Genomic DNA, 49,952 nt, shown 5'->3' on the forward strand with positions numbered 1-49,952 from the left:
TCGGTGGCCGTGCCCTTGGCGCTCGCGCTCATCGCTGCCACCTTCAGATCCTCGATGGCGATCACCGGATGCGCATCGGCCCACTTCGTCGTCAGCTTGTGCAGCCAGTCGCTGCGCTGCGCCGCGATCCGGGCATGCACCTTGCCCAGCCGGTCGATCGCCTTGCGCCGGTTCTTCGACCCCTTCACCTTGCGCGACACCGATCGCTGAACGCGCTTCAGGTACTTCTGCTGCCGCTTCAGCGCATTCAGCGGCGCCACGCACTCGCCGTCTGTCGTCACGGCGAACAGTGTCACCCCGAAGTCGATCCCGAGCGTCGGCACCAGCCCGGCCGCCGGAATCACGTCCGGTTGCTCCACCTGGATCGACACGAACCAGCGGCCCCGCTCCTGCGTCAGCGTGTAGTTCCGAACCGCTCCTTCGACCGCCTGCGACTGACGCATCCGCACCCAGCCGAGTTTCGGTGGCTTCAGGCGCTGGTTGTCCGTGTCGAGCTTGCAGTCCGACGCCTTCGGGAACCGCAACCCGGCGTCTTGCCCGCGTCCGCGAAACCGGGGATAGCCGCCCTGGCCCTCGAAGAAGCGCCGGTAACTCGCCTCCAGCCGCTTCAAGGTTTGCTGCTGCGCCTGCACCGGCGTCTCGGCCAGCCATGCCGTGTCCGGGTCGTTGCGCCACACTGTCAGCCAGCGGCACATCACCACGTAGCCCGAGAACTTCTCGCCAGCAGCCCGCAGCCGCTGCTGCTCGCCGATGGCCCGGTTCCACACCCAGCGGCATGCGCCCGCGAACCGGCGCAGGGCGTGCGCGGTGCCGGGCTTGGGGCGCAACTGGAAGCGGAAGGCTCGAATGGACATGATCAAGACTGTATATAAATACAGTCAACAATGCCACAGGAAACTCAACCACCAAGCCAACGGCTCGCTGCGCAATCCTGCGCTCTGCCTCCCCGCCCTGAAGGACGGGGCTTCTCGCGCTTTCTGGTGAGGTCGATCGCCGCGGCAGGGCGCTGGCACAGCAGCCCCCCCGCTGCGGCGGCTGCCAGCAGGTGCTTGAGCACGTGCCCGCTGCTCAGCATCGACAGCGCCTCGAACACCGGCGCATCCGCGGACTCGGCCAGCTTGGCGAGCCCGTAGAGCGCCAGCACCGTCCACCACGCCCGGTCGGACACCACGGGCGCCGCATCGATCGGCGCCATGCGCATCCACAGCGCAGCCGGGACCAGCACCATCGGCAGGAACTGCACCAGCAGATAGGGCCGCAGATCCCCGACGCCGTGCTGCTCGGTCCACCACCAGTACAGCACCGACGCCGTCGCCCCAGCCCAGGCCACCGCCAGCGGCGCTACACCCGCCCAGCGCACATCGACACGCTGCGCCAGGAACCCGCAGCTCAGCGCCGCGCAGGCCCACGCGATCGGCAACCGGTCGAAGACGAGGCGCGTGTTGTCCGGCGCCCAGTGGTAGTACGACGAGCCGAACGCCGTCAGAAGCAGCGCGGCCGCGAACACGGTCCACGCCTGCGCGCCCGCCGGTGGACGGCGCCGCCACCGCAGCAACGCCCAGCCACCCACCAGCGCGAACGGCAGGTTGCTCAGCACGTTCCAGGCATTCGGCAGCCCGTGCCAGGCCCGGGCATCGGCGAAGTGGTGGTAGTGCGCCCATTGCGAGACCGGGCCGTGCCAGGCGAGTGCAAGCAGGATCAGCAGCACCAGCGCGACCAGTGCCAGGGGCCGGCGGTCATGCGGGGACGTCAGGAGCAGGGAGTGCGGCATCGCGGGCCCCTCGGGGGAAGTGGAGGAGCCCGCATCCTGCGCAAGGTGACCACCGTGGGCAAACACCAGCGGCGCAGTGCCGTGTGGGCAGCCCGGCGGTATCGCCCAGTGCGCCCCGGCGGCCTCAGCCCAGGTAACGCCCTTCCAGATGCGCCCGGAAATGCGCCGGATTCAGCACCTCGCCACTGGCGCGGCGCGTCAGCTCCGGCGTTTCCCAGCGCGCACCCTGGCGCCAGATGTGGTCCTTGAGCCAGTCGAACACCGGGTTCAGGTCGCCCGCGGCGATGCGCTCGTCGAGGTTCGGCATCTGGCTGCGCATGGTGGCGAACCACTGCGCGGCGTACATCGCCCCCAGCGTGTAGCAGGGGAAGTAGCCGAAGGAGCCGGACGGCCAGTGCACGTCCTGCATCGGGCCGTTGCGGTAGTCGCCCCGGGTGTCGCGGCCGAGGTAGGCGGCCATCTTCTCGTCCCACAGCGCGGGGATGTCGTCGACCTCGATCTGCCCTTCGATCAGCGCGCGCTCGATTTCGAAGCGCAGGATGACGTGCGCCGGGTAGGTCACCTCGTCGGCATCGACGCGGATCAGCCCCGGCTCGACCCGCGTGGCCAGGCGCGTGAGGTTCTCGGCCGTGAAGGCTGGTTGCGCGCCGAACTGCTCGACCATCAGCGGCACCAGCTGCGCGACGAAGCCGGGGTGGGCGCCGAGCTGCATCTCGAAGGACAGGCTCTGGCTCTCGTGCAGGCCGTAGGAGCGGGCCCGCGCGATCGGCTGGCCGAGCCACTCGCGCGGCAGGTTCTGCTCGTAGCGGGCGTGGCCGGTTTCATGCACCGTGCCCATCAGGCTCGACATCAGGTTGTCCAACGAGTAGCGCGTGGTCAGCCGCACGTCCTCGGGCACGCCGCCGGAGAAAGGGTGCGTGCTCTCGTCGAGCCGGCCGCCGTCGAAATCGAAGTCGAGCAGCTTCATCACCTGCAGGCTCAAGGCCTTCTGCTGCGCCACCGGGAACGGCCCGACCGGCGTCAGCACCGGCGGCTCGGCGTGCTGGCGCGCCTGCACCCGCTGGATCAGGCTGGGCAGCCAGGTCTTCAGGTCGCCAAACACACGGTCCACCTCGGCGCTGGTCATGCCTGGCTCGAAGCGGTCCATCAGCGCGTCGTAGGGCATCAGGCCGGTCGCTTCGGCCAGGTGCATCGCCTCCTCACGCGCAACCTGCACGACGGGGCGGAAGTTCTCGACGAAGCCAGCCCAGTCGTTGGCCGGCCGCTGGCGGCGCCAGGCGTGTTCGCAGCGCGCGGTGGCCAGCGTGCGGCGCTCGACCAATGCAGCCGGCAGCGCGTTCGCCGCCCGCCAGTCGCGGCGCATCTCGCGCAGGTTGGCGCGCTGGTCGTCGCTGAGCGGCTCGTTTTCTGCACGGTCGAGCAGCGACTTGAGCGCGGGGTCGGTGCGCTGGGCGTGCATCAGGCCGTCGAGTTCAGCCATCGCGGCAGCGCGCGCCTCGTTGCCGCCAGAGGGCATGTTGGCGGCCTGGTCCCAGCCGACGATCGAGCCGAGGTGCTCGAAGCGGTAGAGGCGCAGGAAGCGCTGTTCCAGGTCGCGGTAGGCAGGCGTGGAATGGGAGCTGGTGCCGGGCATGGACGGGTCCTGTGAACGTTGAAAAGCTTGCCGTCCATCCTACCGTGCGGCCCCCGGCCGGCCTTGCACCGCTTCAGTCGACCGCGATGGCGTACTTGCGCAGGCGGTACACGAGCTTGGGCCGCGTGATGCCGAGCAGGCGCGCCGCCCGGGCCAAGTTGCCGCGGGCCTCGGCCACGGCAGCGCGCAGCATGGCCACCTCGGCATCCGCCAGACCCGGCCGGGCGGCGTCCGGCGACAGGCCCGCGCGGCTCTCGGCCGGGGCGTCCATCCGGGCGATGTTGCCGTTGCGCTTGAGCACGAACGAGGACATGTCGATCTCCTCGCCGGTCGTGAACAGGTGGCACAGGTCCAGCGCCCCGCCCTCGTCCGCCAGGATCACCGCCCGCTCGACCATGTTCTCCAGCTCGCGCACATTGCCGGGCCACTCGTAGCAGAACATGGCGTCGACCGCCCGCTCGCGGAAGCCGGTGATGCGCTTGCCGTGCTTCTTGGCCAGGCGCTGCAGGAACCAGTTCATCATCAGCGGGATGTCGTCACGCCGGTCGCGCAGCGGCGGGATGTGGATCGGGAAGACGTTGAGCCGGAAGAACAGGTCCTCGCGGAAGGTGCCGGCCGCCACCGCGTCCCGCAGGTTGACATTGGTCGCCGCGACGATGCGCACGTCGACCCGGCGCGTGCGCGAATCCCCGACCCGCTCGATCTCGCCCTGCTGCAGCGCCCGCAGCAACTTGCCCTGTGCGGTCAGGCTCAGCGTGGCAATCTCGTCCAGGAACAGCGTGCCACTGTCTGCCCGCTCGAAGCGACCCGGGCGTGAGCTGGTGGCGCCCGTGTAGCCGCCCCGCTCGACGCCGAACAGCTCGGACTCCATCAGGTGCTCGGGAATCGACGCGCAGTTGACCGCCACGAACGGCCGATCGGCGCGCTTGCTCAGGCGGTGCAGGCTGTTGGCGAAGACCTCCTTGCCGACACCGCTCTCGCCGAGAAAGATCACCGTGGCCTCGGTCGGGGCCACCTTGTTGACCATGTGGCAGACCATGTTGAAGCCGGACGAGACCCCGACGACACCGAAACTGTTTTCCGGCACGGCGGACGGCCGAGCAGCCAGGCGGCTGGTCGCCGGCGGCGGGCTGTCCGGGCGGAGCGACCACTTGGCGAAATCGCCGATCTGCAGGAAGCGCAGGTCGTCGTCGGCGTCCGTGTCGCCCCACTCTTCCACCGGCTTGCCGATGACGCGGCACTTGGCGTGGCCCATGCTGCGGCATTCGACCTCGCGCCACAGGATGGGCCGGCCCATGAAGGCGCTGGTGTAGCCGCAGGCATAGCCGATCAGCATCCAGCAGACGGGGGCGTTGCCGATGCCGTAGGTGGCGATGTGGGCTTCGGCCTCGGCGCAGTCGGTCAGCAGGAAGTCGCCGAAGTAGCGGCCGCGCTCGACGTCGATGTCCAGCGCCACCGGCTCGCAATGCACGATGCCTTCGAGCGCCACCAGCTGCGGCCCGGCCAGGAAATCGTCGTTGGTATTGAAGCCGGAACGCACCTTGCGCGCCATGGCCGCATCGTGCGTGCCGGCCTGGTAGCCGATGCGCGTGACCAGGCCGCGGGCGGTTTCCTTGCCCAGGCTCTCGATCAACTCCTGGCGCAGCGAGCCGAGGGAGCTGATGTGCATCAGCATCATGCGCTGGTCATCGAGCCAGATCCGGCCCTGCTGCGGGGCGAAGCGCAGCCGCTTGGCCAGATCGTGGATGGCCGGGACGCGGATTTCCCCAGGGCCGGAATGCGTGTGCCCGGACCCCTGCCCGCTGGCTGGTCCTCGTTTCGTTTCGCCTTTGGCCATGCTGTCCTCGATCGCCTCCGGACGAGCGTAGCCGCCCAGCCAGACTGCCGCGATTGGTGTATGTGTGTAGCCGCGGCTCAGAACCGCCGACCGACCGACAGGAACACCACCAGCGGGTCCAGCCGGACGTCTGCGTGGGCCACCGCGCCGCCCATGGCCGGCAGGCGCCCGTCGGCCTGGGTCTTGACGTAGATCTTGCGGGCATCAAGGCCCACGGACCAACCGCCGTCCAGCGGGATTTCAACGCCGACCTGGAGCACGGCACCCAGCCCGTTCTTCACGTCGAGCGGGCTGATGAAGCCGTCCTCGCTGCGGAACACGATGGTGTAGTTCAGGCCGGCACCGACATAGGGACGCACCGGCCCGGTCGTCCAGGGGCTGTAGGTGGCGGACAGGACAGCGGGGCCGTAGGTCACTTTGCCCAGGGTACCGGCGCTCGCCAGCGTGCCCGTGCCCGTCAGCGTGGTGGTGGGCGGCACACCGATCAGGAAGCGGCCGGTCCACTGCGGCGACAGCGCATAGGACAGCTCCAGCCCCGGAGTGGTGTTGCTGCTGGCCGAGGCGTCCGCACCGGGCACCGGGGCACCGCCCGCCTGGACATCGGCCCGGGTGCTGAAGCCGACGTGGGCGGCGCCGAGTCGCACCGCCCAGGGCGAGGCGTCCTGCGCCCGGGCGGGCGTGCCGGTCAGGGTGGCGGCCAGCGCCAGCAGGCAGGCGGACCGCAGGACAGGGTTTGTCTTGAAGGGGTTCATGGATAGCGTCTCCTCATGTTTCATGTGGTGTGATCAGAATCAGAAGAAGCGGTCGAAGTGGATCTGCTCGAAGGGCACGCGGTGCCGGAGCATCAGCAGCTCCTGCACCGCCTGCACCATGGGCGGCGGGCCGGCGAAATACCACTCGAAGCGCGCCAGGTCCGGCGCCAGCGCCCGCTCGACTTCCGCGTGGACAAAGCCGATCCGACCGGACCAGGCGGACACCGCCTCGGGCGAGGACAACACGACCGTCGCGGCGAGCCGCGCTCCGATCAGCTCGTCGAGCACCGAGGTGCTGCCCAGATCGGCCTGGGTCCGCACCCCGTGGAAGAAGTGCACCCGCCGCCCGTCCCCCTGCGCGAGCACGCCGCGGGCAACCGACAGCATCGGCGCCAACCCGGAGCCGCCCGCGACACAGACGACATCGCGCACGTTGTCGTCGCGCAGGTAGGCGTGGCCATAGGGGCCGTCCAGCGGCAGCGCGTCCCCCACGGCGACCGTGTCGAACAGCGTTCCGCTGCCCGCCCCGCCCGGCACCCGGCGGACGATGAACTGCCAGATCCCGTCCGCGCCGGGCAGGTTGGACATCGAGTACGCCCGTGCGCCCACCGCGCCGGGCGGGTACAGCAAGGCGTACTGGCCTGGGCGGAACGTGGCACCGGCATTCACCTGCACGGTGAACTCGCCCATGTCCGGGGACAGCATCCGACGCGCCAGCAGCCGCGCCGACTGCCGCACGGGCGCCACCACGGGTCGGTAGCTGTCGTCGCAGCGCACGCGGACCGTGCAGTCGCCGACCGGCCGGGACTGGCAGGCGAGGTGCTTGCCACGCTTGCGGTCGCGCTCCGACAGCCCGGGGGCCTGCGGCCAGAGCGTCTGCACCTGCCCGGCCACCAGATCGAAGCGGCAGGCTCCGCACCCGCCGACGCTGCACTCGTGCGGCAGCCCGACGCCAGCGCGCAGGGCCGCGCGCAGCAGCGTGTCCTCCTCGGGCGGCACGTCGAAGGACGGTCCACCCTCGATGGCGACCCGGACCGTGGCGCCCGCAGCGCTCACAGGCCGGCTCCGTGCCGGAACTCGCGTGCGGCAGCCTGCGCGCGGTCGGCCAGATCGGCCCCATCGACGGATTCGGGCAAGGCGGCGCAGTAGGCAGCGATGGCCTCGTCCGCCAGCCCTTCCCACTTGCGCAGCCAGGCGCCCAGCACCTCGGCGTTGCCGGTCTGGGTGAGCGCGAACTGCACCAGGGCGGCCGCCCAGCGGCGGTGGCGCTGGGCGTCGGCGAGCTGGGCATCCGACAACATGCCCAGCAAGGTGTCCCCGTTCTGGCGCGCCACCTGCCCGAGCCCGCGCAGCACCGTCTCCTCGATGGCCGGCCGCGCCACCAGGTTCAGCGCGACGAAGGACTCGCCCCAGTCCCAGGCGACGAGCGCGTGCTCGACCAGCCGGCGCCAGCCCTGCCAGGCGGGGTCCTGCTCCCAGCGCTGGCGCTCGCCGCTGCCGAAGCCCAGGGCCGGGAAGGTCAGCGACAGCTCCTTGGTGCGGTAGGCGGTGTGCGTGAGCCAGCGCAGGGAGTCGGCGGTCTGGTAGGCGGCGCAGTTCGAGATCGTCGAGGCCGGCGCCAGTTGGGCCAGGTAGGCCGCGCCCATCTGCAGCGTGTGGAACAGGTAGCGCGCCGGCGTGTACAGCCGCGCCAGCGTGGCGGCCCAGGCCGGGTCGAGCATCTGGTCGTGCCCCCGGGCCGAGAACTGGTCGAGCAGGCCGAAGACATAGGTCTCCTGCCCGTCCTGCAGCATGTTGTAGGTGCGGTAGACCATCTCGTCCGGGTCGCGGAAGGCGTTCCAGTCCGTGTGGACCAGCGGCGAGGCGTTGCGGTGCTCCTTGTACCAGCGGGCCATCGGGAAGTTCGGGTCCAGCTCGAACGGCGCCTCCGGGTTGTCGGTGGTGTAGTGCAGGTTGGTCGAGACGATCTCGTACTCGCTCGGCTTGCGGCGGCGACCGGCCAGGTGGCTCCAGGTCTTCAGCGGCTTGAGGACATCGGGTTGCATGGTGTGTCTCCTCTGATGGCGTCAGAACGTCGATGGCGTCAAAGCGTCATCTCGTAATAGAAGCGGACGTGGTCGTCCGAAGTCTCGATGCGGCCGGCGAAGGAGCTGAGGTTGACCTCCAGCTCGGACATCCGGAACGGCCGCCCGAGCGCCTCTTCCAGCGTGGCGCGGCGCAGGATCAGCTCGCCCTCGGTGTCGATGCGCACGTAGGCCAGCTTGTCGTCGACGCGGATGGTCTTGCCGGGGTTGTCCAGCTCGGCGGCCTCGACGACGGCCTCGGTGATGGGGCTGGCGCGCAGCACGGGGCCGACGCGGTTGTTGCGGTAGCCCTGTGAGACGGGTTGGCTGCTCATGGTGGGTCTCCTTGCGGTGTCGCGGATGGCGGGGTCAGGCGGCGGCAAACTGGGGCCGCACACCCTCGACCGCGACCAGGATGTCGTCGCCGTCGAGCTTCACGGGGTATTGGGCGAGCCGGCACTTGCCGGGGTTGATGCCTTCGCCGGTCTGGGCATCGAAGGTCCACTGGTGGGCGCGGCACATGACGACGCGGCCGTCGAACTTGCCTTCGGCCAGGGGAATGTCCTGGTGCGGACACATGCCCTGGAAGGCGCGCAGCTCGCCGCCTTCCGGCCAGACCAGCACGATCACGTGCTCGCCGGCCTCCACCTCCAGCATCTCGCCTTCCCACAGGTCGTCGAGCGTGCCCACCTTCTGGAACGCCATGGGGGTCAGGGGTGCGTTCATCACCACCACCTCACTCGTCGCAGAAGATGAATTCGAGCGACTCCATCGGCTGGATGTCGGTCTCGCACAGCTTGGCCTGGCGCGGGAAAAACGACTCGCTGCCCTGGCGCCGCACGCGGATGACCTTGTCCGGGCGAGGCGCCACGCGCCGACCGACCGAGTGATACGCGGCGGCGGCCGCCACCTCGTCCATCGAGTGCTCGGTGTCCACCGGCAGCAGTTGCAGCACGAAGTCGTACTGGAAATTGGAAATCACGGGAAAGAGGGCCATGTCTTGCTCCTGTGTCTTGGTGCGGGTCGATCAGGCGGCACGCCGGGACAGGCGCGGATCGCGGTAGGCATCCACCCAGGCGTACTGGTGGGCATCGTCGCCCATCTCGCCCGGGGCCAGCCCCATGTACTGCAGCGCACCCATCAGATTGGGCGGCTGGATCTGCCCGGCCAGGAAGCGGTCGACCAGCGTGAGGTGGTCGCGGTAGCGCACGGGGTCTTGCTGGAAGACCCAGCGGTCGATCTCGGAGTTGAAGTGGTAGGTCCGACCGTTGTAGGTCAGTGGGTAGTCCTTGACGTTCCAGCCCTTGCCCGGGATGGCGCAGATCGGGATCTGGCTCATGTTGCAGACGATGGGCAGCGTCTCCGGCAGCGTCAGGTCCTTGCGACCGGCCAGCAGGTTGTCGATGATCACGTCCCAGGCCTGACCGAAGCTGTCGTTCCAGCCCGGGTACTTCTCCTCCAGCCAGTCGCGGCAGTCCGGGGTCACGCCTGCGGCCGGGTTCCACCACAGCGTCGGCCGCCAGAACCACAGGCCCATCTGGTAGGCGTGGTGCTGGTAGTCGAACTCGTGGATCATCTGGTCCCAGTACCAGGGCAGGTCCAGCCCGAGGTCGATCAGCGTGCGCTCGAACTGGCCGACGATCCACTCCTGCATGAACTCCTTGAACGACTGCTTGCGGTGGGCCAGCGGGGTCGCGTAGTCCATTGAGCTGCCGGTGAGCAGGCTGAACAGGCGCCAGGCGCGGGCAATGGCCACATCGACCAGCTTCTGGGCCTCTTCCTTGCGGCCATTGGCGATCAGGATCTGCAGCGCCGGGCCGCCGATCTGGGCGTGGCGGGATTCGTCGGTCTGGATGCTGGAGATCAGGCTGGCGAAGGTGAAGTCACCCGCCTCGGCCGCGTCGGCCGCCAGCCCGAGGAACTGCATGTTGGTGAAGCCGGTCTCGAACGCGAAGGTCAGCATGACCGCGATCTCGATCGCGCTGCGCGACATGAACAGGTCGTCGAAGGTGTGGCGGGCTGCGATCGCGCCCCACTCGTTGGTGTGGTACGCCTTGTGCGCCCAGTCGAACTGCCGGTCCTTCGAACAGTAGGCGTGCGGGAAGTAGAGCTGCAACTGCGCGTGCCGGTTCTCGTCGAGCATGCCGAAGGTGGCCATGTTGCGCATGCCCGGGGCGCGGCCGAAGCGGGTCATGCGGGCTTCGGCACTCATCGCGGCGTATTCGCCCAGCGCAATCGCGCCGTAGTGCGACTTCAGGATCGACAGCCAGCCCGGGTCGGCGTCCTCGAACATGCGGCTGCGCTCCAGCGCGGCCTTGACCGAGTAGGCGCCGGCGTCCTTCTCGCGCTGGATGCGCACGTATTCGGAATAGGACGCCTTGTACGGCTCGTCGTAGGTTTCCCACTGCGCCATCGGCACGTCCATCGCGCCGGTCATCACATCAGGGAACAGCTCGGACTCGGCCACATAGCTCGGGGTCCAGTTGGTGGCGCGGGCGATGTCATACCAGGCCGCGCGTTCAAGTAACGCCATGGTGATGTCTCCTCGTAGGTGGTGGTGATCTCGGGCCCCGGCGCGACGGAATCCACGCCGTGACGTGGTCTGTTTAGCAAGGCAAATGCCAGCGCGGCCGCCTGGCGGGCGGGCATGGCATCAAATATCTCGAGATTCAGCCATTCCCTTGGGAAGACTCGGTGTTTTCCCCAGCATCGCTGCGACAGCTTCAAACCGGGCCGATCACGCAGTGAGAGTGATCGCCTGATGAAAGAATCCGGGGCTCGAACCCGACGAAATTAGATCATTTGGTTGATTTACGAACCACTGAACTGTCCGCTCACCATCGGCAGCGGAGAAGAAATTATCGAGATTCAGGCTTGGCGGTGTCTGGGACACACACCCGGGACTCAGAGCGGAATCTGCCCCGGAAACACCCAGATCAACGCCGCCGTGATCACCAGATAGCGCAGGAATTTCCCCACCGCCATGTAGGCCAAGCACGGCCAGAACGGCAGCTTCAGCCACCCCGCCACCGCGCACAGCGGATCGCCGACGACCGGCAACCAGCTCAGCAGACACGCCTTGGCCCCGAACCGGCGCACGATGGCCAGCGCCTTGTGATCGGCCGCGGCGTGGTGGGTGACGTGTTCATACGCCTGCTCCGCGCCGTAGCCCATCCACCACGAAATGCCCCCGCCGATGGTGTTGCCGGCGGTCGCCACCAGCACCGCCGGCCAGAACAGCTCCGGATTGAGCTTGACCAGCCCGAACACCGCCGGCTCCGAGCCGAGCGGCAGCAGCGTCGCCGAGATCAGCGAGACGATGAAGACGGTGCTGAGGCCGAACTTCGGCAGCGCCAGCATCAAGAGCAGTGAGTCGATCCAGGCTTCCATGGCGGGCATTCTGCTTGAAGGGCCCCAGCCGGTGCCGGCCAGTGGAAAAACGCACGCCGCTATACTCCTGCCTCCTTTTTCAGCACTTCTCCACCCACTCCCCCGCCCTCTCTCCCATGCGCATCGGCCCCCATGCTTTGCCGAATCGCCTGTTTGTCGCGCCCATGGCGGGTGTGACCGACCGGCCCTTCCGCCAGTTGTGCAAGCGACTGGGGGCGGGCTATGCCGTGAGCGAGATGGTCACCTCGCGCGCCGATCTGCGCGACAGCCTGAAGACCTCGCGCCGGCTGAACCACGACGGGGAGGTCGAGCCGATCGCCGTGCAGATCGCCGGCACCGACGCGGAGATGATGGCCGAGGCGACCCGCTACAACATCGACCGCGGCGCGCAGATCATCGACATCAACATGGGCTGCCCAGCCAAGAAGGTCTGCAACAAATGGGCGGGCTCGGCGCTGATGCAGGACGAGACGCTGGCGCTGGACATCGTCGCCGCCGTGGTCGAGGCCGCGGCGCCGCACGGCGTGCCGGTCACGCTGAAGATGCGCACCGGCTGGTGCAACGAACAGAAGAACGCGGTGGCGATCGCCCTCGGCGCCGAGGCGCGCGGTGTGGCGATGGTCACCGTGCACGGTCGCACCCGCGAGCAGGGCTACAAGGGCGATGCCGAGTACGCCACGATCGCCGCGGTGAAGGCCGCGCTGCGCATCCCCGTCTGCGCCAATGGCGACATCACCAGTCCGCAGAAGGCACGCGAGGTGCTGGCCGCGACCGGCGCTGACGCGCTGATGATCGGCCGCGCCGCGCAGGGGCGGCCGTGGATCTTCCGGGAGATCGCGCACTTCCTCGAAACGGGCGAGATCGCCGAAGCCCCGCCGACGCTCCAGGTGCGCGACTGGCTGGTCGAGCACCTGCACGACCACTACAGCCTCTACGGCGAGCGCGCCGGCGTGCGCACCGCGCGCAAGCACATCGGCTGGGCCGTGCACGACCTGCCGGGCGGCCGCGACTTCCGCGCCCGCATGAACCTGATCGAACACACGGCGGAACAGGCGCAGGCCGTGCAGGCCTTCCTGGGCGCGCTGGCCGACGTCCATCCGTCCTGGCCGCAGAGCGCCGCCACCGCCGACACAGAAGAACAAGCCGCATGAGCACCAGCCCCTCCGAACACAGCCCCATCGACCTGTCGATCCGCGAGATCCTGGCCGTCTATTTCCGCGACCTCGAAGGCACGGAGCCGCACGCGCTCTACGACATGGTCGTGAAGGCGGTGGAGCGCCCGCTGCTCGACGTGGTGATGGCGCAGGCCGAGGGCAACCAGAGCCGCGCCGCCGAGTGGCTCGGCATCAACCGCAACACGCTGCGCCGCAAGCTTGTCGAGCACAAGCTGATCGACTGAACCCCATTCAAACGCCCCGAGTCCACCCATGACCACCGCCCTCCTTTCCGTTTCCGACAAGACCGGCATCGTCGCGTTCGCCCGCTCGCTGCACGCGCACGGCATCAAGCTCCTGTCCACCGGCGGCACCGCCAAGCTGCTGGCCGAATCCGGCCTGCCCGTCACCGAAGTCAGCGAGATCACCGGTTTCCCCGAGATGCTCGACGGCCGCGTGAAGACGCTGCATCCGCGTGTGCACGGCGGTCTGCTGGCGCGACGCGATGTGCCGGCACACATGGCCGCGCTGAAGGAACACGGCATCGACACGATCGACCTGCTGATCATCAACCTCTACCCCTTCGCGCAGGCCACGGCCAAGGCCGACTGCACGCTGGAAGACGCGATCGAGAACATCGACATCGGCGGCCCGGCCATGCTGCGCGCCGCGGCCAAGAACTGGCAGGACGTGGGCGTCGTGATCGACCCGACCGACTACCCGCAGGTGCTGGCGGAACTCGCCGCGTCGAACGGCACCAGCCTGACCCGCGCCACCAAGTTCATGCTGGCCAAGAAGGTGTTCTCGCACACCGCCGCCTACGACGGCATGATCAGCAACTACCTGACCGCGCTGGAAGCCGGCTCGGAAGAAGCCACCGAGTCCGTGCCCGCCCGCGCCGAGTACCCGAGCGTCTTCAACCTGCAGCTCCACAAGGTGCAGGGGATGCGCTACGGCGAGAATCCGCACCAGTCGGCCGCCTTCTACCGCGAAGCCGCGCCGGCCGCCGGGCTGCTGTCCGGCTGGAACCAGATCCAGGGCAAGGAGCTGAGCTTCAACAACATCGCCGACGCGGACGCCGCCTGGGAATGTGTGAAGGCGTTCGACGTGCCGGCCTGTGTCATCGTCAAGCACGCGAATCCGTGCGGCGTGGCCGTCGGTGCGACGCCGCTGGAGGCCTACCAGAAGGCGCTGAAGACCGACCCGACCAGCGCGTTCGGCGGGATCATGGCCTTCAATCGCCCGATCGATGCGGACGTGGTCAACGAGATCAACGCCAACAAGCAGTTCGTCGAAGTCGCCATCGCCCCGGCCTTCACCGCCGAGGCCCGCGCCGCCTACGCCAGCAAGACCAACGTGCGCCTGCTGGAAGTGCCGGTGGCCAAGGTCGCGAACGCGCTGGACTTCAAGCGCGTCGGCGGCGGCATGCTGCTGCAATCGGCCGACACCATCGACATCGTCGGCGGCGAGGTCAAGGTGGTCACGAAGCTGCAGCCGACCGCGCAGCAGATGGACGACCTGCTGTTCGCGTGGAAGGTGGCGCGCTTCGTCAAGAGCAACGCCATCGTCTTCTGCAAGGACGGCATGACCATGGGCGTCGGCGCTGGCCAGATGAGCCGCCTCGACTCGGCGCGCATCGCCAGCATCAAGGCGGGCCACGCCGGTCTGACGCTGCAAGGCACCGCCGTCGCGAGCGATGCGTTCTTCCCGTTCCGTGACGGGCTGGACGTGGTCGTGGACGCGGGCGCCACCTGCGTCATCCAGCCGGGTGGCTCGATGCGCGACAACGAAGTCATCGCCGCCGCCGACGAGCGGGGCATCGCGATGGTCTTCACCGGCACGCGGCACTTCCGCCACTGAGCCCAGACCGCGACAGGACGCCCGGATGCGCATCCTCGGGATTGATCCGGGCCTGCAGGTCACTGGCTTCGGCGTCATCGACGTCGATGGCCAGCGCCTGAGCTACGTCGCCAGCGGCACCATCAAGACTGCGGAGGCGCCGCGCGGCGACCTGCCGCAGCGCATCCGCATCATCTTCGAGGGGGTGCGCGAGGTGGTGGCGACCTACCAGCCGGACACGGCCACGGTCGAGATCGTCTTCGTCAACGTCAACCCGCAGAGCACGCTGCTGCTCGGGCAGGCGCGCGGGGCGGCACTGGCGGCGCTGGTGTCGTCCAGCAGCACGCTGAGCGTGTGCGAGTACACCGCGCTGCAGATGAAGAAGGCCATCGTCGGCCATGGCCACGCCACCAAGGACCAGGTCCAGGCCATGGTGCAGCGCCTGCTGCAGTTGCCGGTGCTGCCGGGCAAGGACGCCGCCGATGCACTCGGCTTGGCCATCACGCACGCCCACGCGGGCAGTTCTTTCGCGGCACTCGCCCAGGGCGGCACGCTCAACCGCAAGGCGCACGCGCAGTACCGGGGCGGCCGCAGCTACTGAGCTGCTGCGTGCCGGAGCCGCAACCCACTACAGCACGAGGGCCAGTCGTTCCAGCAGGAGCACCGCGAAGAAGGCCAGTCCGGCGATCACCGTCCAGCGGATGATCGCGATCGCGCGGCGGCGCCAGATGGTCTGCCCGGTGGCGAGATACAGCCCGAAGCTGAGCAGCCCCGACACCAGCAGGAAGAACACCAGGACACGGAAGACCATCATCGCCGGGTCTCCCCCACTCACCACGCAGGCGCGAGTTCCGCCATGCCCCGCGGTGCGAGCTTCTCGTCCGGGAAGGTCACGATCTCCCAGGCGGTCTCGTCGGCCAGCAGCTTGCGCAGCAGCTTGTTGTTGAGCGCGTGGCCGCTCTTGAAGGCGGTGTAGTCGGCCAGCAGCGGCTTGCCGCAGACGTGCAGGTCGCCGATGGCGTCGAGAATCTTGTGCTTCACGAACTCGTCGTCGTAGCGCAGCCCTTCGGCATTGAGCACGCGGTAGTCGTCGACCACGATGGCGTTGTCCATGCTGCCACCCAGGCTCAGGCCGCGCGAACGCATCATCTCGACGTCCTTGGTGAAGCCGAAGGTGCGGGCGCGGGCGATGTCCTGCTTGTAGCGGCCGGAGGCGAAGTCGAAGACGACGCGCTGGCCGGTGGCGTCGACGGCGGGGTGGCCGAACTCGATCTCGAAGCCGAGCCGGTAGCCATGGTGCGGGGCGAGCCGGGCCCATTTCAGCGTGCGGCCTTCGCCTTCGCGGATCTCGACCGCCTTCTTCACACGCAGGAACTGCTTGGGCGCGTTCTGCAACGCGATGCCAGCGCTCTGCAGCAGGAAGACGAAACTCGCCGCCGAGCCGTCGAGGATGGGCACCTCGTCGGCGGTGATGTCGATGTAGAGGTTGTCGAGGCCCAGCCCGGCGATGGCCGACAGCAGGTGCTCGATGGTCTGGACCTTGGGCGCGCCCGGGTCACCGCCCGGCGAGATGGTCGTCGCCATGCGGGTGTCGCAGACCGACTCGGGCGTCACCGGAATGTCCACCGGGTGCGGCAGGTCGATGCGCCGGAAGACCAGGCCGGTGTCCGGTGCGGCGGGCCGCAGCGTCAGTTCGACCTTCTGGCCACTGTGGAGACCGACGCCGACGGCGCGGGTCAGCGACTGGAGGGTGCGTTGTTGCAGCATGGACGCATTCTAGGCAGCGAAAAAGCCCGGTGTCCTCTGGAGGACACCGGGCCAAGACGGGAAGCGGCAGGGAGAGCGGGCGTCCGGGTCAGTCGGCCTGCTTGCGCAGGAAGGCCGGGATCTCGATTTCGTCCATGCCGTTGGCGGCCAGCGCATCGACCTTGGCCGAGGCCTGGGTGCGGTTCGGGCGCCAGACGCTGGGGGCGCTGACATGGCTCGGGCTGACGAGCGGGTGGGTCAGCACGGGGATGTTGTCCGTGCCGGTGCGCTGGCCCATCGAGGGCTGCACGACCTGCATCGGCGCCACGCGCTGCTGCTGGATCGGCTGTTGTTGCTGCTTGCCGGCAGAGGCCAGACCGGTGGCGATCACCGTCACGCGCAGCGCATCGCCCAGGCTCTCGTCGTAGGCGGTACCGTAGATGACGTGGGCCTCGTCCGCGGCGTAGCGGCGGATGGTGGTCATCGCATTGCGGCTCTCGGAGAGCTTGAAATTCTGCTTGCTCGCCGCGATCAGCACCAGCACGCCACGCGCGCCGGACAGGTCGACACCTTCCAGCAGCGGGCAGGCCACTGCCGCTTCAGCCGCCTTGGTGGCACGGTCCGGGCCGCTCGCGGTGGCCGTGCCCATCATGGCCTTGCCGGGCTCGCTCATCACCGTCTTGACGTCTTCGAAGTCGACGTTGACCAGACCGGGGATGTGGATGATGTCGCTGATGCCGCCGACGGCGTTGCGCAGCACGTCGTTGGCTTCGGCGAAGGCCTCTTCCTGCGTGACGTCGTCACCCAGCACTTCGAGCAGCTTCTCGTTGAGCACGACGATCAGCGAATCGACATTGGCTTCGAGTTCGTTCAGGCCGACATCGGCCTGCTTCATGCGGCGCGGGCCTTCGAAGTCGAAGGGCTTGGTCACGACGCCGACGGTCAGGATGCCCATGTCCTTGGCCAGACGGGCAATGACCGGAGCGGCGCCGGTGCCGGTGCCGCCGCCCATGCCGGCGGTGATGAACACCATGTGCGCGCCTTCCAGCGAGGACTTGATGCGGTCCACCGCCTCTTCAGCGGAGGCTTTTCCGGCTTCGGGGCGCGATCCAGCCCCCAAACCGGTGTGCCCCAATTGCAACAAAGTGTGTGCCTTGGAGCGGTTCAGCGCCTGCGCATCGGTGTTGGCGCAGATGAATTCCACCCCCTGCACCCCGCGGTTGATCATGTGATCGACCGCATTGCCGCCGCCGCCGCCCACGCCGATCACCTTGATCTGCGTACCCTGGTTGAACTCTTCAATCATCTCGATACCCATGCCGCTCTCCTTGGATCTGAATTACATCAGAAACTCTTCAAGAACCAATCCCGTGCCTTGCCGAACAACCCCTGCGCCGTACCGCCGGAGGGTGCTGATCTCAATCCCCGCAAACGCGCCAGACGCGCTTCCTCAAGCAAACCCATCGCCGTCGAGGCCCGTGGGCTGGCCACCATGTCATGCAGGGCCCCGCTGTACGTCGGAATCCCCATGCGCACGGGCTTGAGGAATATGTCCTCAGCCAATTCGATCATTCCCGGCATCACTGCCGATCCGCCGGTCAGCACAATGCCAGAAGACAGCAACTCTTCGTAGCCGCTGTCACGAATGACTTGCTGAACCAGCGAAAAAATCTCTTCTACCCGCGGTTCGATCACGCCAGCCAAGGCCTGCCGACTCAGCACCCGGGGCACCCGGTCTCCGAGACCAGGCACTTCAAGCTGTTCGGACGGGTCCGCCAGCAACTGCTTGGCCACGCCGAACTCGATCTTGACGTCCTCGGCATCCTTGGTCGGGGTGCGCAGGGCCATCGCGATGTCACTGGTGATCAAATCCCCCGCTATCGGGATCACTGCAGTATGACGGATTGCCCCGTCCGTGAAAATCGCCACATCGGTCGTTCCCGCCCCGATATCCACAAGCACGACCCCGAGGTCCTTTTCATCCGGCGTGAGCACCGACAGGCTGGACGCACTCGGATTGAGAACCAGCTGCTCGACCTCCAGGCCGCAGCGCCGCACGCACTTGACGATATTCTCGGCCGCGCTGAAAGCGCCGGTCACGATGTGGACCCGGACCTCCAGCCGCTCGCCGCTCATGCCCACCGGCTCGCGGACTTCCTGGCCATCGATGACAAATTCCTGCGGCTCGACCAGCAACAGGCGCTGGTCGTTCGGAATATTGATCGCCTTGGCCGTCTCGACCACGCGGGCCACGTCGATCGCCCCGACTTCCTTGTCCCGGACAATGACCATGCCGGTGGAATTGCGGCCGCGCACATGGCTGCCGGAGATGCCGGTGTAGACCCGGCTGATCTTGCAGTCGGCCATCATCTCGGCCTCTTTCAGCGCGTGCTGGATCGACTGCACGGTGGCGTCGATGTTCACCACGACCCCGCGCTTGAGTCCGTGCGAGGACGCCACGCCGAGCCCGGCAAGACGCATCTCGCCGTCCGGCAGGATCTCGGCCACCACCGCCATGACCTTGGCGGTGCCGATATCGAGTCCGACGACCAGATCGTTGTATTCCTTGGCCATTCGTGTTCCTTGCATATCGCCTTCAATGGCCCTTGCCTGCACGGGCGGCCACCGGCGTCGTGCCCATGCCGGCCAGCTTCAGGGCATAACTTTCACTGTGCCGCAGGTCGGCGTACTCGATCGCCCGATGATCGAAGCGGGCGGTGATCTGTCCGACCGATTGAACAAACCGTTGGGTGCGAGCGACGATCTGGTCGGACTCGCCCCGCCCGAGTTCGAGCACGGTGCCGTGGTCCAGCACCACGCGCCAGGAGCCGCGGTCGGTCAGCACCACCCGCTCGACGCGCTGGTTCAGCGGCGCGAGCACCGGCAGCAGCGTCTGCCACATCGTCATCACCTGCAGCGAGGTGCCGCGCGGACCCGCGAGCGTCGGCAGGTTGTCGTCCTCGACATCGCCGAGGTTCACCTCGAACAGCTCGCCGTGGGTGTTCACCAGCAGGTGGTCGGTGTCCTCGCGGGCCCAGTAGGCCACCGGACGGTGTTCCTCGATGCGCACCACCAGGTCGTGCGGCCAGATCCGGCGCACTTCGGCACGCCGCACCCAGGGCACGGACTCGAAGGCGGTGCGGGCCTGCGTCAGGTCCATGGTGAGGTAGCTGCCGGTCAGCAGCGGCGTGACGTGCTGGCGCACGCTCTCGGCGGTGTTGTGGGCAACTTCCCCCTCGACGTGGATCTCGCGCAGGTTGAACCACGGCGAGCGCGCCAGCCGGGTTCCGAGCACCGCCAGCCCGGCCAGCAGCACCAGCGCCAGCAGCACATTGGCGCCCGAACGCATCAGCCGCACATCGATCGGCATGGGCGTGCCGGCAGCGGACGCAGCAGGGGCAGCGGATTGGATGCGCATGCTGTCCCGTCAGGCCGTCTGCGGCCGCGCGCTGTCGGTGCGGGCGGCGGCCAGCAGCCGCAGGCAGAGCTGCTCGTAGCTGATGCCCGCCGCGCGCGCCGACATCGGCACCAGCGAATGGCCGGTCATGCCGGGCGAGGTATTCATCTCCAGCAGGAAGGGCTGGCGGTCGCTGGCGCGGATCATCAGGTCGGCGCGGCCCCAGCCGCGGCAACCAAGCGAGCGGTAGGCCGCCAGCACGATGCGCTGGATCTCGCGCTCCTCGGCCTCGGGCAGCCCGCTCGGACAGAGGTAGCGCACGTCGTCGGTGAAGTACTTGTTCTGGTAGTCGTAGCCCGCCTCGGGCGGCACGATGCGGATGACCGGCAGCGCGCGCGCACTGGCGCCCTCGCCCAGCACCGGGCAGGTGATCTCCTCGCCCTGGATGAACTCCTCGCCGAGCACGTCCGGGTCGAAGCGCAGCGACTCGGCCACCGCCGCCTGGAGGTCTGCCGCCGCGGTCACCTTGGTCACGCCGATCGACGAGCCCTCGCGTGGCGGCTTGATGATCAGCGGCAGGCCGAGCTGCGCGGGCATGGCGGCAATCGCTGCGGCGTCCTGCTGGTCCGGCGCGAGCCAGACGTGGCGTGGCGTCGGCAGCCCCTCGGCCAGCCACACGCGCTTGGTCATGACCTTGTCCATCGCGATCGCCGAGGCCATCACGCCGGAGCCGGTGAAGGGAATGCCCATCATCTCCAGCGTGCCCTGGACGCAGCCGTCCTCGCCATGCCGGCCGTGCAGCGCGATGAAGCAGCGCGCGAAGCCCTGCTCCTTGAGTTCGTGCAGGTCACGCTCGGCCGGGTCAAACGCATGCGCGTCGACCCCTTGCGACTGCAGCGCCTGCAACACGCCTGCGCCGCTCATCAGCGAGACCTCGCGCTCGGCCGAGGTACCGCCCAGCAGCACGGCCACCTTGCCCAGGCTGCGCGGATCGATGTTCATTGGCTCGGCCATCACGCGCCCCCTCCGACCAGTTCCACCACACGCGCCGGCACGCCGCCGATCGTGCCCGCGCCCATCGCGATGACCACGTCGCCACCCTGCGCCTGCTCGGCGATGGTCTGCGGCAGCTCGGCGATGTCGTCGATGAACAGCGGATCGACCTTGCCCGCCACGCGCAGCGCCCGCACCAGGGCACGACCATCCGCCGCGACGATGGGGGACTCGCCGGCCGAATAGACCTCGGTCAGCAGCACGGCGTCGGCGGTGCCGAGCACCTTGACGAAGTCCTCGAAGCAGTCGCGGGTGCGGGTGTAGCGGTGCGGCTGGAAGGCCAGCACGAGGCGCTGGCCCGGGAAGGCCCCGCGCGCGGCGGCGATCGTCGCGGCCATCTCGACCGGGTGGTGGCCGTAGTCGTCGATCAGCGTGAACTGGCCGCCGTCCTTGGCCGGGTGGTCGCCCCAACGCTGGAAGCGACGCCCCACACCGCTGAACTTCGCCAGCGCAGCCGCGATGGGCACATCGGGCAGTTCCAGTTCGGTCGCGATGGCGATGGCGGCCAGCGCGTTGCGCACGTTGTGCTCGCCCGGCAGGTTGAGCGTGATGTGCAGGTCGGCGAGTGCCACGCCGTTGCGGCGCTGGCAGGTGAAGCGCATCTGGCCGCCAGGCAAGGCCTGCACGTCCACCGCGCGCACCTGTGCGTCCTCGCCCAGGCCGTAGGTGACCAGCGGGCGGGAGATCATCGGCATGATCGAACGCACGCCGGGGTCATCGCTGCACAGCACGGCCGCGCCGTAGAACGGCATCTTGTGCAGGAAATCGACAAAGGCCGCCTTCAGCCGGGCAAAGTCGTGGCCGTAGGTGTCCATGTGGTCGGCGTCGATGTTGGTGACGACGGCCAGGATGGGCAGCAGGTTGAGGAAGGAGGCGTCCGACTCATCCGCCTCGACGACGATGTAGTCGCCCGAGCCGAGCGCCGAATTGGCACCGGCCGCGTTCAGCTTGCCGCCGATGACGAAGGTGGGATCGACGCCGGCCTCGGCCAGCACGCTGGTGACCAGCGAGGTGGTGGTCGTCTTGCCATGGGTGCCGGCGATGGCGATGCCCTGCTTCAGGCGCATCAGCTCGGCCAGCATCACCGCGCGTGGCACCACCGGGATGCGCTGGGCCCGGGCGGCGATCACCTCGGGGTTGTCGCCCTTCACGGCGGTCGAGGTCACCACCGCCTGCGCGCCGGCGATGTGCGCAGCGTCGTGGCCGATGTGGATGCGGATGCCGAGTTCGGCCAGCCGGCGCGTCACCGCGCCGTCCGACTGGTCGGAGCCGGAGACCACGTAGCCCAGGTTGTGCAGGATCTCGGCGATGCCGCTCATGCCGGCGCCACCGACGCCGACGAAATGGATGTGCTTGACCGCGTGTTTCATGCCGGGTTCATCTGGGAGATGCGGGGTTCGTGAGTTGTTCGATCTCGTCGGCCACGCGCTGCGCGGCGTGCGGCAGCGCCAGCGCGCGTGCCTGCTCCGCCATCCGCAGCAGGCGGGGCCGGTCAAGGTGGCGCAGCAGGTCGGCCAGCCGCTCGGGCGTCAGCTCGGTCTGCGGCAGGTGGAGACCGGCGTCGTGCTGCGCCATCCACTGCGCATTGTCGCGCTGGTGGGCGGTCGTGCTCACGACCAGTGGCACCAGCACCGAGGGAACGCCCGCCGCGCACAGCTCGCTGACCGTCACCGCGCCCGCGCGGCAGACGATCAGGTCGCAGTCGGCCAGCCGGCGTGCCATGTCGTCGATGAAGGGCACCACCTCGACACCGGCCGAGCCGTGGTCGAGATCGAGCAGCCCGGCCTGCGCATAGGCGGCGCGCACCTTCTCGTGGTGCGCCAGACCGGTCTGGTGGGTGACGACGGGACGCTCGGCCGCCGACAGCCGTGCCAGCGCCCGCGGCAGGGTCTCGTTGAGCACCTGCGCCCCCAAGCTGCCGCCGACGACGAGCACGCGCAGCGGCCCGGTGCGGCCGGCAAAACGCTGCGCAGGTGGCGCGATGGCCTCGATCTCGGCGCGCACCGGATTGCCGGTGACACGACCCTGCGGCACCGAACGCGCCGCCTCGCCATCGAATCCGAAGGCGACCCGGTCGGCGAATTTCAGCAGCGAGCGGTTCGACAGCAGCAGCCCCGCGTCGGCATTGACCAGCACCAGCGGGCGCTTCAGCCAGTGCGCCGCCAGCCCGCCGGGGAAGCAGACATAGCCGCCCATGCCCAGTACCGCGTCGGCCTGCCGGCGCTTCAGGATGCCGCGGCAGGCGACCAGCGCCTTCAGCAGTTGCACGCCGCCGCGCAGCGCACCGAACGCGCCCTTGCCGCGCAGGCCGGCGAAATCGATCGTGTCCATCGGCAGCCCGGACGGCGGCACCAGGCGGTTTTCCATGCCGTGCGAGGTGCCCAGCCAGCTCACCTGCCAGCCGCGCGACTGCAGCTCGCGCGCGACGGCCAGGCCCGGCATGATGTGGCCGCCGGTGCCTGCGGCCATCACCACCAGACGGCGGGCCTGGCGGGTCGGCTCAGCGCTCACTGCTGCCCCCTCCGCGCAGGATCTGGCGGTTTTCCATGTCCACCCGCAGCACGACGGCCAGTGACACGCAGGTCAGGATGACGGCCGAGCCGCCGTAGCTCAGCAGCGGCAGCGTCAGGCCCTTGGTCGGCAGCACGCCCAGGTTCACGCCCATGTTGATGAAGGCCTGCCCGCCGATCCACAGGCCGATGCCCTGCGTGGTCAGCCCGGAGAAGACCCGGTCCAGCGCGATCGCCTGGCGCCCGATGATGAAGATGCGCCGCACCATCCAGAAGAAGGCCAGGATCACCGCCAGCACGCCGATCAGGCCCAGCTCCTCGCCGATGATGGCGAGCAGGAAGTCGGTGTGGGCTTCGGGCAGGTAGTGCAGCTTCTCGACCGACTGGCCCAGCCCCTGGCCGAGCACCTCGCCACGGCCGAAGGCGATCAGCGAGTGGGTGAGCTGGTAGGCCTTGCCCATCGCGTTGGCCTCGTCCCACGGGTTCCAGAACGCCTTGATGCGCTCCCAGCGGATCGGCGACAGCCAGATGATCGACAGCAGCGCCCCCAGCAGCGAGGCCATCATGATGGCGAACACCTTGCCGTTCACGCCGCCCAGGAACAGGATGCCGACCGCGATCAGCGCGATCACGATGAAGGCCCCCATGTCCGGCTCGGCCAGCAGCAGCAGCCCGATCACGACCAGCGCGATCGCCATCGGCAGCACGGCGCGGGTGAAGCTTTCCTTCACGTCCATCTTGCGCACCATGTAGTTGGCGGCGTACATGGCCATGGCGAGCTTGGCGAGTTCGCTCGGCTGGAAGTTCATCACCCCGAGCGGGATCCAGCGCCGCGAGCGGTTCACCACCCGGCCGATGCCCGGGATCAGCACCATGATCAGCAGCAGCAGCGCCGCCACGAACAGCCACGGCGCCATCTTTTCCCAGGTGCGCATGGGGATGGCCAGCGTCGCGCACGCGGCCACGATGGCCAGCGTGATCGACAGGATGTGGCGCATCAGGAAGTAGGTCGACGTGTAGTTGACGTACTTCGGGTTGTCCGGCAGCTGGATCGAGGCCGAATACACCATCACCAGCCCGAGCGACAGCAGCCCCGCGATCACCCAGGCCAGCGTCTCGTCGAAGCCGACCCAGCGTGTGGGCGTGCCGGAGGAGATCGCGGTCCAGTTGCGCACCGGCACGTCGGCGCGCGTGCGGCGGCTCCACCAGTCGCCGAGTTGGCCGATCGCGCTCATGCGCCCAGCTCCCCGTGTTCGCTCGCCAGCGCCTGCACGGTGTCGATGAAGACCTCGGCGCGGTGGGCATAGTTGCGGAACATGTCGAGGCTCGCGCAGGCGGGGCTGAGCAGCACGGCGTCGCCGGAGCGGGCCTGCGTGTAGCACCAGCGGGTGGCGGCTTCGAGCGTGGCGAAGGTCTGCATCGGCACGGCCACGTCCTGCAGCACGCGGCCGATCGCGGCGGCATCGCGGCCGATCAGCGCGACGGCGCGGGCGTGGCGCTCGACCGGGGCGGCCAGCGGCGTGAAGTCCTGGCCCTTGCCGTCACCGCCGAGGATGACGACCAGCTTTGCCGGCGCGCGGTCGGCGCCGAGGCCGGTCAGCGCGGCGACGGTGGCGCCGACGTTGGTGCCCTTGCTGTCGTCGTAGGCGTCCACGCCGTCGATCGTGTTCAGGTAGTCGACGCGGTGCGGCTCGCCGCGGTATTCGCGCAGGCCGTGCAGCATCGGCGCCAGCGGCACGCCCGCCGCCGTGGCCAGCGCGAGGGCGGCCAGCGCGTTGGCGGCGTTGTGGCGGCCACGGATGCGCAGCGCATCGGCCGGCATCAGGCGCTGCAATGTCGTCTCGACCGGCGGCGCCACGGCCCCGCGGCGCACGCGCACCGGCGTGTCGTCCGCCGCCTGCGCACGCACCAGCCAGGCCATGCCGTTGTCGATCACCAGCCCCCAGTCGCCGACGCGGCGCGGCACGTCCAGTCCGAAACGGACGACCTGCGCGGTGGCGTCACGCGGCGCCATGGCTTCGACCTGCGCGTCGTCGGCATTGATCACCCGCACGGTGTCCGGCCCGAAGATGCGCGCCTTGGCCTCGGCGTAGGCGGCCATCGAGCCGTGCCAGTCGAGGTGGTCCTGCGTCACGTTGAGCACGGTGGCGGCGGTCGGGTCGAAGCCGGTGACGCCGTCGAGCTGGAAGCTGGAGAGTTCGAGCACCCAGACCTCGGGCAGCGGCGTGGCTTCGGCGTCTTCGGCGGCAATCGCGGCATCCAGCGCGGCGGTCAGCGTGTCCATCAGCGTCGGGCCGATGTTGCCGGCCATCGCCACGCGCAGCCCGGCGCGCTCGGCGAGCTGCGCGGTCAGCGAGGTGGTGGTGGTCTTGCCGTTGGTGCCGGTGATGGCGATGACCTTGGGCGCGTAGCCTTGCGCGGCCTGCAGGTCCTTCAGCGCCAGCGCGAACAGCGACAGCTCGCCCTGCACCGCCGTGCCGCGCGCGCGCGCCGCGTCCAGCAGCGGCGCGATGGCCGGGTCCAGCGGCGACAGGCCGGGGCTCTTGAGCACCAGCGTCACGCCGTCCAGCAGCGACAGCGCCAGCGGGCCGCCATGGAACTCGGCCGCCGGCACTTCGCTGGCCAGCGCCGCCTGCTTCGGCGGCGCCTCGCGCGTGTCGGCGACCACGATGCGCGCCGCGCCACAGCGCTGCGCCCAGCGCGCCATCGCGAGTCCCGAGTCCCCCAGACCCAGGATCAGCAGCGGCAAATCCTTCAGTGCATTCATCTTCGTTTCCGTGCGCCAGAACGGCTCAGCGCAGCTTCAGGGTGGACAGGCCCACGAGGCACAGCAGCATCGTGATGATCCAGAAGCGGATCACCACCTGCGTCTCGATCCAGCCCTTCTTCTCGAAATGGTGGTGCAGCGGCGCCATCAGCAGGATGCGCTTGCCGGTGCCGGTGCGTTTCTTGGTGTACTTGAAATAGCCGACCTGCACCATGACCGAGAGCGCCTCGACCACAAAGATGCCGCCCATGATGCCCAGCACGATCTCCTGGCGCACGATCACCGCGATGGTGCCGAGCGCGCCGCCCAGCGCCAGTGCGCCGACATCCCCCATGAAGACCTGCGCCGGGTGCGCGTTGAACCAGAGGAAGGCCAGCCCCGCCCCGGCCAGCGCCGCGCAGAAGATCGACAGCTCACCCGCGCCGGGGATGTGCGGCAGGAACAGGTACTTCGAGAACACCGCACTGCCGGTCGCATAGGCGAACAGGCCGAGTGCGGAGCCGACCAGCACCACCGGCATGATCGCCAGCCCGTCCAGGCCGTCGGTCAGGTTGACGGCGTTGCTGGTGCCGACGATGACGAAGTAGGTCAGGAAGATGAAGCCGAACACGCCCAGCGGGTAGCTCACCGTCTTGAAAAAGGGCACGATCAGGTCGGCCTTGGGCGGCAGGTCGTTCGAGAAGCCCGAGATCACCCAGCGCATGAACAGCTCCAGCACGCGCATGTTGGACGTCTCCGACACGCTGAACGCGAGGTAGAGCGCCGCGACCAGCCCGATCAGGGACTGCCACAGGTACTTCTCGCCGGACGGCATGCCTTCCGGGTTCTTCTGCACCACCTTGCGCCAGTCGTCGACCCAGCCGATGGCGCCGAAGCCCATCGTCACGATCATCACGATCCAGACGAAGCGGTTGCTCCAGTCGAACCACAGCAGCGTCGAGATGGCGATCGCCAGCAGGATCAGCACACCGCCCATGGTCGGCGTGCCGCGCTTGACGATGTGGGCCTGCACGCCGTATTCGCGGATCGGCTGGCCGATCTTCAGCTCGGTCAGGCGGCGGATCACCCACGGCCCGAAGGCCAGCCCGATCAGCAGCGAGGTCATCGCCGCCATCACCGCACGGAAGGTGATGTACTGGATGACCCGCAGGAAGCCGAGGCTGTCGGGATACAGGCCTTGCAACCATTGTGCGAGGCTAATGAGCATGTTGTTCTCCTGGGCTGGCCGCCCCGCCCTTGACGGCGGCGACCACCTGTTCCATCTTCATGAAGCGCGAGCCCTTGACCAGCACCGACTGGGCGTCGGGCAGCGCAGCGCCTTCGGCCCGCATCGCCGCCACGAGGGCGGCCGCGTCGGCGTGGTGCTGCACCGCGGTCGGCGGCGTGATGGCCCGCGCGGCGTGGGCCGCGAGTATGCCTGCGGTCCACACGCAGTCGATGCCTTTTTCGGCTGCGTAGCACCCGACTTCGGAATGGAATTCCGGCCCCTGGTCGCCCACCTCGCCCATGTCGCCCAGCACCAGCCAGCGCGGCCCGGGCAGCGCAGCGAGCACGTCGATGGCGGCCCGCACCGAGTCGGGATTGGCGTTGTAGCTGTCGTCGACCAGGGTGATGGTGCGACCGCGCCAGTCCAGGCGCTGCACCTGCGAGCGGCCCTTGACCGGCTCGAACGCCGCCAGCCCCTCGCGCACCGCCTCGGCCGGCACACCCGCCGCGAGCGCGCAGCCCGCGGCCGCCAGCGCATTGCGCACGTTGTGCTGACCGGCCACGGCCAGCGCCAGCACCAGCACACCGGCCGGTGTCTGCAGCCGGGCATCCCAGTGGTCCCCCTTCCAGTCGGCCTGCGCGGTCAGCGTCGCCCCCGTGCCCGCGTCGAGCGCGAAGGTGGACACCGCCCGCGCACCCGCCAGGTCACGCCACAGCGGCGTGTAGTCGTCGTCAGCCGGGAACACCGCCACGCCATCGGCCGGCAGCGACGCGATCACCGCGCCGTTCTCGCGCGCCACCGCTTCCACCGTCTTCATGAATTCGAGGTGCTCGCGCTGCGCGTTGTTCACCAGCGCGACCGTCGGCTGGGCGATGCGCGCCAGTTCGGCGATCTCGCCGGGGTGGTTCATGCCGAGTTCGATCACCGCGATGCGGTGGTGCCGGCGCAGGCCCAGCACCGTCAGCGGCACGCCGATGTGGTTGTTCAGGTTGCCGGCGGTGGCGTGGGCATCCGGGCCATGGGCTGTGCGCAGGATGGACGCGATCATCTGCGTCACCGTGGTCTTGCCATTGCTGCCGGTCACCGCGATCAGCGGCAGCGTCAGGCTGGCGCGCCAACCCTCGGCCAGCACCTGCAGCGCACGCAGGGTGTCGGGCACTTCCAGTCCGACCAGCCCGGCTTCGGCCAGCCCGCGCTCGGCGATGGCGGCCACGGCACCGGCCGCGCCCGCCTGCGGCAGGAAACTGTGGGCGTCGAAGCGCTCGCCGCGCAGCGCGACGAACAGGTCGCCGGCGCGCAGGCTGCGGGTGTCGGTGTGGACACGCTGCAGCGCCGTGGCCGGATCACCGACCAGCCGCGTACCGGGCAGTCGTGCGGCCACCAGGGCGTGGGCCTCGCCCAGGGTCATGAATGCGTGGGACATCATCGGAAGGTCAGGAACCGTGGGACACACGGCGTTGTAGCGCAGCGGACGCCTCGCCCAGATCTGAAAAAAAGCGCTTCAGGCCGGCCGTCTCCTGATAGTCCTCGTGGCCCTTGCCGGCGATGAGCACGACATCGGCCGGTCCGGCCTCGGCGAGCGCGGTGGCGATCGCGGTCGAGCGGTCCTCGATCGTGCGCCACTGCGGCGACGGCACGCAGCCGGCCGCGATCTGCGCCAGGATGGTGGCGGGCACTTCGCCGCGCGGGTTGTCGCTGGTGAGCACCACCTCGTCGGCCAGCGTCTGCGCGATGCGGCCCATCACCGGGCGCTTGCCGGCGTCGCGGTTGCCACCGCAGCCGAACACGCACCACAGCCGCCCGCCCCGCGCCACCGCGAACGGCCGCAGCGCCTGCAGGGCCTTGTCGAGCGCATCGGGCGTGTGGGCGTAATCGACGACCACCTGCGGCAGCGGACCCGCACCGTCCGGCGCCTCGACCCGCTGCATCCGCCCCGGCACTGGCGTGAAGTCGGCCGCCAGCGGCGCGATCTCGGCCAGCGACAGGCCCAGCGCCCGCAGTCCGCCGAACACGGCGAGCACGTTGGCGACGTTGTAGTCGCCGATCAGCCCGGTGCGCACCGGCACCGCGTCGCCGCCGTCCTGCACGGTGAAGCACAGCCCGTCGGCCTCGTAGTGCAGGTCCAGCGCTTGCAACCGTGCCGGGGTGGCGCGCGGCTGCAGGGCATAGGTCCAGACGTCGAGGTCACCGCGTGCCGCGAGTTCTTCCGCCAGCAGGGCGCCCTGCGGGTCGTCGAGGTTGATCACCGCGGCGCGCAGGCCCGGCCAGTCGAACAGCGCCCGCTTGGCCTGCCAGTAGGCGGCCATGCTGCAGTGGTAGTCGAGGTGGTCGGGCGTGAAGTTGGTGTAGAGCGCCACCTGGATGCGCACCGCGTCCAGCCGGTGCTCGGCCACGCCGATCGACGAGGCCTCCATCACGCAGGCCGCGAAGCCGCGGTCGACGAAGTCGCGCAGGCCGCGGTGCAGCGTGACCGGGTCGGGCGTGGTCAGACCGGTGGCCACGACGCGGGCCTCGGGCGCCACGCGGCTCGGCGGCTCGCCCACGCCCAGCGTGCCGACCACGCCGCAGCGCCGGCCGGACAGGCTCAGCGCCTGCGCGGTCCACCACGCGGTGGAGGTCTTGCCGTTGGTGCCGGTGGTGGCGATGACGGCCAGTGCCGCGCTCGGCGCACCATGCCAGGCGTCCGCCAGTCCGGCCGTCTGCGCCTTCAGCCCGGGAACGGCCGCGATGCGTGCATCGTCGAAGCCGAAGGCCTCGACCCCGTCGGCCTCGACCAGACAGGCGGCCGCGCCCGCCGCCAGCGCCGCGCCCACGTGGACCCGGCCGTCCTGCGCATACCCGGGCCAGGCGATGAAGATGTCGCCCGCCCGCACCTGGCGGCTGTCCGTGCGCAACGCGGCGCCCGGGGCCAGCCCGTGCAGCCAGTCCAGCACCGCCGGCAGGTCCGGCAACTGTGCAGCGCGGGCCATCAGAACGACTCCACTTCGGCCTTGGCCGCCTGGGCGCGGGCGATGATCTGCTGCTTGATCTCCAGATCCGGCGCCACGCCCATCACGCGCAGCGTCTGCTGCACCACCTGGCTGAAGACCGGCGCGGCCACGTCGCCGCCAAAGTAGATGCCATTGCTCGGTTCATCGACCATCACCGCGACGATGATGCGCGGCGCATGGATCGGCGCCATGCCGACGAACCAGGCGCGGTACTTGTTGCTGGCGTAGTTGGCGCCGTCCTGCTTGTGGGCGGTCCCCGTCTTGCCTCCGACCGAGTAGCCGACGGCCTGCGCCTTCGGCGCCGTACCGCCTTCACCCGCGGCCATGTTCAGCATGGTGCGCACCTCGCGCACGACCTCGGGCCGGAACACCGATTCCCCCGCCACCGGCCCGGCCTGCCTGAGCAGCGACACCGGGACCAGATCGCCGTCGCGCGCGAACACGCTGTAGGCGCGCGCCAGCTGGAACAGCGACGTGGACAGGCCGTAGCCGTAGCTCATCGTCGCCTGCTCGATCGGCCGCCAGCTCTTGTAGGGGCGCAGCCGCCCGGTGGCCAGACCTGGGAAGGCCAGCGGCGGCTTCTGCCCGAAGCCGACCGCGTGGAAGAGATCCCACATTTCCTTCGGCTGCATCTGCATCGCCATCTTGACGGCGCCGACGTTGCTCGATTTCTGGATCACCTGCCGCACCGTGAGTGCGCCGTACGCGTGCGAATCGCGGATGGTCGAGCCGGTGATGGTGATGGTGCCTGGTGCGGTCTGGATGATCGACGTCGGGGTGACGCGGCCGGTCTGCATCGCCAGTGCGGCGATGAAGGGCTTCATGGTCGAGCCAGGCTCGAAGGTGTCGGTCAGTGCCCGGTTGCGCAGGTTGGCGCCGGTGCGGGTCAGCCGGTCACCGGGCACATAGCTCGGATAGTTGGCCAGCGCCAGCACTTCGCCGGTCTGGGCATCGAGCACCACCGCGCTGCCGGCCTTCGCGTTGTGCTGCGCCACCGCATCGCGCAGACGCTGGTAGGCAACGAACTGGATCTTGGTGTCGATCGACAGCGCGATGTCGTGGCCGTCGGCCGGCTCGATCCGGTCGCCGATGTCCTCGATCACGTTGCCCAGCCGGTCGCGCACGACGCTGCGGCTGCCATCGCGGCCGTCCAGGTCCTTCTGGAAGGCGAGTTCGATGCCTTCCTGGCCGAGCTGTTCGACGTTGGTGAAACCCACCAGGTGCGCCACGGCCTCGCCTTCGGGGTATTCGCGGCGGTACTCGCGCTGCTGGTGCACCCCATTGAGCGCCATCGCCTTGATCTGCGCCGCCACCGAGTCCTCCACCACGCGGCGCAGCCAGACGAAGTTGGCGTTCTCCTTCAGCCGGTTGCCCAGGTCGCTGGAGGACATGCCGAGCAGCTTGGCCAGCGCCTGCTGCTGGGCCGGCGTGGCGTCGAAGTCCTTCGGGATGACCCAGATCGACTGCGCCGGCACGCTGGCCGCCAGCACCTGCCCGCCGCGGTCGGTGATCCGCCCGCGGCTGGCCGGCAGCGTCAGCGTGCGCTGGTAGCGGCTCTCGCCCTGGCGCTGGAAGAAGTCCTGGTTGATGACCTGGATGTAGACCGCCCGCCCGATCAGCAGGCAGAAGGTCAACCCCACGCCCACCACCAGAAAGCGCGAGCGCCAGATCGGTGTCTTGGCGGCCAGCAGCGGGCTGGAGGCGTACTTCGCGCCCTGGGGCGCCGGCTTGCGCGCGGCCAGTCGTTCGCGCAGCGCGTCCTTTCCGGGGAGTTTCATGGACGGCCTTTCGGAGCGACAGCGGACGGAACGGCGGCGGGCAGCGCACCGTCGGCCGTGAGGTACTGGGTCACGGCCGGCGAGGCGGTCGTCATCTGCAGACGCTCGCGGGCCATCTGCTCGACGCGCAGGTGCGTCGCCTGGGTGCGCAGCAGCACGCGCAGCTTGTCGGCATCCTGTTCGAGTCGCGCCGACTGGTTGCGCTCACGCTCCAGGGTGATGAACTGGCGCCGGGTCTCGTAGGACACCTGGACCAGATAGAGCGCGCTGGCGATGACCGCCAGCAGCAGCAGGATGTTCAGACGGGTCATGGGCGCGTCCACACCGGCGGCAAGGCGACGTCGGTTCGTTCGGCCACCCGCAGCACCGCCGAGCGCGAGCGGCCATTGCCACTGACTTCCTCGTCGGAGGGCTTGATGCGGGCCAGCGCGTTGAACAGCGCCGGCTTGGGTTCGGCAAACGGCGCGCGCCGGTCGAACTCCTCGCGCGAATGGCGGTTGATGAAGGTCTTGACGATGCGGTCTTCGAGCGAATGGAAGCTGATCACGGCCAGCCGCCCGCCCGGCTTGAGCGCGGCCAGCGAGGCCTCCAGCGCCTGCTCCAGCTCGTCCAGCTCGCCGTTGACGAGGATGCGCAGCGCCTGGAAGGTGCGCGTCGCTGGATCCTGACCCCGCTCGCGGGTGCGCACGACGCTGGCGAGCAGCTCGGCCAGTTCGCTGGTGCGCTGCAGGACATGGCCAGCCTCGCGGCGCGCGACCACGGCGCGTGCGATGGCCGGGGCGAAGCGCTCCTCGCCGTAGTCGCGCACGACCTCGGCGATGCGCTCCTTGGGCGCGGTGGCGAGGAACTCGGCGGCGCTCTGGCCGCGGGTCGGATCCATGCGCATGTCGAGCGGGCCGTCGTGGCGGAAGCTGAAACCGCGTGCGGGGTCGTCGATCTGCGGCGAGGAGACCCCGATGTCGAGCAGCAGGCCGTCCAGATGCGCAACGCCGTGGCGGGCCATCACATCCGGGTAGTCGGCGAAGCGGTTGTGGTCGATCGAGAAGCGCGGGTCGGCAATACCAGCCTCGCCCTGGGTGGCGTGGGCGACGGCTTCCGGGTCGCGGTCGATCGCCAGCAGACGGCCCTCGGGGGACAGCCGCGACAGGATCAGGCGCGAATGGCCGCCCCGCCCGAAGGTGCCGTCGAGGTAGGTGCCATCGGGTCGGTGCACGAGCGCATCCACTGCTTCATGAAGCAGCACGGTGCGGTGCTGTCGGGGTACTGCGTCGTCTTGGGCCATGGAAGGGAATCAGAAACTGAAGTCCTGCAGCAGCGCCGGCATGGGCTGCTGCAGAAGGGCGGCCTCGGCCGCCGAATGACGTTGCACATCCCAGAGTTCGAGGTGTTTGCCCATGCCGATGAGCAGCACCTCCCGATCGAGCGCGGCGGCGGCGCGCAACTCCGGGGAAATCAGCACGCGGGACGCACTGTCCAGCTCGACATCCATGGCGCTGCCAAGCAGGAGGCGCCTCCAGCCGCTGGCCGACAGCGGCAGCGACTCGATGCGGGCGCGGAATGCATCCCAGACCGTGCGCGGAAACACCATCAGGCATCCATCGGGATGCCGTGTGAGCGTCAGGCGGTCTTCCGGGATCGCGCGCAGCACCTCTCGTTGGCGCGCGGGAACGCTCAGGCGTCCCTTGGCGTCCAGCGCGAGCGCTGAAGTCCCCTGGAAATGAAAACCGGCCACGAATACCCACAAATCAACACGACCTCCCACTGTAGCGGAGAAATTGTGAGGGGGTCAAGAAAGCCACATCGGAATAACCAATGAAATCAAGTACTTAGATGATTTCTGCGTCCACTTTCACAGGAATTCGAAAAAAGCCATACAAATGAAGCACTTAGGCTTTGCGCACCCCCGGCCTGCCAAGATCACCGACTGAGCCAGCAGGCCCCGTTTCGTGAACTTTGACAAACCTTCGGGCCCGAACTGCCAATACAGCCCGGCACAGTCGCCGGAAAAGACGGCAACAGCTGTCCGTTTTTCGCGATTCACGGCTGTCGGGGTTATCGGACAGCCCCTGCAGGCCGGCCACGTCGTCCGCGAACGGGCTTGATCCGTTGCAGACTCATTCGCACTGTCCACGGAGTCCACCATGTTTCTGCGTCCGCACCGCTCGACCCCTCGGGGGCCGATGCGCGGCCGGCTCCAGTCGGCGGGGTCGCTGCTGATCGCTGCCCTGCTGGTCACGACCCCGCTGCTCGGCATCAGCACGCCTGCGCAGGCCGAGGGTCCCGCCTGGCGCCAGGACGAAGGTGATCGGGCCGGCCACATCGCCCAGCTCGAAGGCCGCCTGCGGCTGCAGCGCGCCAATGGCGAGCAGATCGAGATCGGTGACGGCGCCCGTCTGCGGCAGATCGGCATCCGCGAGGGCGATCGGCTGCAGACCAGCTGGAACAGCCGTCTGGTGCTCGATTTCGGCCCGAATCGGCTGAAACTCGACGAGAAGAGCGAACTGGTGCTGCGCCGCCTGGATCCGGAAGCGGTCCAGCTGGACCTGGAACGGGGCGGTCTGGTGCTGGAACTGCGCCAACCCGAAACCGCCTGGCGCTGGCAGGTGGACACGGCCGCCGGCCGGCACCAGCCGCACGGTGCGGGCCTGTTCCGCATCGATGCACCGGACCGGCGTGGCCAGCCCGACGCGGGCAGCGCCACCGCCTGGCGCAGCGCGCTGCGCATCGAGAGCGACGAAGGCACGCTGCTGCTGCCCCCCGGCCGCCGGGCCGAGCGCGACCGGAATGGCCGCTGGCAGATCGGTTTCCCGCAAGCGGACACCTTCGCCGCCTGGGCGATGACGCCATCCGACAACGAGGGCCCGCCCCCGGACGACTGGGCCGACCGGCGCCCCCGCCACTGGCGCGCCGCCCCTTCGTGGGAGACGCAGCAGCCTCCTCCTCCGCCGCCGCGTGTGATCGTGATTCCGGGGCCGATCATGGTCGAACCGCCGCCGCGCCATTGGCGGGCACCAGCACCGCCGCCCCCGATGGTGCTGGAACCGCGGGAGCAGCGCCAGCCGCGCTGGGGCAACGCGGCCCCGGCGCCCCTGCCGGCACCACCGCGCGACATCGCCACCCCGCCGCCGCCACGGCCGGACCGGCGCGCCCATGAGGCTGTGCCGTCCATGCCCGCCCCGCCGGCGTCAGTCCCGTCCATGCCCCGCCAGGACGAGCCGCGCCGCTCCCAGCGCGCGCTCTGAACGACCCGCTCAGCGCCCGAAACGGCGCCGGGCGTCCAGCCCGAGCCCGCTGGCCACGCTGGCGAGCCGCTCGCCCTGCAGCGCCATCGCCTCGGGGAAGGCGGCGGCCAGCTGGTCGGTGAGCAGGTGCAGGCCGGTCGAGCCACCAGTGAAGTACAGCGCATCGATCTGATCGGTCTGCAGACCGGCCAGACGCACCGTCTCGAGGGCCGCGGCAGCGATGCGGCCGATGTCGTCGGCCAGGGCCCGCTGCGCCTGGGCCGGCGACATCGTCACGGACAGCCCCCGTTCCACCAGCCGCAGGTCGATGCAGGCTTCGTCGCCCGCGGCCGACGCGATCTTGGCCGTCTCGGCGCGGCCGAGCAGGTCATGGCCGAGGTGGTCGTTGACCACCTTCATCAGCCGGGTGTGGTGGCGCAGGTCGGCGTAGTTGATCTTCATCGCGCGCAGCTCCTGCACGCGCTGCGGCCGGTAGACGCTGTTGATGAGGTGCCAGGTCGCCAGGTCGTAGTAGACGCGGCTGGGCACCTCGCGCGCCGGCTGCCCGCCGATCGACGGCCCCAAGGCGCCAAAGCCGAACTCGCTCAGGATGCTGGCCAGCTCGATGCGCCGGTCGAAATCGGTGCCGGCGATGTGGATGCCGTGGTGGCCCAGCACGTCGTCGTGCCGGTCCACCCGGTCCTGGCGACCCGGCCCGACCTGCACGATCGAGAAGTCGGAGGTGCCGCCACCGATGTCGGCCACCAGCACCAGCTGGTCGGTGTCGATGCGGGACTCGTAGTCGAAGGCCGCCGCCAGCGGCTCGAACTGGAACCGGACCTCCTCGAAGCCGGCCGCCCGCGCCGCCTCTTCCAGCGAGGCCTGCGCCTGCGCGTCGCGCACCGGGTCGTCGTCGACGAAGAACACCGGGCGGCCCATCACCACGGCGGTCAGCGCATGGCCGGCATGGATCTCGGCGCAGCGCTTGAGGTGGCGCAGGTACCCCGCGATCACCTCGGCGAAGCTGACGGAGCGCCCGCCGCCGATGTCGGTGTGCTGCGCCATCAGCGCCGAGCCGAGCACGCTCTTCATCGAGCGCATCAGCCGCCCTTCGGTGCCCTCGACATAGGCCGCCACCGCCGCCCGGCCGACGAGCCGCGGCAGGTTCTGCAGATCCGGCCCCTCGCCCAGGTAGAAGGTGGCGGTCGGCATGGTGGTGGCGCCCTCCTCCAGCGGCACCAGCACCATCTCGCCGTTGCGGGGCACGGCGACCGCGGAATTCGAGGTACCGAAATCAATCGCGCAGAACTGGGGAATGGCTGACATGGGCGGACGCGAGGCGGAGATCGAGGGGGCGCGCATCATACGGTCCACCCACCGGGTGGCTGCCGGATGTGGCACGGGTGCGACGCCTTCATGTTGCAGTGCAGCATGACAGGTTACGCTAGACGGACGCCGATTTTTCTTCTTCCGCACCCTCCACCTCAGGAGCCACCATGCCGAGCCACCGCCTCCTTGCCTCCATCCTGCCGCTGGTCGCCGCGCTGTCCGGCCTGACCGCCCGCGCCGCCGAGCCCCTGCCCCATTTCCAGGTCGACCGCACCGAACTCTCGGTCTCGGGCCTGTCCTCAGGCGCCTTCATGGCCGCGCAGCTGCAGGTGGCCTACTCCGCCACCTTCAAGGGCGCGGGCGTCATCGCCGGTGGGCCCTACTACTGCGCGGCCGGCAACATGGCCTACACCGGCATCTGCATGGGCCAGATGCCGCTGGTCTACCCCAATGCCTACCTGATGGCCAGCGCCGCCCGGCAGTTCGAGACCGCCGGCCAGATCGACAAGCTGAGCAACCTGAAGAAGCGCCGCGTCTACGTGTTCAGCGGCACGCGCGACACGGTCGTCAAGCAGCCCGCCGTCAACGCCACGGTGTCGTTCTTCCAGCAGGTCGGCGTGCCTGCCAGCCAGCTGGTCTACGTCAACAAGGTGCCCGCCGGCCACGCCGTGATCACCCCGACCCACGGCAACGCCTGCGACGCCAATGCCACGCCCTACATCAGCCACTGCGATGTCAACGGTCTGGGCTACGACCAGTCCGGCGCCTTGCTCGCACACATCCACGGCCCGCTGCAACCCAAGGCCACCAGCCTGGCCGGCCGCATGGTGACGTTCAACCAGCGCGCCTTTGCCCCGTCCGGCACGGGCATGGCCGAGGAGGCCTTCCTGTACGTGCCGCCGTCCTGCGAAGCGGGTCAGACCTGCAAAGTCCATGTCGCGATCCACGGCTGTGCGCAGTCGGCGGAAAAGGTCGGCAAGAACTTCATCGCCGACACCGGCTACAACGAGTGGGCCGAGAACAACCGCATCCTGGTGCTCTACCCGCAGGTCAACGCCTCGACCGTGCCCTTCAATCCGCAGGGCTGCTGGGACTGGTTCGGCTACACGGGGCCGACCTACGCGTGGAAGGCGGGGCCGCAGATGTCGGCCATCAAGGCGATGGTGGACGCGCTGGGCAAGGCCCGCTGACGGGCCTCGGCGCTCAGTAACCGGCGGGTGCCTGCTGGTGCCAGTCGGTGGCCTGCTGCAGCGCGTGGCTGGCGTGCAGCAGCGCGCCTTCCTGCCAGTAGTTGCCGATCAGCTGCAAGCCCACTGGCAGACCGCCCGTGCCGAACCCGGCCGGCACGCTGATGCCCGGCAGCCCGGCCAGCGAAGCCGGCAGCGTGAAGATGTCGGCAAGGTACTCGGCCACCGGGTCGGTCTGGCTGCCGATCGGGCGCGCCACGTTCGGTGACACCGGGCCGGCGATCAGGTCGCACTGCGTGAACGCGGTCTGGAAGTCGTCGGCGATCATGCGGCGCAGCTTCTGGGCCTGCAGGTAGTAGGCGTCGTAGTAGCCGTGCGAGAGCACGTAGGCACCGATCATGATGCGGCGCTTCACCTCGGTGCCGAAGCCCTCGCTGCGGCTCTTGCGGTACATGTCGTTCAGGTCCTTGTACTGCGCAGCCCGGTGACCGTAGCGCACGCCGTCGAAGCGGCTCAGGTTCGAGCTGGCCTCGGCCGGGGCGATGATGTAGTACACGGGGATCGACAGCTCGGTGCGCGGCAGGCTGACCTCGACCAGCGTGGCGCCGAGCTTCTCCAGCTCGGCCAGCGCAGCACGGGTCGCGGCCAGCACGTCGGCCGACACGCCGTCGCCGAAGAACTCCTTGGGCAGGCCGATGCGCAGGCCGGCGAGCGGGCGCTCCACGGTCGCGCCTTCGCGCAGCGCGGTGGTCGCGGCGACGAAGTCGGGCACGGGCTGCTCGGCGCTGGTCGCGTCGCGCGGATCGAAGCCGCTCATCGCCTGCAGCAGGTGCGCGCAGTCGAGCGCCGAGCGTGCCATCGGGCCGGCCTGGTCGAGGCTGGACGCGAAGGCAATCATCCCGTAACGCGAGCAGCGGCCATAGGTCGGCTTGATGCCGGTGATGCCGGTGAGCGAGGCGGGCTGGCGCACGGAGCCGCCGGTGTCGGTGCCGGTGGCTGCAGGGATCAGCCGGGCCGCGACGGCGACCGCGCTGCCGCCGGACGAGCCGCCGGGGATGCGGTCGGTGTTCCACGGATTGCGTGCCGGGGTGTAGGCCGAGTTCTCGTTCGAGCCGCCCATCGCGAATTCGTCGCAGTTGAGCTTGCCCAGCGTCACCGCGCCGGCCGACGCCAGCCGGCTGACCACGGTCGCATCGAAGGGGCTGCGGTAGCCGTCGAGCATCTTCGAGCCGGCGGTGCTCGGGAAGTCGCGGGTGACGAAGATGTCCTTGTGCGCGATCGGCACGCCCAGCAGGGTGTGGCCGGTGCCGGTCACGCCGCGGGCACGCCAGGCGTCGGCGGCGGCGGCCTGGGCCAGCGCGACGTCGGCATCGACCGACAGGAAGGCACCCAGCGCGGCGTGGGCCTCCACGCGGTCCAGCAGATGGCGGGTCAGCTCGACGCTGGACACCTGCTTCTGGTCGAGCAGGCGCGAGAGGTCGGCCACGCCCAGGGCGTGCAGGGGGGAAGTCGACAGGGTCATGGCAGTTTCACTCGCACTCATTCGATCACGCGCGGCACCAGGAACAGCCCGCCTTCGACGGCCGGGGCGCTCTTCTGGTTGGCGGCCCGGTTGTCGGGCTCGGTCACGGCGTCCTCGCGCAGGCGCAGCACGACGTCCTGCACCGCCGAAAGCGGGGTGTACAGCGGGGCCACGCCGGTGGTGTCGACCGCACGCATGCGCTCGACGATGTCGAAGAAACCGTTGAGCTCGCCCAGCAGACTCGCCTGCTCGGCCTCGCTCAGTTCAAGCCGCGCCAGATTGGCAATGCGGCTCACATCCTGGGGCGTGAGTGCCATTTGTGTGAACTATGAAATGAATTGGGCGCACTGGGCGCAGATAAGACCCCTACATGGGAGGTCATCAGACGCCGACATGGAGTGGCAGGCCCGGTGTGGACAAGGTCACGCCGCAAGCCATGGGGTATTATCACCCGCCCTTTGTTCATGTACCCGTCGGTTCTGGATCAACTGATTGCTGCGTCGCACCACGACGTGCCACCGGTTGGCGGGCCCCGAAATTCCAGTCCAGTCACGCTCACCAGCAGTCCAAGTCGGCTGCCGGGATGCTTACGAGTTCACCATGTTCGGATCGTTGCGTCGATATTTCTCTACCGATCTCGCGATCGACCTCGGCACCGCCAATACCCTGATCTACGTTCGAGGCACGGGCATCGTGCTGAACGAGCCCTCGGTGGTGGCCATTCGCCATGAGGGCGGCCCGCACGGCAAGAAGACCATCCAGGCGGTCGGCGCCGAGGCGAAAGCCATGCTTGGCAAGGTGCCGGGCAACATCGAGGCCATTCGCCCGATGAAGGACGGCGTGATCGCCGACTTCACCGTCACCGAGCAGATGCTCAAGCAGTTCATCAAGATGGTGCACCCGCGCTCGCTGCTGCGGCCGAGCCCGCGCATCATCATCTGTGTCCCCTGCGGCTCGACGCAGGTGGAGCGCCGCGCCATCCGCGAGTCCGCGCTCGGCGCCGGTGCCAGCGAGGTCTACCTGATCGAGGAGCCGATGGCGGCCGCGATTGGCGCCGGCATGCCGGTGTCGGAAGCCTCGGGCTCGATGGTCGTCGACATCGGCGGCGGCACGACCGAAGTCGGCGTGATCTCGCTCGGCGGCATGGTCTACAAGGGCTCGGTGCGGGTGGGTGGCGACAAGTTCGACGAAGCCATCATCAACTACATCCGTCGCAACTACGGCATGCTGATCGGCGAGCCCACCGCTGAAGCCATCAAGAAGGAAATCGGCTCGGCCTTCCCCGGCTCCGAGATCAAGGAGATGGAAGTCAAGGGCCGCAACCTGAGCGAAGGCGTGCCGCGCAGCTTCACGGTATCAAGCAACGAGATCCTGGAAGCGCTGACCGACCCGCTCAACCAGATCGTCTCCTCCGTGAAGAAGGCGCTGGAGCAGACCCCGCCCGAACTCGGCGCCGACATCGCCGACCGCGGCATGATGCTGACCGGCGGCGGCGCGCTGCTGCGTGACCTGGACCGCCTGCTCGCCGAGGAAACCGGCCTGCCGGTGCTGATCGCCGAGGACCCGCTGACCTGTGTGGTGCGGGGCTGCGGCTTGGCGCTGGAGCGCATGGAGCGCCTGGGCTCGATCTTCACGTCGGAGTGACCACACCGTTCGCGGTGATGGTGTGATGGTGATCGCCTGCTGACATGCCACTGGGCACCCTGGACCGTTCTCCGCCACCGTTTTTCCGCCAGGGCCCTTCGGCCCTGTCGCGGTTGCTGTTCTTCGCCTCGCTATCGGTGCTGCTGATGGCCGCGGACAATCGGGTCGGACTCACCACGCCGCTGCGCACCGCCGCTGCCGTGCTGCTCAGCCCCATCGAGCGGGGCCTGCTGGTGCCGGTGCGCGGCGTGGGCTCGGTCAACGACTACCTCTCCGGCATCGCGCAGGCGCAGCAGACCACCGAACGTGCCCGGGCCGAGCTGACCCGCCAGGCCGAACGCTCGCTGCAAGCGGACCAGCTCCTGCAGGAAAACGCCCGGCTGCGCGCACTGCTGGAGTTGCGCACCCGGCTGTCGGTGCGGACGCGGGCCGCGGAAGTGCTCTACGACGCACCCGATCCGTACACCCGCAAGATCATCATCGACCGCGGCAGCAGCCAGGGCGTGCAGCATGGCTCGCCGGTCATCAACGAACTGGGTGTGCTCGGGCAGGTGACGCGGGTCTATCCGCTCACCTCCGAGGTCACGCTGGTGATCGACGAGAACGCGGCCATCCCGGTCCACAACGTGCGCACGGGCCTGCGCGGCGTGGCCTTCGGCGACCCTTCAGCGGACAGCATGGAGCTGCGCTTCGTGGCCGCCAACGCCGATGTGCAGGTGGGCGACATCCTGCAGACCTCGGGACTGGATGGTGTCTATCCGCCGGGCCTGCCCGTGGCCAAGGTGGGTCGCCTGGACCGGCGCACCCAGTCCGACTTCGCCAAGATCGCGCTCATCCCGGCCACCTTGCCCGACAGCGTGCGCCATGTGCTGGTGCTCGAACCGGTCGGCGCCCAGCAGCCCCCTCCACCGGCCGCCAGCGATGTCGGCCTGCCCCTCCACGCCAAGGACGTCGCCGCCGCCGCCAAACCGGCCGCCAAGGGGAGCAGCAAGCCATGATGCCCCGCTCAAGCGACCAGCTGCTGCTGCCGGTGAACCCGTGGTTCATGTGGATGACGCTGCTCGTGGCCTTCGGACTGAACCTGGTGCCGCTGGGGCGCCAGCCGGCCATGCCGGACTTCATCGCGCTGGCGCTCGTGTTCTGGAATGTCCACCAGCCGCGCCGGGTCGGCGTGGGTGCGGCCTTCGTGTTCGGCCTGTTCATGGACGTGCACCAGGGGGGGCTGCTGGGTCAGCATGCACTGGCCTACACGCTGGTGAGCTATTTCGCCATCACCATCCACCGCCGCCTGCTGTGGTTCACCGCCCCGGCGCAGGCGCTGCATGTGCTGCCGCTGTTCGCTGCGGCACACCTGACCTCCCTGCTGCTGCGCATGGCCTCGGGCGGCGAGTTTCCCGGCTGGTCGGTGCTGCTGTCGCCACTGTTCGAGAGCCTGCTGTGGCCGCTGGTGAGCCTGCTGCTGCTCGCACCGCAGCGCCGCGCGCCGGACCCTGACAAGAACCGCCCGCTGTGAAGCCCGTCGGCCTGGGGACGATGACCGAACTGCGCAATGTCGAGCAGGAGCTGGACCGGTTCCGCATCCGCCTGATCGTCGCGGCGCTGACGGTGCTGTGCTGCTTCGGGGTGCTGGGGGCGCGCATGTTCACGCTGCAGGTGCTCAAGTTCGACGAACTCAGCACGCGGGCTGAAAAAAACCGCATCGCCGTGGTGCCGATCGTGCCCAACCGCGGCCTCATCGTCGACCGCAACGGTGTCGTGCTGGCCGACAACTACTCGGCCTACACGCTGGAGATCACCCGCTCCCAGCTCGAAGACGACCTGGAGCAGGTGATCGACGAGCTCGCCGAAGTGATCGAGATCCAGCCGCGTGACCGCCGCCGCTTCAAGCGCCTGATGGGCGACTCCAAGAGCTTCGAGTCCATCCCGATCCGCACCAAGCTCAGCGACGAGGAGGTCGCGCGCTTCACCGCCCGGCGCTACCGCTTTCCGGGTGTCGAGATCAAGGCCCGCCTGTTCCGCAACTACCCGTTCGGGGAGATCGGCGGCCATGTGCTGGGCTACATCGGCCGCATCAACCAGCGCGAGAAGGACGACATGGCCGAGTGGTCCGACGAGGACCAGGCCAACTACCGCGGCACCGACGTGATCGGCAAGCTCGGCATCGAGCAGCGCTACGAGCGCGAGTTGCACGGCACCACCGGCTTCGAGGAGGTCGAGACCAGCGCCGGCGGACACCCCGTGCGCCGCCTGCGCTCCGAGCCCGCGACCCCCGGCAACACCGTGCGCCTGTCGATCGACATCAAGCTGCAGGGGCTGATCGAGGAGCTGTTCGGCAAGCGACGTGGCGCCCTGGTGGCCATCGACCCGCGCAATGGCGAGGTGCTGGCCTTCGTCAGCATGCCGGGCTTCGACCCCAACCTGTTCGTCGGCGGCATCGACCATGACTCGTGGAAGGAACTCAACGAGTCGCTCGACAAGCCCATGCTCAACCGCGCCCTGCGCGGCACCTATCCGCCCGGTTCCACCTACAAGCCGTTCATGGCCATGGCCGCCCTGGCCACCGGCAAGCGCACGGCCGGGCAGACCATCATCGACAATGGCTCCTTCATGTTCGGCAACCACCGCTTCCGCAGCCATGGCGACCATGGCCTCGGGGCTGTCGACATGGCCCGCTCGATCGTGCAGTCGAGCAACGTCTATTACTACTCGCTGGCCAACGAGATGGGCGTGGACCTGATCCACGACCAGATGGACCTCTACAGCTTCGGGCGCAAGACCGGCATCGACCTCGAAGGCGAGTCCACCGGCGATCTGCCCTCGACCGAGTGGAAGCGCAACAAGTACAAGCGCCCCGAGCAGAAGCGCTGGTACGCGGGCGAGACGATCTCGCTGGGCATCGGCCAGGGCTACAACAACTTCACCATGACGCAGCTCGCGTCCGCGATGGCCACGCTGGTGTCGGGCGGACTGCGCTTCGAGCCACGGGTCGTGCGGGAGATCGAGAACGTCGTCACCCGCGAGCGGCGCACCGTGTCCTCGCAATCCGTCGAGCCGCTGGGGCTCAAGCCCGAGCATGTCGCCGTGATCAACCGGGCCATGCACGGCGTGACCCAGACCGGCACCTCGACCAAGGTGTTCGCTGGCGCGGCCTATGCCAGCGGCGGCAAGACCGGCACCGCCCAGGCGGTCGGCGTGCGCCAGAACGAGAAGTACAACGCCTCCAAGCTCGCCGACTACCAGCGCGACCACTCGCTCTACACCGCCTTCGCCCCGCTGGACGCCCCCCGCATCGCGCTGGCCATCATCGTCGAGAACGCCGGCTTCGGCGCCGAAGCGGCCGCCCCGATCTCGCGCCGGGTGCTCGACTACGTCATCTCCGGCGTCTACCCGACGCCATCAGACATTGCGCTGGTGCAGAAGGGCCAGGCGTCGGCACCGATCGAGCCGGGAGTCCCGGTGGCCAGCGTGCCCCTGCCGCCGACGCGGGGGGCGGGACTGGATGCCCAGGCCGCCGCCGCATCGGCCGCAGCGAGTGCGATGGGCTTCCCGGCTGCGGCATCCGGACCCGGCGCCGCCGCGTCCGGCGTGACGCTCTCTCCACTGGCCCCCGTCCGTCCGCGGCCCTGGGCCCCGCGCCGCCCACTGCCCGCCAGCGCCCCGGCGCCCTCCCCGCCTGCGAGCCCACGTTCACCATGATCCTGCAGTCCTCGTTCGGGCAACCCACGCTGTGGCAGCGTGTGCGGCCGTGGTTCAGCGGCTTCGACCCGCTGCTGCTGCTGGCCATCTTCTCGCTGGTCACCATCGGGCTGGTCGCCATGTACTCGGCCGGCTACGACAACGGCGCACGCTTCTCGCTGCATGTGCGCAACATGGTGCTGGCAGGGATCGTGTTCTTCTTCGTCTCCCAGGTGCCACCGCAGCGGCTGCTGACCCTGGCCGTGCCGCTCTACACCGTCGGCGTCATCCTGCTGGTGCTCACGGCCCTGTTCGGCATCGACCCGACCCACAAGGGCGCCCGCCGCTGGCTCAATGTCGGCATCGTCATCCAGCCCAGCGAGATCCTGAAGATCGCCACGCCGCTGATGGTCGCCTGGTGGTTCCAGCGCCGCGAGGGCCGGCCCCGCACCAGCGACATCGTGCAGGCCTTCGTGCTGGTGCTTGTGCCCTTCCTGCTGGTGGCCAAGCAGCCTGACCTCGGCACCGGACTGCTGATCTTCTTCGCCGGCTTCTTCGTCATCTACTTCGCCGGACTGTCCTGGAAGGCGATCCTGCCGGTGGTGGTGGTCGGCGTCGTCGGGATCATCGCCATCGTGCTGGCAGGGCCGACCATCTGCGAGCCAGGTGTCGACTGGCATGTGCTGCACACCTACCAGAAGCACCGTGTCTGCACCCTGCTCGACCCAACCCGCGACCCGCTGGGCAAGGGCTTCCACATCATCCAGGGCATGATCGCCATCGGCTCCGGCGGCCTCACCGGCAAGGGCTTCATGAAGGGCACCCAGACCCATCTGGAGTTCATCCCGGAGCGCACCTCGGACTTCATCTTCGCCGCCTATTCCGAAGAATTCGGCCTGTTCGGCGTGCTGCTGCTGATCGGCTGCTACAGCTTCCTGATCCTGCGCGGCCTGGTGATCGCCTTCGAGGCCCCGACCACCTTCTCGCGGTTGCTGGCAGGCGCGATCACGATGAGCTTCTTCGTCTACGCCATGGTCAACATGGGCATGGTCAGCGGCATCCTGCCTGTCGTGGGCGTGCCGCTGCCCTTCATGAGCTATGGCGGCACGGCGCTGGTGACGCTGGGCCTGTCGCTCGGCATCCTGATGGCGATCGCCCGCTCAAGGCGGCTGATGCAGAGCTGAGGCGTCCTGCCCGGGTGCGTCGGCCTGCGGGGCATGGCGCAGGCGGATCGTGAACCGCGCCCCCGGCCCTTCCCCCGCCGGCACCTGGGCCGGCGCGCGGGCGTCGTCCAGCAGGACGGAGGTGCCATGCTGCTGGGCGATCTCCGCCACGATGGCCAGTCCGAGGCCCGAGCCATCGACGGTCGTGCCGAGCGCCCGGTAGAAGGGCTGGAACACGAGGTCCCGCTCGCTCGCCGGAATGCCCGGCCCCGAATCCTCGATCTGCAGCACCACCACCTGCCCGAAGGGATCCGGCACGACCCGCACGGTCACCGTGCCGCCTCGCGGTGTGTAGTGCAGCGCGTTGTCCACCAGGTTGGTGATCAGCTCGCGCAGCAGCATCGGATGGCCCAGCACCAGGGTGTCCCCCGCGCGGCGCAGGCCGTTCGGCACCTGCGTGTCCGCCCCCTCGAAGCCCAGATCGATGCCGGCGTCCAGCGACGGCGGCACGAAGTCGCGCACCACGTCGGTGGCCAGCGCCTCCAGATCGACCTCGTCGCGGGCGACGGTGCCGGCCTTGGCATCGGCGCGCGCCATCGACAGCAGCTGGTTGACCATGTGGGCAGCCCGCTGGGAGGCGTGCGCCATCTGCGCCAGCGACGCCTTCATGATTTCCGGGTCGCCTTGACCGGCGTCGATCTCGCGGGTGGCGAGTTCAGCCTGCATTCGCAGGCCGGCCAGCGGCGTCTTGAGCTGGTGGGCGGCGTCCGCCAGGAAACGCTTCTGCGTCACCAGCGCGGTCTGCTGGCGATCCAGCAGGTCATTGATCGACTGCACCAGCGGCGAGACCTCCTCGGGCACCTCGTGCACGTCGATGGGCGAGAGGTCGTCGCTGGCGCGCTCGCGGATGCGCTGCTGCAGCGCGTTCAGCGGCGCCAGTCCGCGCACCAGGGCCAGCCACACCAGCAGCACCGCCACCGGCAGGATCACGAACTGCGGCAGGATCACGCCCTTGATGATCTCGGTGGCCAGCCGCGAGCGCTTGGTCAGCGTCTCGGCCACCTGCACCAGCACCGCCCGCTCGCCCGTGCCGCCGCTGATCCACTGGTAGGCCACCCGCACGCTGTCGCCGTGCACCTCGTCGTCGCGCACGCGCATCTCGCCCAGCACCTGCGTGTCGTCCTGGGAAGGCAGCATCAGGTCCCGGTCCCCGCTGACGAACTCGCCGCGCGGCCCGAGCACCTGGTAGTAGACGTTGTCGACCTCGTCCGCCCGCAACATCCGCGCGGTCTCGCGCGACAGGTCGAAATAGACGCTGTCGCCGCGCACCTCGACCCGCTGCGACAGCGAACGCACCGACTCGATCAGTGCCCGGTCATACGGCCGGCTGGCGATGCCCTGCGCCGCGAGCCACGTCAGCGCCAGGCTCATCGGCCAGAGCAGCAGCAGCGGCGCGAGCATCCAGTCGAGGATCTCGCCGAACAGCGAGCGCTGTTCGCGCCGGCGCGGTGCCGCCTCAGGTCGCGGCGATCTTCTCAAGGCAGTAGCCCAGACCCCGGACGGTGGCGATGCGGATCGGCCCCTGCTCGATCTTCTTGCGCAGGCGGTGGATGTAGACCTCGATGGCGTTGTTGCTCACCTCTTCGCCCCACTCGCACAGGCGCTCGACCAGCTGGTCCTTGCTGACGAGGCGTCCCGCACGCTGCAGCAGCACCTCCAGCAGACTCAGCTCGCGCGCCGACAGATCGATCATCTGCTCGTTGATGTAGGCGACGCGGCCGGTGGCGTCAAAGGTGAGCGGCCCGTGCTTGATCAGCGCACTGGCTGATCCCAGCCCGCGCCGGGTCAGCGCCCGCACCCGCGCTTCGAGTTCCTGCAGCGAGAACGGCTTGGCCATGTAGTCGTCGGCGCCCAGGTCCAGGCCCTTGACGCGCTGCTCGATGCTGTCGGCCGCCGTCAGGATCAGCACCGGCACGGCCGAACCGCGCGCACGCAGCTTCTTCAGCACCTCCAGCCCGTGCAGCTTCGGCAGGCCCAGGTCCAGGATCAGCATGTCGAATTCGTGGGCAGCCAGAGCCGCGTCGGCCTCCGAGCCATTGCCGACATGGTCGACGGCGTATCCTGCAGAACGCAGGCTGCGCAGCAAACCATCGGCCAGAATCTGGTCATCTTCAGCGATCAGGATGCGCATGGCGTCTGTCTCCTCATTACCCCTGTGGACGGGGGCTTGGCCGTGATTGTAGAAAGCCCGGGAATGTGACGCATCGGTACAGATGCCATGCTGGACGTCACGCGCCCTTGCCTGCAGAAAAACCACGCCTGCGCCGCAGTCCCTGCCCCGCAAAAAGACTGTACAAACATCCAGCATTTGACATAATGGCACATCCACCCAGGAGAATTTCGATGGACGCCCCGAGCAAATCCAACCCGAACAGCACCGCCCTCAGCACCGAAAAAGCCAAGGCCCTGCAAGCCGCGCTGGCCCAGATCGAAAAGCAGTTCGGCAAAGGCTCGATCATGCGCCTGGGCGAAGGCGAGGTCGTCGCCGACATCCAGGTCTGCTCCACCGGCTCGCTGGGTCTGGACATCGCGCTCGGCGTCGGCGGCCTGCCCCGCGGCCGTGTCGTCGAGATCTACGGACCCGAATCGTCGGGCAAGACCACGCTGACGCTGCAGGTCATCGCCGAGATGCAGAAGCTCGCCGGCGTCTGCGCCTTCATCGACGCCGAACACGCGCTGGATGCCCAGTACGCGCAGAAACTCGGCGTCAACCTGCAGGATCTTCTCATCAGCCAGCCCGATACCGGCGAGCAGGCGCTGGAGATCGTCGATGCGCTGGTGCGTTCGGGCTCGGTCGATCTGATCGTCATCGACTCGGTCGCAGCGCTGACCCCCAAGGCCGAACTCGAGGGTGAAATGGGCGACTCCCTGCCTGGCCTGCAGGCCCGCCTGATGAGCCAGGCCCTGCGCAAGCTCACCGCCACGATCAAGAAGACCAACTGCATGGTCATCTTCATCAACCAGATCCGCATGAAGATCGGCGTGATGTTCGGCAGCCCCGAGACCACCACCGGCGGCAACGCGCTGAAGTTCTACGCCTCCGTGCGTCTGGACATCCGCCGCGTCGGCTCGATCAAGAAGGGCGAGGAGGTCATCGGCAGCGAGACCCGCGTCAAGGTGGTCAAGAACAAGGTGGCCCCGCCGTTCAAGACCGCCGATTTCGACATCCTCTACGGTGAAGGCATCAGCCGCGAAGGCGAGATCATCGACCTGGGCGTCACCGCCAAGATCGTCGACAAGTCCGGCGCCTGGTACGCCTACAAGGGCGAGAAGATCGGCCAGGGCAAGGACAACTCGCGCGAGTTCCTGCGCGAGAACCCTGATCTGGCGCACGAGATCGAGAACCGCATCCGCGAGTCGCTCGACATCAGCCTGCTGCCCCCCATGGGCAGCAGCGACAAGGCCTGAACGTTCAGACGGAGCCGGGGTTGCAGACCACGCTCAGTCTCAAGGGCCGGGCGCTGAAGTACCTCGCTGCACGTGAGCACTCGCGCAGCGAGCTGATGCGCAAGCTCGCCCCGCACGCCGAGGACCTCGCCGAGATCGAACGCGTGCTGGACGAGTTGCAGAGCCGCGGCTTCCTGAGCGAAGAGCGCTTTGTCGCCTCGGTGGTCCACCGCCGCGCAGCTGGCCACGGCACCGCCCGCATTCGGCAGGAGTTGAGCCTCAAGGGCATCACGGCCGACCAGATGCGCGCGGCGCTGGAGGAACTCCAACCCAGCGAACTGGCGCGCGCCCACGCCGTGTGGACCCGCCGTTTCGGGAGCCCTGCGACGGACCTGCGCGAACGGGGCCGGCAGATGCGTTTCCTGATGGCCAGGGGCTTCTCGGGCGAAGTGGTGCGACGCGTCCTCAAGGGCGAACTGCCGGAGTCCTTCGACGAGACACCGCCCGACGATCCGGACTGATCGGCACAGGTTCGACCTGTCCAGATCCTGTTCGATCGCTGTCCTGTTCTGCAACGCAGGGTGGTACATGGCGGTTACCACGCATGGGGTTGCCGCAGTGCAACATGCTAAAGTGCCCCGGCTTCGGCATCGACGCCGAACGGGGCGCCCGCTGCTGTCCGCCACCTCTGCGCCATGCAGTTCCGCATCGTTCCCATTCTCCCCAAGAGTTCAATCCGATGAAGATCCACGAATACCAAGGCAAGGAAGTTCTGCGCCAGTTCGACGTGCCGGTGCCGCGCGGCTACCCGGCGTTCACGGTGCAAGAGGCGGTGGAAGCCGCCCAGAAGCTGGGCGGCCCGGTGTGGGTCGTGAAG

The 49,952-nt window shown here is 68.8% G+C and carries 48 protein-coding genes; 14 read left to right on the forward strand and 34 right to left on the reverse strand.

What is annotated here, in order from left to right; all coding sequences use genetic code 11:
- From AABN02_RS11725 to AABN02_RS11780, 12 genes are all read right to left on the reverse strand, one after another.
- A partial coding sequence (locus tag AABN02_RS11725; RefSeq protein ID WP_338415119.1) for a transposase occupies nt 1-854 on the reverse strand: 854 nt, incomplete at its 3' end.
- Between the two features lie 44 nt (nt 855-898).
- On the reverse strand, nt 899-1,771 hold the full coding sequence (locus tag AABN02_RS11730; RefSeq protein ID WP_338415120.1) for a hypothetical protein: 873 nt from the start codon (nt 1,769-1,771) through the stop codon (nt 899-901).
- Between the two features lie 124 nt (nt 1,772-1,895).
- Nucleotides 1,896-3,404 carry a carboxypeptidase M32 gene (locus AABN02_RS11735; protein ID WP_338415121.1) on the reverse strand — a complete coding sequence of 503 codons (1,509 nt, stop codon included), beginning with the start codon at nt 3,402-3,404 and terminating at the stop codon, nt 1,896-1,898.
- Between the two features lie 73 nt (nt 3,405-3,477).
- Nucleotides 3,478-5,241 (reverse strand): sigma-54-dependent Fis family transcriptional regulator, encoded by a 1,764-nt coding sequence (locus AABN02_RS11740; protein WP_338415122.1) that lies wholly within the window; start codon nt 5,239-5,241, stop codon nt 3,478-3,480.
- A 77-nt stretch (nt 5,242-5,318) separates the two neighbouring features.
- Entirely contained in the window at nt 5,319-5,993 is a 675-nt protein-coding gene (locus AABN02_RS11745) for an OmpW family outer membrane protein (protein ID WP_338415123.1), read from the reverse strand.
- A 39-nt stretch (nt 5,994-6,032) separates the two neighbouring features.
- Nucleotides 6,033-7,049 (reverse strand): 2Fe-2S iron-sulfur cluster-binding protein, encoded by a 1,017-nt coding sequence (locus AABN02_RS11750; RefSeq protein ID WP_338415124.1) that lies wholly within the window; start codon nt 7,047-7,049, stop codon nt 6,033-6,035.
- On the reverse strand, nt 7,046-8,038 hold the full coding sequence (locus AABN02_RS11755; protein WP_338415125.1) for an aromatic/alkene monooxygenase hydroxylase subunit beta: 993 nt from the start codon (nt 8,036-8,038) through the stop codon (nt 7,046-7,048). Before AABN02_RS11755 ends, AABN02_RS11750 begins: the two co-directional genes overlap by 4 nt.
- 38 nt (nt 8,039-8,076) lie before the next feature.
- The gene (locus AABN02_RS11760) at nt 8,077-8,391 is read right to left on the reverse strand and encodes an MmoB/DmpM family protein (RefSeq protein WP_338415126.1); all 315 of its coding nucleotides are present in this window, start codon (nt 8,389-8,391) and stop codon (nt 8,077-8,079) included.
- Nucleotides 8,392-8,425: 34 nt separating this feature from the next.
- A complete protein-coding gene (locus AABN02_RS11765) occupies nt 8,426-8,761 on the reverse strand; it encodes a Rieske 2Fe-2S domain-containing protein (RefSeq protein WP_338415159.1) in 336 nt (111 codons plus the stop codon).
- Between the two features lie 31 nt (nt 8,762-8,792).
- Nucleotides 8,793-9,053 (reverse strand): toluene-4-monooxygenase system B family protein, encoded by a 261-nt coding sequence (locus AABN02_RS11770; RefSeq protein ID WP_338415127.1) that lies wholly within the window; start codon nt 9,051-9,053, stop codon nt 8,793-8,795.
- A 30-nt stretch (nt 9,054-9,083) separates the two neighbouring features.
- Complete coding sequence (locus AABN02_RS11775; RefSeq protein ID WP_338415128.1) at nt 9,084-10,589, reverse strand: toluene monooxygenase; 1,506 nt, start codon at nt 10,587-10,589, stop codon at nt 9,084-9,086.
- Between the two features lie 371 nt (nt 10,590-10,960).
- A complete protein-coding gene (locus tag AABN02_RS11780; RefSeq protein ID WP_338415129.1) occupies nt 10,961-11,446 on the reverse strand; it encodes a YqaA family protein in 486 nt (161 codons plus the stop codon).
- A 116-nt stretch (nt 11,447-11,562) separates the two neighbouring features.
- On the opposite strand from AABN02_RS11780, the gene dusB reads away from it, so the two are divergent.
- From dusB to ruvC, 4 genes are read left to right on the forward strand one after another with little or no spacing between them, the layout of a single operon-like run.
- On the forward strand, nt 11,563-12,597 hold the full coding sequence (gene dusB, locus AABN02_RS11785; protein WP_338415130.1) for a tRNA dihydrouridine synthase DusB: 1,035 nt from the start codon (nt 11,563-11,565) through the stop codon (nt 12,595-12,597).
- Nucleotides 12,594-12,845: a helix-turn-helix domain-containing protein gene (locus AABN02_RS11790; protein WP_338415131.1), complete on the forward strand. Its 252-nt coding sequence runs from the start codon at nt 12,594-12,596 to the stop codon at nt 12,843-12,845. The genes dusB and AABN02_RS11790 overlap by 4 nt, the downstream gene beginning before the upstream one ends.
- Before the next feature lie 28 nt (nt 12,846-12,873).
- Nucleotides 12,874-14,460 carry a bifunctional phosphoribosylaminoimidazolecarboxamide formyltransferase/IMP cyclohydrolase gene (gene purH, locus AABN02_RS11795; protein WP_338415132.1) on the forward strand — a complete coding sequence of 529 codons (1,587 nt, stop codon included), beginning with the start codon at nt 12,874-12,876 and terminating at the stop codon, nt 14,458-14,460.
- Between the two features lie 25 nt (nt 14,461-14,485).
- Complete coding sequence (gene ruvC, locus AABN02_RS11800) at nt 14,486-15,040, forward strand: crossover junction endodeoxyribonuclease RuvC (RefSeq protein ID WP_338415133.1); 555 nt, start codon at nt 14,486-14,488, stop codon at nt 15,038-15,040.
- Nucleotides 15,041-15,067: 27 nt separating this feature from the next.
- On the opposite strand, the gene AABN02_RS11805 is transcribed toward ruvC, so the two are convergent.
- The 17 genes from AABN02_RS11805 to AABN02_RS11885 all read right to left on the reverse strand — a co-directional run bounded on the left by AABN02_RS11805 (nt 15,068) and on the right by AABN02_RS11885 (nt 33,619).
- Entirely contained in the window at nt 15,068-15,250 is a 183-nt protein-coding gene (locus AABN02_RS11805; RefSeq protein WP_338415134.1) for a hypothetical protein, read from the reverse strand.
- Between the two features lie 20 nt (nt 15,251-15,270).
- Entirely contained in the window at nt 15,271-16,206 is a 936-nt protein-coding gene (gene lpxC / locus AABN02_RS11810) for a UDP-3-O-acyl-N-acetylglucosamine deacetylase (RefSeq protein ID WP_338415135.1), read from the reverse strand.
- A gap of 88 nt (nt 16,207-16,294) precedes the next feature.
- The gene (gene ftsZ, locus AABN02_RS11815) at nt 16,295-17,503 is read right to left on the reverse strand and encodes a cell division protein FtsZ (protein ID WP_338415136.1); all 1,209 of its coding nucleotides are present in this window, start codon (nt 17,501-17,503) and stop codon (nt 16,295-16,297) included.
- A 26-nt stretch (nt 17,504-17,529) separates the two neighbouring features.
- The gene (gene ftsA / locus AABN02_RS11820; protein ID WP_338415137.1) at nt 17,530-18,759 is read right to left on the reverse strand and encodes a cell division protein FtsA; all 1,230 of its coding nucleotides are present in this window, start codon (nt 18,757-18,759) and stop codon (nt 17,530-17,532) included.
- A 22-nt stretch (nt 18,760-18,781) separates the two neighbouring features.
- Nucleotides 18,782-19,603 (reverse strand): cell division protein FtsQ/DivIB, encoded by an 822-nt coding sequence (locus tag AABN02_RS11825; RefSeq protein WP_338415138.1) that lies wholly within the window; start codon nt 19,601-19,603, stop codon nt 18,782-18,784.
- Between the two features lie 9 nt (nt 19,604-19,612).
- Nucleotides 19,613-20,584 (reverse strand): D-alanine--D-alanine ligase, encoded by a 972-nt coding sequence (locus AABN02_RS11830; protein WP_338415160.1) that lies wholly within the window; start codon nt 20,582-20,584, stop codon nt 19,613-19,615.
- A gap of 11 nt (nt 20,585-20,595) precedes the next feature.
- On the reverse strand, nt 20,596-22,005 hold the full coding sequence (gene murC, locus AABN02_RS11835; RefSeq protein ID WP_338415139.1) for a UDP-N-acetylmuramate--L-alanine ligase: 1,410 nt from the start codon (nt 22,003-22,005) through the stop codon (nt 20,596-20,598).
- 7 nt (nt 22,006-22,012) lie between these two features.
- Nucleotides 22,013-23,146, reverse strand: coding sequence for an undecaprenyldiphospho-muramoylpentapeptide beta-N-acetylglucosaminyltransferase (gene murG, locus AABN02_RS11840; protein ID WP_338415140.1), 1,134 nt, complete (start codon nt 23,144-23,146; stop codon nt 22,013-22,015).
- Complete coding sequence (ftsW, locus tag AABN02_RS11845) at nt 23,136-24,380, reverse strand: putative lipid II flippase FtsW (protein ID WP_338415141.1); 1,245 nt, start codon at nt 24,378-24,380, stop codon at nt 23,136-23,138. The genes murG and ftsW overlap by 11 nt, the downstream gene beginning before the upstream one ends.
- Nucleotides 24,377-25,912, reverse strand: a complete 1,536-nt coding sequence (gene murD, locus AABN02_RS11850; protein WP_338415142.1) for a UDP-N-acetylmuramoyl-L-alanine--D-glutamate ligase — start codon at nt 25,910-25,912, stop codon at nt 24,377-24,379. The genes ftsW and murD overlap by 4 nt, the downstream gene beginning before the upstream one ends.
- 25 nt (nt 25,913-25,937) lie before the next feature.
- Complete coding sequence (gene mraY / locus AABN02_RS11855; protein WP_338415143.1) at nt 25,938-27,119, reverse strand: phospho-N-acetylmuramoyl-pentapeptide-transferase; 1,182 nt, start codon at nt 27,117-27,119, stop codon at nt 25,938-25,940.
- A complete protein-coding gene (murF, locus tag AABN02_RS11860) occupies nt 27,109-28,542 on the reverse strand; it encodes a UDP-N-acetylmuramoyl-tripeptide--D-alanyl-D-alanine ligase (RefSeq protein ID WP_338415144.1) in 1,434 nt (477 codons plus the stop codon). Before murF ends, mraY begins: the two co-directional genes overlap by 11 nt.
- Before the next feature lie 10 nt (nt 28,543-28,552).
- On the reverse strand, nt 28,553-30,088 hold the full coding sequence (locus AABN02_RS11865; protein WP_338415145.1) for a UDP-N-acetylmuramoyl-L-alanyl-D-glutamate--2,6-diaminopimelate ligase: 1,536 nt from the start codon (nt 30,086-30,088) through the stop codon (nt 28,553-28,555).
- On the reverse strand, nt 30,088-31,887 hold the full coding sequence (locus AABN02_RS11870; RefSeq protein WP_338415146.1) for a penicillin-binding protein 2: 1,800 nt from the start codon (nt 31,885-31,887) through the stop codon (nt 30,088-30,090). Before AABN02_RS11870 ends, AABN02_RS11865 begins: the two co-directional genes overlap by 1 nt.
- Nucleotides 31,884-32,198 carry a cell division protein FtsL gene (gene ftsL, locus AABN02_RS11875; RefSeq protein WP_338415147.1) on the reverse strand — a complete coding sequence of 105 codons (315 nt, stop codon included), beginning with the start codon at nt 32,196-32,198 and terminating at the stop codon, nt 31,884-31,886. Before ftsL ends, AABN02_RS11870 begins: the two co-directional genes overlap by 4 nt.
- Nucleotides 32,195-33,169 (reverse strand): 16S rRNA (cytosine(1402)-N(4))-methyltransferase RsmH, encoded by a 975-nt coding sequence (gene rsmH / locus AABN02_RS11880; RefSeq protein WP_338415148.1) that lies wholly within the window; start codon nt 33,167-33,169, stop codon nt 32,195-32,197. Before rsmH ends, ftsL begins: the two co-directional genes overlap by 4 nt.
- A 9-nt stretch (nt 33,170-33,178) precedes the next feature.
- Entirely contained in the window at nt 33,179-33,619 is a 441-nt protein-coding gene (locus AABN02_RS11885) for a division/cell wall cluster transcriptional repressor MraZ (protein ID WP_338415149.1), read from the reverse strand.
- 409 nt (nt 33,620-34,028) lie between these two features.
- On the opposite strand from AABN02_RS11885, the gene AABN02_RS11890 reads away from it, so the two are divergent.
- Nucleotides 34,029-35,129 (forward strand): hypothetical protein, encoded by a 1,101-nt coding sequence (locus tag AABN02_RS11890; RefSeq protein ID WP_338415150.1) that lies wholly within the window; start codon nt 34,029-34,031, stop codon nt 35,127-35,129.
- Between the two features lie 9 nt (nt 35,130-35,138).
- Here the strand turns inward: AABN02_RS11890 and AABN02_RS11895 are convergent, their stop codons facing one another.
- Nucleotides 35,139-36,434, reverse strand: coding sequence for an Hsp70 family protein (locus tag AABN02_RS11895; protein WP_338415151.1), 1,296 nt, complete (start codon nt 36,432-36,434; stop codon nt 35,139-35,141).
- A 170-nt stretch (nt 36,435-36,604) separates the two neighbouring features.
- On the opposite strand from AABN02_RS11895, the gene AABN02_RS11900 reads away from it, so the two are divergent.
- Nucleotides 36,605-37,627, forward strand: coding sequence for a PHB depolymerase family esterase (locus AABN02_RS11900; protein WP_338415152.1), 1,023 nt, complete (start codon nt 36,605-36,607; stop codon nt 37,625-37,627).
- Between the two features lie 13 nt (nt 37,628-37,640).
- On the opposite strand, the gene gatA is transcribed toward AABN02_RS11900, so the two are convergent.
- Both gatA and gatC read right to left on the reverse strand, forming a co-directional pair.
- Nucleotides 37,641-39,146 (reverse strand): Asp-tRNA(Asn)/Glu-tRNA(Gln) amidotransferase subunit GatA, encoded by a 1,506-nt coding sequence (gene gatA / locus AABN02_RS11905; protein WP_338415153.1) that lies wholly within the window; start codon nt 39,144-39,146, stop codon nt 37,641-37,643.
- A gap of 17 nt (nt 39,147-39,163) precedes the next feature.
- Entirely contained in the window at nt 39,164-39,463 is a 300-nt protein-coding gene (gene gatC, locus AABN02_RS11910; RefSeq protein ID WP_179634079.1) for an Asp-tRNA(Asn)/Glu-tRNA(Gln) amidotransferase subunit GatC, read from the reverse strand.
- 283 nt (nt 39,464-39,746) lie between these two features.
- On the opposite strand from gatC, the gene AABN02_RS11915 reads away from it, so the two are divergent.
- From AABN02_RS11915 to rodA, 5 genes are read left to right on the forward strand one after another with little or no spacing between them, the layout of a single operon-like run.
- Nucleotides 39,747-40,790 carry a rod shape-determining protein gene (locus tag AABN02_RS11915; RefSeq protein WP_338415154.1) on the forward strand — a complete coding sequence of 348 codons (1,044 nt, stop codon included), beginning with the start codon at nt 39,747-39,749 and terminating at the stop codon, nt 40,788-40,790.
- 44 nt (nt 40,791-40,834) lie between these two features.
- A complete protein-coding gene (gene mreC, locus AABN02_RS11920) occupies nt 40,835-41,788 on the forward strand; it encodes a rod shape-determining protein MreC (RefSeq protein ID WP_338415155.1) in 954 nt (317 codons plus the stop codon).
- Nucleotides 41,785-42,303 (forward strand): rod shape-determining protein MreD, encoded by a 519-nt coding sequence (gene mreD, locus AABN02_RS11925; RefSeq protein ID WP_322586936.1) that lies wholly within the window; start codon nt 41,785-41,787, stop codon nt 42,301-42,303. The genes mreC and mreD overlap by 4 nt, the downstream gene beginning before the upstream one ends.
- A 20-nt stretch (nt 42,304-42,323) precedes the next feature.
- Nucleotides 42,324-44,486 (forward strand): penicillin-binding protein 2, encoded by a 2,163-nt coding sequence (mrdA, locus tag AABN02_RS11930; RefSeq protein WP_338415161.1) that lies wholly within the window; start codon nt 42,324-42,326, stop codon nt 44,484-44,486.
- A 2-nt stretch (nt 44,487-44,488) separates the two neighbouring features.
- Nucleotides 44,489-45,649: a rod shape-determining protein RodA gene (rodA, locus tag AABN02_RS11935; protein WP_338415162.1), complete on the forward strand. Its 1,161-nt coding sequence runs from the start codon at nt 44,489-44,491 to the stop codon at nt 45,647-45,649.
- On the opposite strand, the gene AABN02_RS11940 is transcribed toward rodA, so the two are convergent.
- Both AABN02_RS11940 and AABN02_RS11945 read right to left on the reverse strand, forming a co-directional pair.
- A complete protein-coding gene (locus AABN02_RS11940; RefSeq protein ID WP_338415163.1) occupies nt 45,626-47,089 on the reverse strand; it encodes a sensor histidine kinase N-terminal domain-containing protein in 1,464 nt (487 codons plus the stop codon). The two genes, rodA and AABN02_RS11940, sit on opposite strands and share 24 nt — an antisense overlap.
- Before the next feature lie 55 nt (nt 47,090-47,144).
- On the reverse strand, nt 47,145-47,819 hold the full coding sequence (locus tag AABN02_RS11945) for a response regulator transcription factor (protein WP_338415156.1): 675 nt from the start codon (nt 47,817-47,819) through the stop codon (nt 47,145-47,147).
- Between the two features lie 212 nt (nt 47,820-48,031).
- Between AABN02_RS11945 and recA the strand changes: the two genes are divergently transcribed.
- From recA to AABN02_RS11960, 3 genes are all read left to right on the forward strand, one after another.
- Nucleotides 48,032-49,096, forward strand: a complete 1,065-nt coding sequence (gene recA, locus AABN02_RS11950) for a recombinase RecA (RefSeq protein WP_338415157.1) — start codon at nt 48,032-48,034, stop codon at nt 49,094-49,096.
- Between the two features lie 20 nt (nt 49,097-49,116).
- Entirely contained in the window at nt 49,117-49,596 is a 480-nt protein-coding gene (gene recX, locus AABN02_RS11955; protein WP_338415158.1) for a recombination regulator RecX, read from the forward strand.
- 218 nt (nt 49,597-49,814) lie between these two features.
- Nucleotides 49,815-49,952 (forward strand): ATP-grasp domain-containing protein (locus AABN02_RS11960; RefSeq protein ID WP_338413016.1); only part of this gene is annotated, 138 nt, incomplete at its 3' end.

The organism is uncultured Sphaerotilus sp. (genome assembly GCF_963924895.1).
In the GTDB taxonomy this organism is placed as follows: domain Bacteria; phylum Pseudomonadota; class Gammaproteobacteria; order Burkholderiales; family Burkholderiaceae_C; genus Sphaerotilus.

Excerpts from the sequence above, each read along its gene's own strand:
- AABN02_RS11730 (WP_338415120.1), bottom strand. The coding sequence starts at position 1,771 with ATGCCGCACTCCCTGCTCCTGACGTCCCCGCATGACCGCCGGCCCCTG.
- AABN02_RS11735 (WP_338415121.1), bottom strand. The coding sequence starts at position 3,404 with ATGCCCGGCACCAGCTCCCATTCCACGCCTGCCTACCGCGACCTGGAA.
- AABN02_RS11740 (WP_338415122.1), bottom strand. The coding sequence starts at position 5,241 with ATGGCCAAAGGCGAAACGAAACGAGGACCAGCCAGCGGGCAGGGGTCC.
- AABN02_RS11745 (WP_338415123.1), bottom strand. The coding sequence starts at position 5,993 with ATGAACCCCTTCAAGACAAACCCTGTCCTGCGGTCCGCCTGCCTGCTG.
- AABN02_RS11755 (WP_338415125.1), bottom strand. The coding sequence starts at position 8,038 with ATGCAACCCGATGTCCTCAAGCCGCTGAAGACCTGGAGCCACCTGGCC.
- AABN02_RS11760 (WP_338415126.1), bottom strand. The coding sequence starts at position 8,391 with ATGAGCAGCCAACCCGTCTCACAGGGCTACCGCAACAACCGCGTCGGC.
- AABN02_RS11765 (WP_338415159.1), bottom strand. The coding sequence starts at position 8,761 with ATGGCGTTCCAGAAGGTGGGCACGCTCGACGACCTGTGGGAAGGCGAG.
- AABN02_RS11770 (WP_338415127.1), bottom strand. The coding sequence starts at position 9,053 with ATGGCCCTCTTTCCCGTGATTTCCAATTTCCAGTACGACTTCGTGCTG.
- AABN02_RS11775 (WP_338415128.1), bottom strand. The coding sequence starts at position 10,589 with ATGGCGTTACTTGAACGCGCGGCCTGGTATGACATCGCCCGCGCCACC.
- AABN02_RS11780 (WP_338415129.1), bottom strand. The coding sequence starts at position 11,446 with ATGGAAGCCTGGATCGACTCACTGCTCTTGATGCTGGCGCTGCCGAAG.
- dusB (WP_338415130.1), top strand. The coding sequence starts at position 11,563 with ATGCGCATCGGCCCCCATGCTTTGCCGAATCGCCTGTTTGTCGCGCCC.
- AABN02_RS11790 (WP_338415131.1), top strand. The coding sequence starts at position 12,594 with ATGAGCACCAGCCCCTCCGAACACAGCCCCATCGACCTGTCGATCCGC.
- purH (WP_338415132.1), top strand. The coding sequence starts at position 12,874 with ATGACCACCGCCCTCCTTTCCGTTTCCGACAAGACCGGCATCGTCGCG.
- ruvC (WP_338415133.1), top strand. The coding sequence starts at position 14,486 with ATGCGCATCCTCGGGATTGATCCGGGCCTGCAGGTCACTGGCTTCGGC.
- AABN02_RS11805 (WP_338415134.1), bottom strand. The coding sequence starts at position 15,250 with ATGGTCTTCCGTGTCCTGGTGTTCTTCCTGCTGGTGTCGGGGCTGCTC.
- lpxC (WP_338415135.1), bottom strand. The coding sequence starts at position 16,206 with ATGCTGCAACAACGCACCCTCCAGTCGCTGACCCGCGCCGTCGGCGTC.
- ftsZ (WP_338415136.1), bottom strand. The coding sequence starts at position 17,503 with ATGGGTATCGAGATGATTGAAGAGTTCAACCAGGGTACGCAGATCAAG.
- ftsA (WP_338415137.1), bottom strand. The coding sequence starts at position 18,759 with ATGGCCAAGGAATACAACGATCTGGTCGTCGGACTCGATATCGGCACC.
- AABN02_RS11825 (WP_338415138.1), bottom strand. The coding sequence starts at position 19,603 with ATGCGCATCCAATCCGCTGCCCCTGCTGCGTCCGCTGCCGGCACGCCC.
- AABN02_RS11830 (WP_338415160.1), bottom strand. The coding sequence starts at position 20,584 with ATGAACATCGATCCGCGCAGCCTGGGCAAGGTGGCCGTGCTGCTGGGC.
- murC (WP_338415139.1), bottom strand. The coding sequence starts at position 22,005 with ATGAAACACGCGGTCAAGCACATCCATTTCGTCGGCGTCGGTGGCGCC.
- ftsW (WP_338415141.1), bottom strand. The coding sequence starts at position 24,380 with ATGAGCGCGATCGGCCAACTCGGCGACTGGTGGAGCCGCCGCACGCGC.
- murD (WP_338415142.1), bottom strand. The coding sequence starts at position 25,912 with ATGAATGCACTGAAGGATTTGCCGCTGCTGATCCTGGGTCTGGGGGAC.
- mraY (WP_338415143.1), bottom strand. The coding sequence starts at position 27,119 with ATGCTCATTAGCCTCGCACAATGGTTGCAAGGCCTGTATCCCGACAGC.
- murF (WP_338415144.1), bottom strand. The coding sequence starts at position 28,542 with ATGTCCCACGCATTCATGACCCTGGGCGAGGCCCACGCCCTGGTGGCC.
- AABN02_RS11865 (WP_338415145.1), bottom strand. The coding sequence starts at position 30,088 with ATGGCCCGCGCTGCACAGTTGCCGGACCTGCCGGCGGTGCTGGACTGG.
- AABN02_RS11870 (WP_338415146.1), bottom strand. The coding sequence starts at position 31,887 with ATGAAACTCCCCGGAAAGGACGCGCTGCGCGAACGACTGGCCGCGCGC.
- ftsL (WP_338415147.1), bottom strand. The coding sequence starts at position 32,198 with ATGACCCGTCTGAACATCCTGCTGCTGCTGGCGGTCATCGCCAGCGCG.
- rsmH (WP_338415148.1), bottom strand. The coding sequence starts at position 33,169 with ATGGCCCAAGACGACGCAGTACCCCGACAGCACCGCACCGTGCTGCTT.
- AABN02_RS11890 (WP_338415150.1), top strand. The coding sequence starts at position 34,029 with ATGTTTCTGCGTCCGCACCGCTCGACCCCTCGGGGGCCGATGCGCGGC.
- AABN02_RS11895 (WP_338415151.1), bottom strand. The coding sequence starts at position 36,434 with ATGTCAGCCATTCCCCAGTTCTGCGCGATTGATTTCGGTACCTCGAAT.
- AABN02_RS11900 (WP_338415152.1), top strand. The coding sequence starts at position 36,605 with ATGCCGAGCCACCGCCTCCTTGCCTCCATCCTGCCGCTGGTCGCCGCG.
- gatA (WP_338415153.1), bottom strand. The coding sequence starts at position 39,146 with ATGACCCTGTCGACTTCCCCCCTGCACGCCCTGGGCGTGGCCGACCTC.
- gatC (WP_179634079.1), bottom strand. The coding sequence starts at position 39,463 with ATGGCACTCACGCCCCAGGATGTGAGCCGCATTGCCAATCTGGCGCGG.
- AABN02_RS11915 (WP_338415154.1), top strand. The coding sequence starts at position 39,747 with ATGTTCGGATCGTTGCGTCGATATTTCTCTACCGATCTCGCGATCGAC.
- mreC (WP_338415155.1), top strand. The coding sequence starts at position 40,835 with ATGCCACTGGGCACCCTGGACCGTTCTCCGCCACCGTTTTTCCGCCAG.
- mreD (WP_322586936.1), top strand. The coding sequence starts at position 41,785 with ATGATGCCCCGCTCAAGCGACCAGCTGCTGCTGCCGGTGAACCCGTGG.
- mrdA (WP_338415161.1), top strand. The coding sequence starts at position 42,324 with ATGACCGAACTGCGCAATGTCGAGCAGGAGCTGGACCGGTTCCGCATC.
- AABN02_RS11940 (WP_338415163.1), bottom strand. The coding sequence starts at position 47,089 with ATGCTCGCGCCGCTGCTGCTGCTCTGGCCGATGAGCCTGGCGCTGACG.
- AABN02_RS11945 (WP_338415156.1), bottom strand. The coding sequence starts at position 47,819 with ATGCGCATCCTGATCGCTGAAGATGACCAGATTCTGGCCGATGGTTTG.
- recA (WP_338415157.1), top strand. The coding sequence starts at position 48,032 with ATGGACGCCCCGAGCAAATCCAACCCGAACAGCACCGCCCTCAGCACC.